The sequence below is a fragment of the Rhizobium sp. PRIMUS64 genome (genome assembly GCF_023006465.1).
Lineage (GTDB): Bacteria > Pseudomonadota > Alphaproteobacteria > Rhizobiales > Rhizobiaceae > Rhizobium > Rhizobium leguminosarum.
Genome location: NZ_JALBGX010000029.1, coordinates 1 through 57,671, shown reverse-complemented (window position 1 = coordinate 57,671; position 57,671 = coordinate 1). Strand labels below are relative to the sequence as shown.

Below are 57,671 nucleotides of genomic sequence, written 5' to 3'. Positions count from 1 at the left end.
TCTTCCATTTATCTCAACAAGCGGCACATTTTGCTCGAGTACAACTTTGTTCGTTGGCAGGAAATTGTCCTCTAGCATCAGGCTGACCGTGCGTGGCTCTACCCCCAAGAAGTTCAGGCGAGGATCTCCTAGCTCTAACGGCCCGTCGGACAGTACCGTGATTTTTCCATCGCCAAATTCGAACGGATAAAAATACGGAAGCTTGGCCAGGTGATGCATACTAAGAGACACTGATTTTCCTCCCATCAGGTGCTTGGCTACATTTTTGGCAGATTGTATGATAATCTGTCAAATATTTTTGAAGAAAGCCATTCGAGAGCGACTGCCTTGCTTTAGGAGCCGGTGTACCGCGTTTTCCCCGGCCTACCGAATGCCGCGCAGTAGGAGCAGAGCATTCGAGAATGCGGCTCGCGGGGCCGCACAACGCATGGTCGTTGACCCAGCGTTGCCCCCTGTTCCGCGAAAAACCGCAGACATTCAGAGATTGACGAGGCTCAAGTTGAGTTGTCTCACAGCGCGCACCGCATCACCGTCCATCAGACAGGTGACTTTTTCCCATATTCGCGCTCATCATCGCGAAGCGGCGTAACGATCTGAAACGAAGCCGGTGGCGGACGCGCGCACCCAAAGAGCGATCAATTCCATCTTCGGCAGGGCCTTGCTGTAAAAGAAGCCTTGCGCCGAACCGCATCCGTTCGCTGCGAGAAATGCTGCCTGCTCGGCGGTCTCAACACCTTCCGCTACCACGTCCTGTCCAAGACATTGTGCAATGGACAGAATCGCTTTGACCAATTCTTCGTTCCTTTTGTCCGAGCTATTTATGAATGACCGATCGATCTTCAGCGTGTCGATCGGGAAGCGGGCTAGATAGTTGAGCGCCGAGTAACCGGTGCCAAAATCATCGATAGCAATCGAAAATCCCATTTGACGCAGCTTAAGAAGCGTCTGCAGGGTCTCGCCCTTCCGATCGAGAAGCAGACTCTCCGTGATTTCGATTTCGATCCATTCCGCGCGGCAACCGGTTTCACCGAGGATTGCAGCGATCTCGTTTACCAACCGTGAGCATTGGAATTGCTTACCCGAAAGGTTGACTGCAATCTTGTGCAGGTGGTGGCAATCGGCGTTCAGCTCCTTCGCCGTCTTGCACGCTTCACGCAGCACCCATCGCCCGAGTTCAACGATCAGCCCGGTATCCTCAGCGACCGGAATGAATCGAACCGGCGGAATCATGCCCATCTCGGGATGAGGCCATCTCAACAACGCTTCCGATCCTATCATAACGCCGCTGTCCAGAAGCACCTTGGGCTGGTAGTGCAGCTCCAATTCTTCGCGCTCGATAGCGCGGCGCAATTCAGATTCCAACTGCATGCGCTCCTCCACGCCCACAGTCAAATCCTTCGAATAAAAGCGAAAACTGTTTCTCCCCGAGCGTTTGGCAAGATACATCGCAGAGTCGGCGTATTTCACCAGATCGTTGACATCTGTGCTGTCGTCGGGCGAGATCGCGATGCCTACACTGCATGACACGTAGACTTCCTTGCCATCCAATAGGAAAGATTCCTTGAATCTCTCGAGGATCGAGCACGCAACCCAATCGAGATCGTCGGTTGTCTGGATTTCCGGCAACAGAATCGCGAACTCGTCGCCGCCGAGACGCGCAACCGTGTCGAGATCGCGGACAGATTTCTTAAGCCGGGTAGCGACCTGGCAGAGTAGTTGATCACCCACAGGGTGACCCATCGTATCGTTCACGACTTTGAAATGGTCGATGTCAATCAGCATTACCCCTGTCCGCCGACGTTGAGACGACGCGTCACTGACGACCTTTTGCAATCGCTCGTTAAACAGCAAGCGGTTCGGCAAAGAAGTCACCGGATCGTAAAAGGCCATTTGCCTGATTTTTTCCCGCGAGGCGTTCAGTTCCGTGACATCGCGAGAGACCCCGAGGACTCCTGTAACCTCTCCCCCGGCGCCGAGGACCGCAAGTTTACGTGTTTCGAGAAGAATGGACTGACCGTTCTCCGGGGAAACCACCCAATTCTCGTCGATAAGTATGCCACCGGCTTCGATCGTGGCCTCATCAGATTTTCCGGAAATGTGAGCTCTCTCAGCCCCGAACAATTCAAGGTCCGTTTTTCCAACGACCTCCGCCTCTGATTTCCCGGTCAGCCGCTCAAATGCATGATTGCACAAAAGGTGTACGCCATCGACATTCTTTACCCAAACCATGTCAGGAATGGTTTGCAGCACACTTAGCAATTGCGTCCGCACGGAGTTGATGGCGTCTTCCGCCTGCCTTCGTTCCGTGACATCACGCGAAAATGCCAGGAGCGTGGTGGCGGCGTCAGGATCGGCGCTTGGTCGTCTAGCCACCGACAACTCGAACCATCGGGTCTCGCCGTTTGGCAAGGATACGCTAATGCATCGACCGTAGGCAACTCCTTCACTGCTTGCAGTTCGAAGCGCCTCCATTGCAATAGCCGCTTGATCAGGCGCAAGAACTTGGTCGACCGTCCTACCCAGTAGCATTTCCCGCTGCTGGGCTAGTAGTTCGGGATTTCTGGTCCAGACCTGAAGATATCGCCCATCCTCGTCGACCTCAAACAGAACGTCTGGAATAGCGGTGACGATCCCTTGGGCTAGTTCGAGAGCGTTTTTGAGTTCCTGCTCCGCCAACTTGTGTTCGGTTATGTCGATGATAACGCCAATCAGACCCGCGGGCTCGTCGTCGTGACCTCTGAAAACTGCCTTGTTGCAGACAACATCCAGGATGGCGCCGTTTGCGAGAGCGATCTTACGCTCGGAGACTTGGGCTCCACCCCTTTCAAGAAGGCCTTTCTCTTCAATAGAATAAATTTCCGCCAGTTGCGTTGAACTGAGATCAAAATCTGTATTCCCGATGATCTCGTCGCGCGAGCGACCGAGGAGATCTTCGAAAACCTTGTTGCAACCGACATAGCGACCGTGCAGATCTTTGAAGAAAATTGGGAGGGGCAACACGCCGATCAATGCTTCAAGCAGCGCTCCTCGGTCGGCTGAGGTATCATGATGCAGCGCTTCGTCTCTCCGGCGATTGCGCCTTTTCTGAAAAAAGGAGCGTTGCCAAAGCGGTTGTAAAGTCGAATTCATCGTGAAGCTCCTTACCGAGGGCCAAGACAGGATGCATCATCCATCCGATCAGGAATTCCGGGAACGCCACCCAAATCATTCGAGCAACAAATTGATGCAGATATGTCAGTAAGGCCTCGAACCGCGCGTCGGCCTGAGCCGGATAGTGCGGTCGGAAATGAACTTTGCTTTCACATTCGAAGCAACAACCTTCGCGGCAGCACGTAGATTGATTGGCGCAATGAGTATGTTGTCCCGTTTGGCGAGAGGAGGGCCGGAGGAAGAATGCTACCGCGGAGCAAATATGTTCGTTGGAACCGGATCGCTTGGCTCATGTCTCCTGAGGCGACCCGGGCATTTCCCAATTTGAACTGTCATTCCTTAGCGCAGCCTACCTTGCACGAGAGCCGATCATGAAGGCACCGCATTCCACACAGACCCCGCATGCGATCTTCAATCGGCCGGCTTCCAGGAGAGCGGATCCGCTGGGTTATCGAAATATTTAGCAGCAGCGCTGGCAGACCACCAAGCTGTATTCTTCGGCTCGATCCAATCCTCAGAGTTAGGATCGCAATCAGCTGGCAAATCCGCCATTACATCCTCTATGGTACTGGGAATTGCTGGCCGCAGGATTGTCTGAATTTTGGGGCCCTGTCCCTCAAGAGTTCGCATCATTACGTCCCATACGAAACCCGCCTCAGAGCGCGGCGGCCAGAAATGAAAACTCTTGCTTACGAAGTCGGGGTTCCGTCGCCAGTAACAGGCTGCCGAAGCTTCGCCCCCTAGAACGATTGGGATCATGTCGCGCCCGGACTGGCGCACCGCGTTGATAACACCATTCTCAGCTCCCGACTGAACGATAATACCATCAATTCGACCGGGATTCGCTGCAAGGAATTTTTGCACCTCGGCCTGCGCGACCTTGTCTGTCCACTTCCCGTCGACATGACCTACGATCTTTATCTCGGGATAATACTCCAGAGCCTTCTTTGCGCCGACGTCAAAGCTGTCCGAGGAGGCAAAGCCGGAGATCCCCGAAACGAGAAGCACATTGCCACTTCCTTCGATTTCTTCAGCGAGCCACTTCGCCGCCTCAAACCCGCCTTGCATGTTGTTCTCAGTTGCGTTGACGGCGAACGGCGATGTTACGTAACCAGAGTACGAGAACACAGGCACTCCTTTTGAATACGCATACTCTATCGTAGGATTAAGCGCCGTGAGGTTCGAACAGCAGATAATAATTGCATCAACGCCGTCGTCTACCATCTGCCGCATCTGCCTGATCTGGACAGCGTCTTCAAGATTTGACTGGGTGACGATGAACTCGGAGACCAGCCCCGCTTTCTTGAAAGCTGGAACAATCTTGTTTGTGAACTCATCAAGAATACTCGCACGCCAAGAATTGTCAGCATATGTCGATGCGTACCCAATTTTCCACGGCGGTGCTCGCTGTGCCTTAAACGTGCGGAAGACAGATTCACCTGTAGGCAACTTTGGATCGAGCAACTCGTAGGTTTTTCGTTCCTCCCGCGGCAATTCCGTAAGGCCACCGGCGGCCGCTACAGAAGGGATCACCAAGCCGGTGATTAGAATAATGGCTCTTGTAATTTCACGTATGCGCACGGATTTGATACCTCTCGTGTCTCTGAGCATTGCAAAGCAGTTGATCTCTTGAAGGTTGATCGGCTCTAGGTGGGTTTTTTACAGTCAGACGGGCGGCGAAAGGGAGACCAAGAGCCTAAGGCCGGATTTCGCTTCCGTAAGCGGATTTCCCTTCAGTAGAACGCCGCTATCACAGTGGCCATCCGACGCGTGGCAGTCTCGTTCGATGCGCAGCTTACGCCACTAACCTAACCCGACGCGTCGACTTATCTTCGGTCAATTTGAATGAAGCGAGCCGCTCGCTGAGTTCGTTAGTCTGATCCGAGAGAGTCTTTGCCGCGGCATTTGTCTGCTCGGCCATGGCAGCGTTTTGTTGTGTTCCCTGGTCAAGTACATTGACGTTATTGTTGATCTCGGCGAGGGACGCCGCTTGCTCGCGGCTCGAATTGACGATTTGATCAATCCGATCGGAAATCTTCAAGATCGACGCCGTTATGTTGTGTAACGCCTCACCTGCTTTCCCCACGTAATCTGAGCCGATCGCCACCTCCGAAGAGGATTCCGAAATCAGGTGGCGAATCTCGCGGGCTGCAGCTGATGATTTCTGGGCAAGTTCGCGCACTTCCTGGGCTACGACTGCAAAACCCTTTCCGGCATCTCCAGCACGAGCCGCCTCGACACCAGCATTTAGTGCCAAAAGATTTGTCTGGAACGCAATCGTATCGATCAAACCAATGATTTGGCCGATCTTGTGGGACGCGTCTTCTATTCTGCCCATTGCGTTGATCGCATCGGTCACAATGGTTGCCGCACCCTCGGCGTGTTCTTTAACAACGGACACGAAAGCCTGGGTTTCATAGGCATTCTCGGATGATTTTCTGACCGTGACCGTCACCTGTTCGACGGCGGCCGCAGCCTCCTCCAGTGAGGCGGCTTGCAATTCAGTTCGCCGCGACAGATCATCTGAGGCTTTGAAAAGCTCGCTGGTTCCCCATTGAATTTGATTGGTATTCTCGTCGATATGAGACACTGTCTCTCTCAGGATCGAAAGCGAGTGATTGAAATCGCGCCTCAGCGGCTCAAGATTGGGATGGAATTGGCGGTCAATTTCTTGAGAGATGTCGCCACGCGCCAATCGAGATAACGCCTCTCCTAGAATGGTGACGGCAGTTGCGACCTCCTCCTCCATCTGAGCGCGTTCGCGTTCACGATCCATCCGCTCCTGTTCAACGGTTTTCCTATCGGCTTCCGTTCGTGTCTCGATGTCCATCTTCGAGACAGCATTTTCACGGAAAACCTCGAGTGCGCGAGCCATTTCACCTATTTCGTCTCTCCGGTCACGTCCGACAATCTGCGATCGAAGATCGCCCTTTGCCAGCTCTTGCATGCGCTTCGCGATCCGTTCGATCGGGGCGCGAAGTGTCGCCATCAGGCCGGCGCCAGCCGCCAAGGCTACCAAGACGCCGGACACTGTGGCGATAGTTGACAGCAAGCGGGCAAGATTGCTTTCATTGCGAGCATCGTTTTCCTGAGTTGCTGCAAAGGTTACGAGGTTTTTCCAGATCTCCTGGCCGGTTTTGTCCGCCTCAGAATATTGCGCTTGGCGGGCTTCCGCTATCTTGACCAGCTTCTCTGTGTTCTCTTGGATAGAATCCACCTGGGCGAATAGATCTTCCTGCATTTTATCGAAGCCAGATATCGAGCTGGCAACGCCTCCAACTGCCACGGTGTCACGCGCCAATTTTGTAAGTTGCTCAACGAGGCGCTGCTGATTCTCTGCGTTGGCTGTACGGAACAGGTTATTGATTTCGATTTCGATCGAATCGGCGTCCTGGCCGATCGTTGTCGCCGTCGCAACAAGCATTTCGGAATCCGTCAACGCTTTATCCAACGCCCGGATCGCATTTGTTCCTTCAATCATGTGCTGGATCGCATCCACTCGCAGGTTCGTCGCAAAGCTCTGTAGGTCAGAGCCGGCAAGCCGTGTGGAAGGGTCGACAAATTCGGGGTTGGCGATTAGCTTGGCGATAGTCCTCTCAATTTTAGTAACGGCCTGCTCGTCAGCAGTCGAGACTACCCGCTTAACTGTTTTTAGCGACTTTTTGATCACAAGCCCTTGCTGGGCGACAGTCGGAGGCTGCTTCGCTCCGTCCGGCAAGCTCACCAAGTCTTCCGCCATGTGTTGCATAACTGATGCCGTATCGAGTGAGCGGGTAGCCTCCCGGAGCATGGTTTTCCCGGAGTTCTCCTGATTGCGTACTTGTGAGCGCACATCAACCGCAGCCAATTTAAGGGCGCCTCCGACCTCCTTGATCTTCGACAAGTTGGAAACAATGTCGCTGCGAACGGATTCCTCGTCATTATGCAAAGACCACATGCGGCCGATGCTGCCCGAGATAACGGACATTGCCGATACACTGTTTTCGAGCGCACCAGTTTCGCTCCCGCTACCTGCCGCCGCTTCCTGGAGCGACTGCATGGTTGCGCTCTGCCCGTTTAAACTTGTCAGCGCCTCATCTCGGTACTCCGTTGAGCTTTGCGCCAAAAAGCGGTTCATGCTTTCCGCGACACTTCGAAACCCGCTCAAGGTCTGAAGAACCTCATTTGAAAGCCGAAGACGAGACTGAAGCAAGCCAGTTGCTTTTAAGCCGACCCCACCAACTGCCGCCAATATCAGGATCAAGGGTACAAGTACCAACAACACCTTTGCTCTTATGGTAAAGGTGGACAACAGGCGATCGACGAACATACTTACCTCCAAAGGGCTCAAACGGTGCTGGGGCCTCGCTTTTGGAATAGTAATGTTTGAGCCTGAACGAACATGGATAAGAGTTTCACTAAAACAATCGAAACTTTTTTACGTGTTGTTAGGATTTGACCTCTTACCCATTGCGTCTTTCGAGAAACTTAACGGAAGGTTAATACCTGCAGATTTGCCGGATCAGAACGTGGGAGTGGATCTATCTGCACCGAGGATCGATCTCCAGCACGTTCCCTGTCAGCTTTCCGGACAGTTCCGAATTCGCCAGGAATTGCACGGCGTGGATCACTGTTCGAAGCACGTCATTTTCGCTTGAAGACGTAGAGTTCACATCGCTGGCGTGTACAGCATTTATCCTCAGCCCGGAACCGAAATATTGCCTAGCAATTGCGGAGGTAGTAGTGCGCAACGCCGCTTGAAGGACGGCTTCTGCTTCCAGCGAGGTCGTCTCTTCGAACCATGCGACGTCCACTACGGCAAGCTCCGCGCCCTGAAGTCGAGAGCTAAAGGCACCTGTAACTCTGATTAGATTGGATACGGCATCAAGCCCCAGATTCGCGCTGGATAGCGATCCCGTTACAGTTTGGGTTGTTTCATTTCTGCGGAAAACTATGTTCACCAGAACGTCGACCCGTCTCCAGCGCAAATACACCTGGTCAGCCATTGAGTTGACGTAAACGTCTCTGTTCGGGTTGACTTTGACCGGTAAAAAATTGTTTCCTTGGCCTTCAGCCAGGGAGGCGAAGTCGGCGGGATTGGCGTCGCCTACGGCGACCCGATAGCCTTTTTCTATAAATGAGCGCGCCAAACAAAGACCAACAGGATTTGACGCGCCTATCAAGACACAGACTTTTTCCCCAGGAGAAATGTTGGCGTCACTGTCACGTTCAACCAGTACCTCGGTCGATGGAGTATGACACGCCTTGTGAGTCAGAGACGCTTGTATCACGCGCCGGTCGCCGCTTCCGGCAGATTAAGAAGGTCGACAATTTGTGCATTTTTGGCCAAGTTTAGCACTTATAACTCCCGGTCCGTCGCTGCGTCTCCCGCGAACAAGCAATGCGCGGGCGATATAGTAAAATTTTTGTCCGACAATCTGTCAATTCCTTTTTGCGATTTTCGGCGGACACATGTCGAGACCGGCGTCATTTTGAGGCCTCATGCCCGCAATGCCGTAAGCATCGGTATTCCGACACCCGGTTGAGTTTGATGTGGTCTTTCCTGTTAGTCTTCTCTCGCCGCCACGTTCCGATTTGATCGCGCTTTTCGCGTTCGCGCGGCACAGACAACAGCACGCCTATGGCAGCACAAGCTGTTTGACCATCATCAGGTTTCGTCCTTAAGCTCTTCTTTTGCCCAATCAGACGCCCGGAGTCCGTACCCGCTAAGAAGAGCGCAAAGTCAACCCAATGCGACGAGGCGCGGCTTACGCATTGATATTTGCCGCGACCGCCTCGCTTAGTAGGCCAAAAGAACTCGTCGACGTCTTTGCGTCTCCGAGTGTTGAGCCTGGAGCGTGCCTCTCTTATACGTCATAACCGAAGTATGCTGATGCGCAGGTTAAGAGGACCAGCGTGTGGCGAAATCGTGGGGCCATCCTACAGCACAATCATTTTTCTCCGTGTCGACTCAACGGCCTCCAAGGTCGGTTGGCGTAGGTTCTCTCCCACTCATAGCACTCCCACCCTTCCCGTGACGGGCTGCGATCGAAAGCAGCCCGTCACCCCTCGCCTTGGGAGGCATCTTTAGATTGATTTGCCGTGCGGGAACTCCACTAGAACCGTGGCAGATTTCCCTGATGCTGCCTTGCCTTTGATCAGGAATAGCATTAACGTATATCAGACAATCTGTCAATCTGTTCGAGGCTTGTGGAAGCCAGTCATCGCATCATTAGAGGCTTCCCAACTGCAGCGCTGAAAAACTAGGAGGCCATCTCGAGCGGGAGAACGTGGATGTCGGTGCTGGTGATGATCCGCCATGACGAAAGCCTAGGGAATGAGAGATTCAACCGGCCTCCACAAAGGTCCGAATCGGTCATGTACGCGATCAAAATCGCTCGCACGCCATCCGGTCTCGAGCTTTGAAGGTTTGGAAAACTAGTCCCGGCATGTGCGAGTTGGTGTTCATAGATAGGTTATATTGGATGACCGAAAGTTTGTTCAGCAAGCCCGATGAAGGGACCTTAGTGAAAGACAACTTTATCGAGGGCTCCGATCCCGAACGTCTTTTGCCTTTGATATCATCGCCCCTGGCGTCATCTGACCTTGCTCAACACGACAGTAGATCGCTTAACTCTCGCTGCAGTCGAATTTCCCTTGATGGTTTTGGCGTTGCGGATGCCCATCATGAAGAGGCGTTCTCGGTCATGATAGATTCCCCAGTTGACGTCGTAACGGTCTTCCTGCCGGCGTCCGGGAATGCAGTCTTTCATTGGTCTGGGCAACAGGTAGAGTCGCCGCATGTTGCAAATGCTCCGCTAAATGCCCGACAAGATGGCATAAGATCTCAACTGTCATTGACGATCGATACGCAATCCTTGCGTGACAAGCTTTCTCGCATGCTCGATCGGACGATCAGCGGAAATCTGCAAATTCAGCCGACCCTTGATCTTGCATCGAGCGCGGGAACGCTCATGCGAGAACTAGCCCTGTCTGCCCATCGCGGCCTCAGTGCCGGGGGGGCTCTGCGACAATGCCCGTCGGCCTATAGCTCGCTCCTCGACGCGATAGAGTACCTTTTGATCGAAAGCTGTATGCATCGCTATACCGATGAACTTCGTCGTCCGGCTCCGTCTCCCACGCCTCGCCACGTGAAACGGGCAATGGAGTTTATGGAAGAGCATATGGCTCAACCCATTTCCCTTAACGATATCGCCGCTGCGGCCAAGGTCAGCGTGCGGACTTTGCAGCACGGCTTCCGACAATTTCGTAATACCAGCCCCACAATGCACCTCCGAGACTTGCGTATGTGCGCAGCTCGACAGGAACTGCTGCAAAACGGCGCTAAAATCAGCGTTTCGGAAATAGCGCTTAAGTGGGGCTTCACACACCTCGGCCGTTTTGCTGCAGAGTACAAGAGACGTTACGGCGAACTGCCATCTAAAACAGTGCATATGAGCGATGTTCTGCCGCATAGGCGATCTATGTGTGCTTCGCAGGCCTCTCCGCCCGAAAGCTGACCCGGAAATAGCCCTTCGCGATGGCGCTGTGGTTCGCAGCGCTCCACCGGGCTATACCATCGCTGCGCCCTTAATTTTTCGGTCTGTCGCCACAGACGGTCAGCAGCCGAGCGTACAGTGCTTCAAGGTGATTGGTGATTTGGATCATTTGCAGCCGCTCTTGCTCCAGGCGCTGCGACTGTGCATCTTCGTGGCTTTCTAAGTGGGTATCTGTCTTAGCCTGTTGCCCGAAATTGATTGCGATAACTTTGGACATCTTCGAACTCTCGTTGAATTTCGTTAATACTCCGCGTCTTGAAGGAAGACAGTCGCGGAAGGTGAAAAAGCAAAAGTCTGCTAGGCAGCTGCGATGCGTCCTGATTGGTGCCAAACCTTTGCTCAAAACTAAGGAAGCATTCCATCCCTTGTTCAAGCGGAGTGATTCCGTAGCTGAAGGTTGGGTCGAAGTCGCGCCTAAGTCCGAACCGGTTGGATCCGATCGCCGTTGATCGATAGAATGCCAGAGACCTGATCGACGACCGGGCCGATGATACCATCTGCTACCTCAACGACGACAATGGCGCTGTGGCTAGACCGATGGGATTGGTTATCTCGGCAGCAAGCTCTATCACCGGAATGACAGAACCGGCAGATCCCTGAACCGAGAACATGCGTTAGGGGCAGCGGCGTCGCCTCTGCTAACCCCCGGATTTCCGGGATCAACGTCGTCTTCATGCAGAACTGCTGGCTGCCAGATGGAAACCGATAATATCCTGCGATGAATTATGACATGATTCATTAAAACTCTTCCCATTCCTTAGTCGCGACAGCGGCTGTAGTACGTCCGCCGAAGGCGCCGGCAAGCTTCTGGGAGAGGGCACGCGCTGGCGAGGCGGCCGGCTTACCGTTCTGGTGGGCAACACGCCGTACAAAAGTCGAACCGTCGAGCCTGAAGCGCGCAATAAGCCGCGCCAGATTGGAAGCCTCATCCGCCAACCGGTTGGTGGCCGCCGTCGATTCTTCCACCATCGCCGCATTCTGCTGGGTTGTCTGATCCATCTGGTTGACCGCAGTGCTGACTTCCGCCAGCCCGGTCGATTGCTCTCGTGCCGCCGTCGAGATCGTATGAACGTGCTCGTTCACCTTGATCACGTGGCCTCGGATTAGACCAAGGGCATCGCCTGTGGCCGTTACCAGCCTGACCCCAGTTTTGACCTCGTCGCCGGACCGGTTGATCAGCGCCTTGATATCCTTGGCGGCAGTGGCGGAGCGCTGTGCCAGTTCACGCACCTCCTGAGCCACAACGGCGAAACCCTTTCCAGCGTCACCCGCACGCGCCGCCTCGACGCCGGCGTTGAGGGCCAAAAGATTGGTCTGGAAGGCGATCTCGTCAATGACGTTAATGATCTGGCCGATTTCATCCGAGGCCTGCTCGATGCGGCCCATGGCGGCGACCGCGTCTTTGACAACCGCGCTCGACTGCTCGGTGCTTCTGCGTGCCTCATCGACCATATGGCTGGCTTCCGTGGCTCTTTCTGTCGAGCTTTTTACCGCCACCGTGATTTCCTCAAGCGCCGAAGAGGTCTCCTCCAGGGCCGCGGCTTGCTGTTCCGTGCGCTTTGAAAGGTCGCCTGAGGCGATGCGCATCTCGCCGGCTCCGCCGTTGATCGTGTCGACGGCGGAGCGAACCTCGCCTAATACGGATCGAAGGGCTGCCATGGTGGCGTTGACATTACTCTTCAGTTCACCAAAGGCTCCCTGAAACTCGCCGCACATGTTTTCCGTCAGATCCCCATCGGCAAGCGCTGAGATAACTCGGCGAGTTTCGGCGATGCCCCGGTCAACAGAGGTGACCAGTTCGTTGACGCTTCCTGCAAAACGGTCGAGAGCCGCATCGCCGTATTTCTTGGTGATGCGATGGGTGAAGTCACCGGCTACGGCGGCTGACACCACCTCGGCAATGCTCGACTGCAAGTCGGCGCTCTTGGCCTGCAACGCGGCCTCCTGCGCGTTCAGATCGCGGGCCTTGATGCTGTTTTGCTTGAATACCTCAACGGCTCTCGACATCTTGCCGATTTCGTCGGCGCGCATTGCGAAAGGAACCTCAGTGTCGAGATTACCATCTGCCAGTACGCCCATCGTGGTAGTCAACCGCGAGATCGGATCGGTAATCTTCCGGATGCAGTAAAGCAGGGCTATAATGCCCGTCGTAGTTGCCAGCGCCATGGCAAGAATGGTGACCAAAACCGTCGATGAAACGGCGCCCATCGTGTTTCCGACGGCCGCGACTCCACCACGCTTGTTAACTGCGACATCCTGGTCAAGGAGCGCTCCGCTATCATTATACAGTTTCGTCGTGGCGTCACTCGTTAGAAGAGCGAATGCTTCATCCTTCTTGCCTGCCTGCATTAGTTTAACAATCCGCTCGCCATCCTCCTGATATTGCGTCCACAAAGCGGAGAACGCGTCATAGGCCTGACGCTCCTCGCCGGATGTCACCATCGGCTCATATTCACCACGGGCATTCGCGAGATCCTCCATCTTCTGGCGGAAGGTGGTGATATTATGCGCAAGGCTCGTCGAATCTGATGAGTTTGTCACCAGCCTGAACTGCAGGATGCGGTAGTCCCCGGTGATCGTATTGATCCGATTTATCACATCGATCGATGGCAGCCAGTTGCTGGCAACTTCGGATATATTGCTCCTAATGGACAGCAGCTTGACGATACTCACGATGCCCTGGCCCGCCGCGAGAAGAGAGAGCAGAACAAATATCAAAGATAAAGCGAGTCTAATGGACTTGGGCATAAAGGCAAACCTTTTAGGTGAGGTGGACGATCGACTTGTCTACTCAAATCTTCCAATTGCCGTTTCATTCATTCGAACGGCAGATCAATCTTGTGGGTCTGTGACATAGCTGAGAATACCTATTGGTTGCGTTGGTTAATGAAGCCTTTCCTGCCCGTCTCGAATGCAAAAAGACGACGTTTTAAGGATAGTCAGGCGTCCAATGGATCGTCCGCGCTTGCAAGGAGGATGCAGCCGGCAAAATTTCATTTGGCGCCGTTCGAAGAGCATCATCGTTTTCAGCAACCGAGTTTCGCCCCGCCACGAGCGACCTAGAGCAAGTCCTGCGATCGATGAATCGATTGTGATGTGACGGCGTCCATCGAAGCTGATTCAACTCCACAGAGAAGAGGTGGATGATGGGACAAGCCCTGAGCGATGATCTTCGAATACGGGTTTTGAAAGCGTCTGCGGCGGGCATGTCGGCTCGACAGGCTGCGGCTCGTTTCGGAGTTGGGATTTCGACGGCGATCCGCTGGATTGCAAGAGCGAAAGAGGGTGAGCTGACTGCTCGGCCACAGGGCTGGAGACGACCTTCGGCAGTGGATGCACACGAGGAATTCGTTGTCGCGTTGATCAACGAGCGTAGGGATGTGACGCTCGATGAGATGGTTGAGCGCTTGTCCGTCGAGCGGCAGGTGAAGATCAGCCGCAGCGCACTTGGCGCCTGGCTTCGAGGCCGTGGGTGGACCTTAAAAAAGACCGCACACGCACTGGAGCAGGACCGACCGGACGTCCTGAAGCGCCGGCGCGCCTGGTTCGATGGTCAATTGGACCTCGATCCGGAGAAACTGATCTTCATCGACGAAAGGTAAGCGTCCGGCGAACGCATTTTCGGGTGTCGAGAGATGGAATCTATAGGCCGCGTTTCATCTCATCGGCCATGATGCGGTCGATTATTTCAGGATCGCACTGTGTGTCGATGAGGAACTCGCGGATACCGCCGTCCCACGTCCTGATGTCGGCGAGTAGGCTTTGTTCTTCGATGCCATTCTCGGTCAGACCCTTCGTGCCGTCTTCACTGCCATCGCCGACGTAAACCAGTTCGCCTTCGGAGATGTTGTCCGAGTTTGCGGTCACTTCTTCGATCAGTTCGAGGTTTTCGCCGATCATGCCGGCGACTTGGCTGAGTGTGTAGATGAACCTCGAGCGCGCCATCAGGCGGCCTCGCATCGAGCTTTTGCCGGCGTCCAGTTCCAAGGCAGGAGGTCTTCAATTCGGTCTTCGGGGTGATCCTGGATCCGGGTCAGGACATCCGTCAGATAGACCTCTGGATTATGGCCTTGCAGTTTGACCGTCTCGATGATGGTGAGGATGTTGGCGATGCGCTCGCCGCCCTTGTCCGAGCCGGCAAACAGCCAGTTCTTCCTTCCAATTCCAAGCGGACGCATGGCTCGTTCAGCGATGTTGTTGTCGATTTCGACACGGCCATCGTCGATGTAGACGCTCAAGGCTGCCCATCGCGACAGGGCATATCGCATCGCCTCGGCCAGCCTCTGCTTCTGAGGCAAAGTCGAGAGTGTCGCCTCGATCCAGGCCTTGAGTTCGTCCAGAACAGGCCGGGCATGGTGTTGGCGCAGGGTGCGCCGCTCGTCAGCCGACATGCCTCGGATACGGTTCTCGATATCGTAGAGAGCGCCGATGCGTGACAGCGCTTCCTCAGCGATCGGAGACGGCTTGAGCTTTATCACATCATGGAACTTGCGGCGCACATGCGCCATGCAGGCGGCTTCAATGATCTGGTTGCCATAGAGCTTCTTGTAACCCCCGTAGCCGTCGGCATGCATGACGCCGCTGAAGCTTGCCAGGTGTCAGCCGGATGTGCGCCCCTGCGGTCGGGGCTGTAGTAATAGGCAATGGCTGCGGGAGTGGCGGATTGATAGCCACTGCCGTCAAAGATGTAGACCCAGACCCTGCCGGTTTTTGTCTTGCCCCGCCCGGGGTCGAGAACATCGACCGGGGTATCGTCCGTATGTATTCGGTCGAGTGCGGCGATATGGGCCCTGATTAACAGGACAAGTGGTGTCAGCAATGCAGATACCCGGCCGACCCAGTCGGCCATTACGGATCGGGAGATGTCTATCCCCAACCGGTCGTACATCTCTGACAGGCGGTAGAGGGGAATGTGATCGTCGAATTTGGCGATCATGATGTGGGCGAGCAGCCCCGGCCCGGGTTTGCCGCGCTCGATCGGCAAGGTCGGCATCTCGCCAGCCACTGTCGTATCGCATTCCCTGCAGATCATGCGCTTCTCGACATGCCGGACAATCTTGACCGACGCCGGCACGTGCTCCAGCACCTGGACCACTCTGTCGGCCGCCTTCAGGAACGAAGTGCCACCGCAGGTCGGGCAATTGCAGGGAGCTGCATAGACCAGTTCTTCGGTGGTGAGATCATCGGGTAGAGGCTTGCGCTTCGGCTTCTCGGATGCGTCGTCCAACTCCGGCAGAGGCGGTTTCCCGGAGCGCTGTTCAGCCTCGGCCCGGGAGGCCTCGATCTCCTCCAACATCAGCTCGAATTGCTCGATCTTCCTGTCGATCTTTTCCGAAGACGCGCCATGTTGCCGATGTCGGAGAAGCTCCAGTTGCGCGCGAAGAAGCCCGATTATGGAGTCTCGCTTGATGACCTCGGCTTCCTGGCTCTCAAGTTTTGCCGCCTGTTCCGCGACGAGTGCGCGCAAAGTATTGAGCTCGTCCTGACTGTCCAGCGGCGCTGTTTCCATATCCGCGAAACTAGCCGATTTGCCTCTGACGCACCAGCGTTAAGCTTCCCATGCCCCTGCAAAATATAGCTTTTATCCCGTTCGGCCGGGAGCGGAAGTCCACGCCGGGCGTCGCCAATCGATCCCCTCAACGAGCATCGAAAGCTGCGCCTGCGTCAGGTGCGCTACACCCTCTTTCGCCGTCGGCCAGGGAAAGTATCCGCGCTCCAAAATCTTGTAGAACAGACAGAACCCCTGGCCATCCCACCAAAGAAGCTTGATCCGGTCCGCGCGTTTTCCGCGAAAGCCGAAGATTGCGCCCGAGCCCGGTGCCTCCCTCACGACCGTCTCGACCAGCGCGGACAGACCATCAATGCCACGCCGCATATCGGTCACTCCGCAGGCCAGATAGACCCTCACATTCCCCGATGGGCCGATCATACCGCCTCCACGCAAGCGACGAGCGGGCCAAGCAGCTTCAACTCAACGTCAACCGCAACCTTCAAGCTCCGACCGTTTCGAAGCAAGATCTCAACGATCGTCGGCCTTGTTGCTGCGGTAGACGGCTGGCTTACGCCAACCTCCTCCGTGATTTCCACCGGGAGGAACACCGTCGGCCGATCGGCATAGTTGAATGATTGCCGCCACAAGCGGATCTGGCCCGGATGAATGTCGTGCCGGCGCGCCACATCGCCAATGCGAGCACCGGGCTCATCAGCTTCCGCAAGTATCCTCAGCTTCGCCTCGTCCGACCAACGCCGTCTGCGCTCGGTACCGGACATGATCTCTATGCGAGCCATGAAACCTCTTCGTTCTGGTATTAATGTCAGCACTAATGCTGGTTCTAATGCCAGAACATCGCCTGATTTGGCCGATCAGCAAAAACAGCTCACCGTACGCTCACGACGAAAGTGTGCTGCAGAGGCACGGAAGGAGTTCAGTGTGAGCTAACCCCGTAACGTGAAGCTGCGTGAATGATGGAGGATGGCCCTCCGGGATCGGCTTTCAGGAGCGGGTCTCAAACCAGTCCGAGCTGCTGCGGTAAAGAGCCGTGGTGGTGAGCGCCGGATGAAGAGTTCGGACGAGATCCGAGCAGGTGCGTGTCCGAAAGACGAACGAAAGTGAACCCTCCGAAGACGCGCCGTTATGAATATAAGCGTCGTCGAAACCAGGACTGTTTCGTCATCCTGGGACAAGTCCGCCGGGTGCCTGATGATTGGGCGGGCGGCGACCGGCGTAGAGGGGGCGTGTTGGACACAGGCTTTCACCCGGAACTGCAGGAACCAGGCTCCTGATGCCAAGGGAGAAGCCCAAGCGGAGAAACCGTAAGGCGAGAGTACCGATGCAGGAGACTGGGGCGGACCGATCCGTATGAGCGTTGAGGGCCCTGTAATGGGGCCGGAGCAAAGGGATCGGATCAGGTGGTCGTATTGTTTGGAACAACCGGAAACAGGATGACTCGATAGGTACGACAGACAAGCCGTTTCGGATTGAGAAGCGGCAAGTGTACGAAGCTTACAAAGCGGTCAAAGCCAACCGTGGTGCAGCCGGGTGGACGGTGAGACCCTGGAGATGTTTGACAAAGACCTTGCGAGAAATCTCTACAAGATCTGGAATCGGCGGTCAGTGATCGGATCGCGCAGATGGTGGTCAAGCAGATGATTGATCCGGAATCCGACATCAAAGCTGTTCGACAATCTTCCGCATGATCTCTTGCTGAAGACGGTCAGAAAAGACGTTAAATGCAACTGGGCTCTGCTCTACATCGAAAGATGGTTGACCGCGCCTATGGAAAAGAACGGAGAAGTCATTGAGCGGATGCGTGGTACCCCGCAAGGGGGCGTGGTCAGCCCGATCCTATCGAATCTCTTCCTGCATTACGCGTTTGACGTCTGGATGACCCGGACGCATCCGGATCTACCATAAAGGCCTGGCGCCGGCGAAGATCGGCGGCTACGTCAAACCGACACTGAGGGTGCGGCCGCCGACAACTACACCTTGACGCGTCGCTGGTTGACGCGAATGGCTTTCGCTTGACCCTCCACGCTGGCACGTGCAGCATCGTCGGCCTGATCGATTTCAGGACGAACGCGTGCATCGATCGGGTGGTGATCATGCTCCTGCTCAGGACTCCGATACGTTGAAACGACAACGCCACGGTGCAACAGCTCGTTCATGTCGTGTTACCTCTTCGAAGGCTACAAGCTATCTGGGAAAGACTTACCTTGTAGGGCATTGGCGGAAGGATCGACAATCGAAAAGACAGGCAGAAATCTCGTCTGCAAGGCCGGCCCCAGAAGGGGTCGGAAGGGAAGATCCGTAGGACAGCTCCCGCGAAACCTCTAGAAAAGTCCAGCCTTTTGAGACCTCGCAACCGGCGGAGAGGATGTTGCTGTCCTGCCTCTATTCAACAGACCTCTCCCCCTTTAAGTTCAGTCGGCGAGCGACCCTTGGGCGATCGCTATGCGCCGATCCCGCCCATGCAGACGTATTTCATGGATAAGAAGTCATCCATTCCGTACTTTGAGCCCTCTCGGCCGAAGCCGGATTGCTTGACGCCGCCGAATGGCGCTAATTCGGTGGAAATCAGACCCGTGTTCACGCCAACCATGCCGTATTCCAGCGCCTCTGTGACCTTCCAAACGTTCCTGAGGTCGTTGGCGAAAAAGTAGGCTGCCAAGCCGAATTCCGTATCGTTCGCGAGTTCGATGACTTCCTCGACAGTATCGAACTTGAACACCGGAGCCAGAGGCGCGAAGGTTTCCTCACGCGCAACCTTCATATCCTTTGTGGCACCCGAGAGAAGCGTTGGTTGGACGAACGTGCCTCCGCGAGCATCGCGGTCACCACCAACCACGACAGTCGCACCCTTGGTCACAGCGTCATCGATATGACCATAGAGCTTTGCTACCGCTTCATCGTTGATCAACGGGCCGATCGTCGCCCCGCTCTCAAACCCGTCAAGAACCTGCAAGGCACTCACGCGCATTGCCAGCTTCTCGACGAACCTGTCATGGATCCCGCTCTGTACGTAAATACGGTTCGCGCACACGCAGGTTTGACCCGCGTTACGAAACTTAGAAAGCATAGCCCCCTCGACCGCCTGGTCGAGATCTGCATCGTCGAAAACGATAAACGGCGCATTGCCGCCGAGTTCCAGGCTCAGCTTCATGATCTTCTGGGCGCCTTGCGCCATCAAGATACGGCCAACTTCGGTCGAACCGGTGAAGGTCAGTTTCTTGACGACCGGGTTGGAGCAGACCTCCTCGCCAAACATTCTTGCATTATCCGTCGGGAGGACGCTGAACAAGCCATCGGGTATTCCGGCACGCTCCGCGAGGATCGCCAATGCAAGCGCCGATAACGGAGTCTCGGCAGCAGGCTTGAATACGATCGCGCAGCCGGACGCGAGCGCCGGCGCGATCTTGCGGCACACCATCGCCGACGGAAAGTTCCAAGGAGCGATGGCGGCCACAACGCCAACCGGCTGCTTGATGACAAGCAGTCGCTTGTCGGCCTGGTGACCTGGAATGGTGTCACCATAGACACGCTTGGCTTCCTCACCGAACCATTCGATGTAGGAAGCGCCGTAAGCAATCTCGCCACGCGCTTCCGCCAGTGGCTTGCCCATTTCCGATGTCAGAATTACGGCCAGGTCTTCAGCGTTAGCTACCACCTCTTCGTAGAACTTCCGCATGATCAGCGAGCGTTCCTTCGCCGAAACCTTAGCCCACTTCTTCTGTGCAGCCTTTGCAGCATCGATAGAGGCTCGCACTTCAGCAAGGCCAGCGCTAGGCAAAGAGGCAAGGACGTCCATCGTGGAGGGGTTTAGCACGTTGATGCGTGTGCCGTTTACCCCTTCGCTCGACCACTTTCCTCCAACCAGCATCTGCTCGCGAACGAGAGTCTGGTCCTTTAAACGGCCTAGCAGGGTGCTGGAGATTGCCATGGATCTTCCTTTCTATGCATTGATCATATCTGATTTCGAATGTGTGGTGACCGTGCGTATATCGCGACCATCGGAACGATGAGCAGACCGACGACAGCCTGCTGCGCCGGAAAGTTCAGTCCGAGGCCAACTAGAAGCGAGGTCAGTACAGTCAGGACAAGAACACCGAGCACTGTCGCGCCATAGCCGCCCGCCCCACCAAGAAGCGACGTCCCTCCAATCACCACCGCTGCTACGGTGGTGAAAAGATAAGGGTCGCCCACGCCGACGAAGCCACCACCGGAAAACCCTAGTAGCAGCATGCCCGTGATTGCAGACATGGCACCGCTGACGCTATGGATGACGGTCCAGACCTTGAATTCGGAGATTCCGAGGCGGGCGGCCGCCGTCCGGCTTCCGCCGACGGCGTAAATGCTGCGGCCAAACCAGGTGTTGTACATGAACCATCCAAGCGCGATGGCGACGATAGCCCAGATCACGATGACCGGAGGCAGCGACAGGCCGAAAAACTTTCCGTTGAACGCCGAAATGTTCCTCAGCCATTCGGGTACCGGAGCAAACACTGTACCACCAAACGCCGAGCCGAGTGAGGTGTAGATCTGGACCGCACCGACGGCCGCGAAGCCAACTCCGAGCGACATGATCAGCGCTTGCCCTTGGAGACGGAAGCTCAGGGCGCCATTGGCGGCCCCGACAAGCGCACCGAGGAGCATGACAACCAGCATCGCGAGGGGAGCGGGAATACCTGCGACCATAAGGCTGGGAAGGAGGATGTTCGCGCCTCCAATAATATATGGTATCGAAAGATCGAGCGCACCGACCAGAGCGCACAGGGTCTGGCCAATGGAGGCAAGCCCCAGAAACGCTGCGAGAAGAAGGATTGAACGCGCGTTTTGGGATGATACGAAGCCGGGGACCAGCAATGCACCGAGTGCTAAGAGAGAGGCCAGAAGAACAAAGCCAATGACGATGCTCCGATGAGCCTTGAGCGGGTTAGACTTCTGAGCCGATTTGATTTCGGAATTCATAACTGTCGCGACCATTATCTTGCTCCTTACACAACCGCGCGGCGACTGATGACAAAGACGTTCACGAGAAGTGATCCGACGAGGATTAAGCCGAATGCCATCTGGGTAACGAACCCCGAAACCGTGCCGAAGTTGAAGGTGGAGAGGAGATAGGAGATGAGGAACATGTTGATCGCGCCAAGCGTAGATCCAAGTGCTCCACCACGACCACCGGAGAGGCTCGCACCTCCGAGAACCAGGGCCGTAACAGCCTGAAGGGTGTAGGTGCTGCCCTGCGTCGGATCACCAGAGGAGATCAGCGCCGTGTAGCTGAGGGCGGCAAGTCCAGCGAATGCTCCACCAACAACGTGGGCGATGATGCGGACTGCGTCCACTCGAACGCCGCTCGTATACGCCATGCGCTCATCCGCACCCGTCATGCGAAGGTTGCGGTAAAACATAGTCCCCCTGAGAAGGAGCCATAATGCATACGCTGCAACCAGCAACAGCAAAACAGGTGACATGATGTCGGTCCCCGCCCCCCAGCTAAGCATCCAGTCGGGCGCGACTCCACCCGGTCGGGACATCACCATCAGGTTCAACCCGGAGAGGACAAGAAAACCCGACAGCGTAACGATTATCGGAGCGACACGCACATAAATGATAACCAGCGCCTGGAGTAGCTGGAATGCCGCTCCCAGGCCGACTGCCCATACTATCACTGCGATAGGGTTGGTAATTCCGTTACCCACAAGCCAGGTAATAAGGGTAACGTTGATGAACCCCATCAAGGGGCCAACTGAAAGGTCCACTGCTCCACGACCCGCCATGACAATGGGGGTGAGGGCAAGCGCCGTTAGAATCAAGGGCGTGGCGACAAGGATTGCACCTGCGAGGCCGTTGTTCGTGAATAGCCCGTGTCCGCGTAGGGCAACGGCGACCAAAAGGACGATGAATAGGCCGGCCGGCACGAAGAGGGAACGGTCCTGGGTGATTTGACGGAATGCGATTCCAGACATCATGCAGTCCTTTCCAGATCGAACTCGATGGAGGCGTTTGGCGATTTTCCAAACATTGCGGCCAAGATTGGCTCTTCCGCTATGTCCTCGCCTGCTAGCGACCGGAAAAGCCTTCCAGCAAAGAAGACGTCGACGCGGTCCGCAAAGCCGATGAACTCTTCGATTTCGCTTGATAGATAAATCACGCTGCCACCCTTCTCCGTGAACAGGCGCAGTTCGCGGTAGAGATCGCGCTTCGTTCCGAGGTCGACACCGCGAGCGGGATCGTTAAGGACGATGACGGACGGTTCGTTTGCAAAGGCACGGCCGATCAAAACTTTTTGCTGATTTCCGCCCGACAGTGAGGTGATCTTGTTCGCCGGACTTCCAATCTTAATCCGGAGCCGATCCACCTCGCGTTTGAACATGGGTTTGAGGCCGGCCTTATTGATTATACCAAGAGGACCGAGGTTCTTGCGATAGACGCCGATGGCAAGATTTTCGAAGATGCTCTGCTGAGGGAAGATACCTTCACGCTTGCGGTCGCCGGAAATATACGAGATTCCTGCTTTGGTAGCGTCTTCGAGCGATGCGACCTTTTTCATTCTCTCGGTGCTGGATGACCAGACTTGGACATTACCACCAAAAGGCTGGATGATACCCGCAACGGCGCGTACGAAAGCGTCCTGCCCCTGCCCGTCGAGTCCTGCAACACCGATGATCGCTCCTTTCGGTAGATCGAAATCGAAGGGCGCTGCCGCGCTGTGAGTAACGAGGTCTCTTACCGCTACCACGGCCGGCGCGGCGGCGCCTACTTGCTTTGATTCGTACGCCTTCGCGTCGCTTGCGTTTCGGTCCGCGGGCGTCATCATTGAAAGCAGGTTCTCTTCAGTTATTTCATGCTTCTCGAGCGTACCAATGGTGACGCCGTCGCGAAGGATCGTGGCTCGATCGGCGATGCGGACAAGTTCAGCGATCCGATGCGTTACGATCAGCACGGTCGCACCTTCCCTACGGAGACGATCAATTTCCTCGTGGAGGCGGATCGTGGAATCGAGGTCTAATGCCGCAGACGATTCATCGAGGATGAGGACCTTCGGCCTGCGCAAGACCGCTCGCGCAATAACTATCCATTGCTTGACGCTCAGAGGCAATGCCCCAACGTTCTGATCGAGATCCACGGGCTTGCCGACGAGGCGTTTCAGGATCTCCTCAGCCTCGGTACGCCGACCACTGCCGCCCTGCGAGCGGAAGATGCCGTCGCGCCCGACATACAGGTTTTCCAATACACTGGCCTCGTCGGCCACCAGCACTTCCTGGAAGATCGTTGTCAGCCCGATGCGCTTGGCGTCAGTCGGAGTCGAAATCTCTTCTCCAAGGACCGAAACGCTCCCGGAATCTGGGTGCAACACTCCAGACATGATCTTCGCCATCGTGCTTTTGCCACTTCCATTCTCTCCGACGATGGCGTGCACTTCTCCGGCCCGGGCTTCAAAATCACACTTCTTTAAGGCCTTAGTCTCGCCGAAAGACTTGGCAACATTGATCAACTTGATCGTAGTTTGGTTTTGCATCGGAGATCCTCTAATCCCAACGGCCGCGCGAGGCGGTCCTCCCACAAGAGAAACTTCTGTCCGGTGGCAAGACCCACCGGGCAGAACAGTTTCACTTCGACACAGGCTTCCAGGGATCAGCCGGGCGTTCGAAGTAGTCTGCAGCAATCGCAGCAGGAAACCACCCGTCCGCCTTGGGCTCCACGAAGTCTGTCGAGTTCAAGTCGCAATCTTCTGGTATTGCCGCGCGGACTTCATCGATGGTGTAAGGCAAGACGGGTCGAAGGAAGGACTGAACCTTAGGGCCTTGTCCCTCCAATGTGCGGAGCATGATCTCCCACATCTGTTGCATCTCGCGACGCGGCGGCCAAATATGGAAACTCCTGTCCACAAACTCGGGGTTCTTGCGCCAGTAGCACGCGGCGGAAGCTTCCCCCCCGAGAGTAATCGGGATCATGTCTCGACCTGACTGCAGCATTGCGTTGAGAACGCCGTTCTCTTGGGCCCCCTGCGTGAGGATCCCATCAATCTTCGTCGGGTTCGTCGCAAGAAACTTCTGAACTTCGACCTGGGCCACCTGGTCGGTCCACTTCCCTGCAACTTCACCGACGATCTTTATGTCGGGGTACTTAGCAAGTGCTTCCTTAGCCGCTTTGTCAAAGCTGTCCGAAGAAGCGAAACCGGGAATACCAGAAACGAGAAGGATATTGCCCTTCTTTCCTATTTTTTCCGCCAGCCACGTCGCCATCTCGGCACCGCCCTGCGCGTGATTGGCCGCGCCATTGATGGCGTATGGCGACGTCACGTAGCCCGAAAATGAGAACACCGGCACACCGGCTTTGTAGGCATATTCGATCGTCTGATTAAGAGCCGTGACGTTCGAGCAGCAGATGATGATTGCATCGACGCCTTCGTCCACCATTTGACGCATCTGCTGGATCTGAACGGCGTCTTTAAGATCCGACTGGGTGACCACGACATCAGACACCAGGCCCGCAGCCTTTGATCGCGGTAAAAGATCGCTCATGACCGCATCGAGAGCTGCGGCTCGCCAGGTGTTGCCAGCGTAGCTGCTTGCATAGCCGATCTTCCACGGAGGACCCTTTTTGGGCTTGAAGTCTTTGTAGGCGCTCGCCCCCAATGGAATCTGCGGATCTACAGTTTCATAGATCTTCTTTTCTGTAGCCGGTAGCTGATCGACACCATCCGCGTAAGCGGTTGTCGCCAGGGCGCTAACCGAGATCAGCGCCCCAAGTGTGACATTCAGAATGCACCTCATTGAAGTTCTCCTCCCGAGAAAAGGATCAGGCAACCTTAGACCGGGCTGCTGATGACTGTTGGATCTCCTCAAGAATCGGCAACAGATACTTCCGGAACTCGCTATAGTCCTCAGTAACGGGAAAATGTCCGAGCTTTTCCATTGTCCAAAACTTGGAGCCTTTGACCAGGTCTGCAGCAATCTTGGTATCGGCCGGGGACGTGTTTGGATCGTATTCGCCCGTGAGGAAGTATAGCATACATTTCGACGTATCGATTTTGCTGGCTTCTTCTGGCGACACATCGTGGTCGTAGTAGTAGTAATAAAGATCACCCGCGAAGATTCCCGGTCCACCGCAGCTGTATTCCCACTGGATTTCACGGACATTCGCTTCTGGCGAGTACGGTGAGATATTCAGCATCATCGCCGCACCGATGGAGGTGCGATTGACGTTTGGATTGTCGAACTCCCTGCGGATGCCAGCCATACCGACGTCGACGTACTCCGCCGCCGAGCGCAACGCACCTTCGACCGAGATCGTGGCGCGGAAGTTGTCCGGATAGTTCGATGCCAGGTCGATCGCGAGATGGCCGCCCATGGAGCTGCCCAAATAAACGGGGCGGTCTAGGTCGAGCGCTTTTGAGAGTTCGAGCTGGAAGTCCATCATGAACTTCTTGGTCATGTTGTATTCCTTCTCCCACCAGCGAACGCCGTAGGGGGGAAGGGACTTGCCGTGATACGGCAGATCGAACGCGATGACGCGAAAATTTTTCGTCACGTCGGAATCGCAAAGCATATGACGGTATTGGCGACCGTCGGACCCTGCCGTATGACCGACGAGAAGCGGAATCCCCTGGCCCGCTTCTTCGTAATAGACGCGGTACTCGATACCTTCTACGGTGAGATAGAGATAACGGCCGATAATGGGGTCAAACTTGGTCATGCTGCTGCTCCTTCAGAACGGGCATTGCGCATCAGGGTGGTCATGCGGTTGAGAGCAGGCAGATACGCGAAGGTTTCGTTGTTACTGCTAAGGTAGAGGCCATGCTTGATGTTTGATGACTGCAAGCACTGATAAAACGGCAAGGGTTTGTGCTGAAGCAGCGCCTCCCACTGTGAACCGGTCCCGCGTATGACGATAGTGCACTTGTCGTCGTCGTATTCGGCCTCTTCCACCTTTAGCAACGTACCGTCCTCGAAATGAAGCGCTACACTGCGGGTAGGGAAATCGCATTTTAATATACCGTTAAGATAACGAGTTTCGCGCTTGAACTCGAAATCCTCCCGCACGAATTCTATGAATTTCTTGAGATCTATCGCCATTTTAGGCTCCTCCCTTGTTGATAAGCGCTGAGAACTCCGCGCATGTTGTACATGCCCCCTCACGGGACAGCACATTCTCAAATGCCCATTTCGGTGAATTCTTCCTGGGCATGCCTGAAACTGTCGATGCCTGCTGGCACACCAACGTAGATAGCCACCTGAAGGAAGATCTCCTGGATCTCCTGTTTCGTAACACCGTTGTTGATGGCGCCGCGGATGTGGCCTCTGAGCTCGTGCGGTCGGTTTAAAACCGCTATCATTCCAAGGTTGAGGATCGATCGAGCGCGACGGTCGAGGCCAGGTCGGTTCCAGATATTGTCCCAACAATACTCGGTGACGAGTTCCTGCATCGGCCAGGTGAAGTCGGTCGCCTTTCCGAGGGCCGCATCAACGTAAGCGTCCCCCATCACCTGCCGACGAGTAGCAAGTCCGCGCTTGAACTGCTCCGATGGAGCTGTTCGCTCGCCGGCCTTAGACCCCTTATCTTTCCTGTCCAAAGTGGCCATTGGGTTTCGCTCCCTTCATCATATTTGACAGATTATCAGACAATTTTCAACTGTCAGTTTGGCGTAGTTTTTCGCGGTCAGGCCTGATCTTTCACGAACTGCGCAATTTTCGTATGGTCGACATCGGGGCCTAAAGCATGCCGAGCAGCATCCCAGGCATCAGCGGTACCGGCCAATGTCGGCAGCTGGAGATTGAGCGCCTTCGACAAGTCCGCTGCAATCCTAATGTCTTTCGCCATAAGCCCCAAAGCAAAACCAGAGCCAAAAGTCTCCGAGAGGATGAACTGCTTCATCTTCACTTCTGTTGCGTTGTTCTTGCCAGACGACGAGTTGAGAATATCGACGATCGTTCTAGGATCGAGACCAAACGTTCGGCCAAGAAGAACGCCTTCGATAGCTGCCAGAACCCCGGCTCCCGATACGAAATTGTTGATGGCTTTCATGGCGTGCCCTGAGCCGATCGGGCCTGTCCTAAAAATCTGGCCGCCCATGGCGCACAGGATGGGATCAGCTTGATCGATATCGTCAGAAGCACCGCCTGCCATGATAGTAAGAGAGCCTTCGACGGCTCGCTTCACTCCGCCTGACACGGGAGCATCGACCAGCCGCAAGCCCTTCTGATGCAAGCGCTCTGCGAGCTCACGAGTATCATTGGGCGCCGATGAGCTCATGTCGATGACAAGCGCGTCAGCACTCAGGGATTGCCAGGCCCCATCCTTGAAGAGCGCGTCTTGAACAACCTTGCCGTTGGGAAGCATGGTAACCGCAACATCGGCCCCATTGAATGCTTCCGCTACCGTCTCTGCCGGAACGCCGCCGACGGCCGCGAACCTTTCCCTAGCCTCGGCCGATAGATCAAAGCCAGTGACTTCGAATTGAGCCGACAACAGATGTTGTGCCATCGGCCCGCCCATTGCGCCGAGACCAATAAAGGCGACGCGCAGATTTTTTCGTGGTGACAACGTCCCGCTCCCGAATGTGAGGCAAGCACAATCAGCTACCTCCGTTAGTGAGGAGTAGTTAACGACCTATCAGACAATCTGTCAATCGGAAAATTCATGCTTGGGCCGGCGCGCCCTCGCTACGACGCCAATTTTGCCGTCGCTTCTTCAATCACCTCACTTAAAATGACGTGCAAGCAGCACCCATCTTATCGTCCGATGGACACCAGAGAGGTTGTTGCGTTGTCAAAAGCACCGTGCCTGAAGGATTTAATTACACCCGGCCACCTCCAGCATCAGACAATCTGTCAATTTTCGGAAAATCTTATGGCATCAGCCTGAGGTGTTGTTGCGCAGGTACTCGAGTGCGACTTTCGCAGCCATATCAATGTGGTGCTTACAAGCGGCCGCAGCCCTGGGTCCGTTGCGATTTTGGATCGCTTCGGCAATCTCTTTGATTTCTGCAATGCTATGTTTGAGGCGCCCCGGTTGTGTCATCGAAGTCATGCGCAGAAGATTGATCCGGTTGTGCAGCGATGTTAGCATTTGCCTGACGAAGACGTTTTTGCTGCCATCCATCAAGCAGTCATAGAAGGCGTTTTTGGCAGCGATGAGCCTGTGTCCCACGCCGCTTTCCGCCGACGCTTCGAATTCTCTAACGGCATCTTGCAAAGTGGCAATATCTTCCGCCGTTCCATTTTCGGCGAACTGCTGACCAGCAAACCCCTCGAGCAGCGCGCGGACGGTGTAGAGCTGAGCGGCCTCCTCATAGGTTATGATACTGACAACTGGACCCTTGTGGGGGAAGCTTGTGATCAATCCCTCTGCCTCAAGCTGCCGAAGCGCTTCACGGACGGACGTGCGACCCACGCCGATCATTTCGCAAAGCTCGCGCTCGACGAGCCTTTGCCCCGGCTTGAACTTGCCCGTCGCAATAGCCTGTCTGAGCCTTTCTTCGACTTGCACTCGAAGAGAGGCATTTTGCCGAGCGACCTGCAGCTCCACATCTACCATGATCAATGTCCTACGTAGCACTAATGAATTTGAGCTAAATATATGGCTGCTTCGCGGGGAACTTTCAATCAGATTGTCTGATGAGCGGTCATTAGCAACTATTCTCGAGGATTGAGCCCGCTGTGTAGAGGTCGGCTTCCCGATCCATGAGGAACCGATCGGTTGGCGCGCCATAAGTGGAAATTCTAGTCCAAATGGCCTAGTTCAATTGGTGTCCTGATGGCCGACAATGTCCGCCCGCCGATTTCTCAAAACCAGCCACGTTGCGACCCTGATCGACGAGGTGTCCACGGTCACCGACACCACCGCATCTTCCAGGAGCACCCGTTCGACTAACGGCCGGGTGCAGCTTGGCAATCGGCAAAAGCCGCATCAGCAGACGATAGTGGTTCCGATCGCGCCTCCGGTCCGGAGGCGGCATCGATCTTGAGCGCCTCAAGATCCGCCATCTTTCTTCGCCTGCCAGCCTGGCTCGTACTTGCGCTATCCGCAATTCCCATTCTAACCACTTTTCTCTCTGACCATCTCTCTTGAAAAATTGTAACCTTCGTGCTACATATCTAGTGCAATCTGTAGTGCGAAGGTGACAAATTCCGACACCTCACAACCCTCCGGGTGCGGCGCGCGCTGCGCAAACTGGGCGCAGACATCCACGTCGACGTCGCCGCCTGCCTATGGCGGTAGTAGCCGAACGTGCCTTCACCTCACGCTCAACGCTTCAAAAGATCGAGGCCGGCGACACCAATGTCAGCATCGGCATCTATGCAGGCGTCCTCCAGGCACTCGGCCTGCTAGATGGGCTGAGCCAAGTCGCCGACATCGGTGACGACAGCGTCGGCCAGTCTCTGGCCAATGCAGAGTTGCCCAAGCACGCTCACCCAAGGCGATCACCGGGATCGTCACGCGATGGCTGATTTCGAAGTTCATCTCGACCTTCACGGCCGCACACGTCCCATCTGGCCCGGAGCAATCGCGCCCGTGGTGCCGAAACAATCGTGTTTGAGTATGATCGTGCCTGGCTCGAGGACCCGGGCCGCTTCTCGCTGCAGCCCGCTCTAGCTCTGAGCTGGGGAGAAAAATCACGGCTTTCTGTGGCTCAATAAAGCCAGCTGGTCGTTGTCCCCTGCCTATGACCTCAATCCAGTGCCTACGGATGTCAAGGCGCGCGCGCTGACGACAAACATTGATCTTGATGAAGGCACCTGCTCCCTTGACCTGCTGGAAGAACCTGCAGGGCTCTACGCCCTAACGCTCGCCGAGGCTCGCGCGATCATTAAGGAAGTCGCGACACCGCAAGGTGGCGCGAGACCGCCAAGGCGGTCGGTGCGCGGTCAGCCGAGATCAACCGTATGGCCAGTGCGTTCGATCACGATGATTTGCAGCGAGCGCCAGCCCTATGACGAGAGCCTTCCTCCACAGTTTCAATCCGCCCTCTGCCGGCCCGATCACTGAACCGGATTACGGCATCGTTGCGTTGTAAAGGACGGATGTCCAATGGCAATTTTCCGATCTGCGGTCCTGGCTGGATTTGCGATGGAATTGTTTCAAGCGCCTCCGTGACCAACGAGCGAAAACCAATAATTATGTGATTCGGTGAGATCGAGACGCTACTCTACGAACAAACTATGTCACTGCCAGCGGATCCTCAATCACATCGACGATCGATGGCTGGCCAAGCACGTCCGCGAAGCGCTGTAGCATGGCAACAGTACTCGATGACATCTCCGCCCTGGAGCCCGGGATATAGCAAGCGGCTGCATAAGCGAGTTGCCGTTGCCTCGGTTCCGTTAGCAACAGCGGCAGCGTCTCGATTGCTTGCTCCGGCTCAAAGGTGACGATAGCCGTCTGCACGCGAGTGATTTCGGCCAAATGATCAGCGCTTAGTGAGCGGAAGGGCTCGTCCTCGGTCAGCACCCGTGACCAGCGCGCCAGGCGGTCGCGTCGGATCCCGCCACGATCGCTCACCAGGAGTACGACCATACGGATGATGGCATCGGCGAGTCCGCCGATCGCGATCCTCCTGAGCGCATTGGCGATGTCCGGCTGCCATCTCATATCGTCAAGTGTCGTCCCTTTGCGGTATGCTTCGTGGGGATTGTCAAAATATCGCTGCCAAGGGTTGTTCCAGATCATGTGAAACGCGAGCTCATAACCCATGTCGCGCCAGTCGCGCATGACCACGATCGCCTGTTCGACAGCCTTGAAATAGAGCGCTTCCGCAGCCAGGAAAGGATTTTCCGCTGCTGCGTTCGCCCGGGAGTTCCGTACCTGCTCTGAAATTGACTTATAGCCAACCATGATCGGATTCTGAGAAGACAGCAGCGATCGCTCCAGCCGCTTTGGATGGAACATTCGGCTGGCGTCTGCTGAGATGTCTGTGACCGCGGCCTGCACAAAGGGGCGGGCAACTGTGTGATAGATCTGCGCTTGCAGTTCAGAGACGCGGGCGACGGCAGCGAAGGGACCTCCATCGTCATGGCCGTCGTTAAACTCACGGATATTCTCGAAGGTGCGCTCGATCAGTTCAACACTATAGCTCTTGTGTCCAGCATCTTCTTGAATGTCCGTGATGCGCATCTCGTAAAGGCCAGGCAACAACGCCTCAATTGCCTCGAGCGTGCTTGCAACCTCATTGTATTCTTTGTTGATTACTCTCGAGGAAACGAATGTACCGAGGTGACCGACGTCGTTGTGTACCATATAAATAATGTGCTGGCCGAGAAGGCGGATTTCCTCCTCGTTGTCATAGATTTCGGGGATCCAATTCAGCGCCTGCTGCGGCGGCGTTACATTGTCGCCATGACTGGCAAATATGATAATAGGCGCCCTGATCTTCTTAAGGTCGAAATGCCGCCGGTCCGGCTCCCCATACGCCTTGTTGTGCGCCAGTCGATTACCAACAAAGAGGTGCTCAACTATCCAGCGGATCTCGTCTCCCCGCATCAGGCAGAAGCCGCCCCACCACTTCTCAGCCTTAAGGAAGGCTTCGCTCGCCGCATCCACATCTCGGAACAGTTCGACATACTTCATGAATAACTGGCGCTCGGGATTGAGCGTTTCGAAATTCTGTACGAGATGGGCGCCGTCGAAGATGCCTCCGCCCAGATCTGACAAAAACATGGTTATCCAAGCTCCCCCGAAGAGGCCCGCCATGTAGCGGAGGGTATTTTCGCCGATATTTCCCGAGGTAGGTGTCACCGGCGATCCGTTGAGGATGATCGGGCCAGCTAAGTCGAGATTTGTCGCAACCATCAGAAGGGTAGCCCAGCCAGCTTGGCAGTTGCCGACTACGACTGGAAGGCGGGCAAGCGGATGCAGGCGCATGACCTCACGAACAAAGGCCGCTTCCGCATACGTGACATTAGAGAGATACTGCCCCCCCTCTGGCTCTCGGCGGAAGGACACCAAATAAACCGGGTGACCTTCCCGGAACGCCACGCCGACCTGGCTGTCTTCTTTGTGGCCACCGACGCCGGGACTATGTCCGGCGCGCGGGCAAATGATTATGAAGGGGCGCTTCGTGTCATCGACGTTAACACCTTGGGGCGGGATCATTCGAAGTAACACGTAATTGGATTTCAAGGGCAGATCGTTTCCATCCATAACTGTCTCGTAGTCGCAGAAGAAAACCGGCGGACAGCCTGCCGCTTCATGTTCGAGGAAGATGTCGCCGCGCTGTCGGAGAAGATCCATGCACAATATGGCGCGCTCACTAGCGTCGCGCAGGTATTCCGCCCAAGCGTGGCCCATTCCCATTGCCGTGCACCTCGCGTAGACTCTCGGCAAGACGTTCGGCCTCAGTAAAGAGCTTTCCCTGGCGGGTAGAGTGGGTGTCGCACATGACTTGCACGCGGCGCAATAAGGCAACCTGCAGAATTTTAGCGGTTTCAGCGCCCGCTGCCGCCAAGCGTTGGAACATCGGGAATAGACTTTGGGTCACTTGGCTGTCCAGTTCCGTGGATGGCGCTTCAATCCACCGGAGCGGGTTTAGAGATGTAAGAATATCCGCCATCGTTTCAACTCCTCTATGGTTATGATCCCGTACGCATACATACGTGCCAGATCGATCGTGCTTCCGTCTGGCGAGGTGCTCGGTAGGCAATGCCGACGCCTAGGAAAGCAGTTTGACGACTTCCGACCCCAACGAGTTACCGCCGCATTCATCCCCTGCAATGTCTATGCCAAGCACTGGGTCAGCCAGCTACGCCGGGAGAGGGGGCAGCAAGCTCGTCGCCAGGGAAAGCCACACAAAGTCTTCATTCAGCCTGGATCAGCAGTTTCTCCCAGCTCGTTGGAGACTATCGGAGGACAGGAGGTGATGGATTCGCCTGCGGTGTGGGATCCCACCAACTAGGATGTTTCAGCGGCCGTCCGCGTGGCTTTGGTTGGGGCTAAGGCTGGTGGTGGCACGGTTATAGACGATGCCTTCTGTCTGACGCTCACCGATGACGGCAGTCTTCATCCGGTCGCAAAGCACTCCCGCGGAGCGCCGCCGAGAGCCTCGAAGGCCGCGATGTGGAAACGCAGGCCGGTCATCTGATGCATGACGAAGCGTGCCCAGATGGGACGGCTATGACCCGGCACTATCGTGAACAGCCAGATGATCCTCGGCGCCAGTTAAAGTGCCGACCGCGTGACACCGCCATTTTCGCTGGCGTTAGTGTTGGTCAGGTTTACAGCAGATCACCGATAACAGTGGACAGGTTAAACGGAACGATTCCGATCTCACCACGCGGCATCCTGTCGAGCAAGTCGACCGTGCGGGCAAAGGTTTCGACTTGCTGAAAGGCGTAATCAGGGTCGAGCCGGTCCAAGCCTCCGCCCGGCAAGACCTGGCAAAGATAGTCCGGTATCGGACAGCTTGATATCGTCGGAATTCCTGATGCGTATAATGGCTGTCCTTCGCCCAACATCACCTGCGCCGCCGCTGGGGCGACTATCAGCGCGCGTACCTTTTTGCGCCCGCGTGCGGCAGCGATGTACACGTCACTCATCGACTTATTACTGGTATAGATCAAATCGAGTTCCGGCTTCCCGGTGGGCGCGGGGTGCCCTTTTGCAAAGTCATCTCGCCACTCGGTACATCCAAGATGCTCAATCGTAGCTCCTGCAACGGCTTTAGCATGGCCGGGTTTGCCGTCCCACAATTCTGGATGCATTTCGAGCCAGGTCGCCGTCGCCTGATTCCCGTGGCGGCCGAACTGGGGAAGCTGGAAATGACCCGTGACGAGTACGAAGACGAGGCTCCGGTTGCGGGCAGATTTCGGTAGCGAGGAGAAATAATGCGCCAGAGCGAGTACCCCAGCACCGCCGTTCTCTTCGCACGCATTAGGTCCATCGGTGTGGGTGTTGATGATGATTGTCTCAAGCAGGTTGCAGCCCGGCAAAACCGCATAAATCGTATCGGTCGCAACGTCTTCCAACGTGCCATCCAAGGTCAGGCGACCGCTCAAACCGTGCTTGCTCGCGGCTTTGATCCGCTCTCCTTCAGATTGCGCCACCCATATTGCAGGTAAGCCCCAATACGGTGTGGTGAATGGCAGCACCTGCCCCTTCAACTGCACTTCCGAGACGCCTTCGAAAATGCAAACGACGGCTAAAACCCCTGCTTCACGCGCCTTGTCGATCGGTACGCCAAGCAAACCGGTGATAAGCGGCGTGGTTACGGCTTTGGGAAAGTCTATGCCTTCCGGCAGGCTGCCGCGTCGATTGGTCACCAGTTCGAGGAATGCCGCCAGATCCCGACGCTTTACCGTCACCACCGCAATTTTGCCGCGGGCTTTCTCAAACGCCTGAACCCGACCGTTGAAAAGAACCATCTTACCCGAGATACCGCCGGGAGGTGTAAGCCCGGAATACGGGAACGGCGCCGCTACCTCAATTACTTCACCATTTGACAGTTTGAACGCGGTGGTTCGTGGCATCCACCGGCGCATCGTGAGTTGATCGCGCTTCACCTCAAGGCCCATCCCTCTCAACTCACCAGCAAGATAATCGATTGCCCGTGCTTGCGCCGGGCTGCCGGTCAATCGGGGGCCGAAACTGTTGAGCCTTTTGATCCAACTCCAAAGTTTCCGCTGATCAGGGAGTGCGGGGATGGACGGCTTTCGCTGCTCACTGAATCCGGTGCTGGGAAAAGCCGGGAATACGATCCCGGCGAGAAGAGCAGTGAGCCCAACAGTCGAAAAATCTCTTCGTTTCAAGACTAACCTCCGCGCCTCTCTATCACGAATGGAAGCGATACCTATGGCCGCACGCCGCCCGTGTCCTTGCAAATCCAGTGCCATTAAAAGCACACGTCTAATCTTCAGTTTTGAATTGAACGCGCAGTCTGAATCGGTTTTGGACCGCGTGCGAAGTCAATGCAGCTTTCGGACAGCCTCCGCGCAAGCATCTGAAGTGGTTGAAGAGTCACTTTACTGATCTAGGAACGCGTCGTTGGTTCAATGCCTTTAAGAGCGACTTTATCTTGAGCCTAGTCTCGGGTCGGCCAAAAACCTTTGCCTGCTTGCAGACGACCATCAGTCGCCGAATGCAGCGGCAAGACTGTAAACTGTTGACCACGATAGGCGCTGCGCGTTGGACCTTTGTCACAACAACCTATCAAAACCCTCTATTTTATCCGGCGGACTTTCATTGCCGCCAAGGTTCTGGAGCTAGCGGCAAATCAGCCCCGACTGCCAATCTATTCAATGCTAGCGTCGCTGATAGTGATGCTGGCGCCCGAACCGCCGCCTGTTTGAGGCTCCAGCCGGATAATGACGGTCTGTGGCTGACGGCAAGACGGGTCATCGGGCAAGGGAAACCCAAATCGTTGAGGCTTTGCCCCGTCCAATACCGAAAACGCCTTGTTCGGAAAAATACCAAACCTACCAATTTCGCGAACGTTACTGCCGCAGTCAAGCGAAACGACCGTCGTCACTGGTCCTGAAGTCGACGGTTCATAACCAGTGACAGTAAGGACGACCCGCGCACTGGTATCAACCGATGAGTGGACTGCTCTGCTCGATATGGTTATCGTCGCGGGCTTACTGGTCGTTGCCCGCATGTCGCTCTCGTTAGCTTGAACCGGGCTGACGATGCGCAGCATCGATAATGCCGCCGCACGAATAGCGATAAGCACCCAACGATGATAGCGCATCGATGTCTCCACAACCCAGCCAGTCCGGATGTTAGGCGGACACTATGGCTATTTCTAGCTTTGCGGGCTCTACGGCGCCGGGTTTGCCCGCTCCCGATCCGACAGGAATGAGCTGCAGGTCGATGGCCTCGCCATCCGTCTGCCCCCTTCCGCCGTAAACCCGCTGGATCGCGTCCGTCAGATCGAGGACGAAGGATGGTTTGCGATGATGGTCGCCGTCATGACCGAGAACGGCGAAAGAACCGACGTAATGGGGATCGGTGACGGGCGTATCGGCCTTAAGGTCGTTCTTGCCGAGAAACACCCGAACGCTGGTCGTGCTGGCACTGGTGATCTCGACATCGCGCAGGAATGCCAGCACACGAGGAGCGGAGGCCGCCTGCTCCTGTGCCGCGCCAAAATCCATTGTATCCATGCCGGATGGCAGAGGCGGTTGGCGGACGATCTCCTGCAATGCGCCCGCCGGGATCTTGATCGGCAGCGAAAGCGGCACGTTTTCCGTTGCCGCCTTGCTGTTGTCCGTGGAGGTGGTCGTCACGCCGGCGATTGCAGCATCGGTCGCCGTCGCCGCGATCACGGACGTGAGTTTATCGTTCAGGGCCAGCGTTTTGGCGCTCGCCGCCGCGACCTTGAAGTAGGTCCGGAAACCATAATTGTATCCGAGTTCCTCTGGAACATAAAGGTCAGAGACCTTCGGGGACCAGAAGTTGCCGTCGACATCGTAGAAATTGTCGGTGAACGGCATGTCGGCCCAGAGTCGATCCGTGCTGTTGGCGTTGCGCAAATTCCAGGTCGCCCAGATGCGGTCGATGTTGCAATGATGCATGAAGAAGATCGGATCGCGGGGCGACGACATTTCCGGCATCCAGCCACCGATATTGTTGTGCACCTGATTGTGCGGTGTGTATTCCAGCGCCCCCTGCGTGCCGCTGCTGGTGGTGACCCAGGAAGGATCGAGTGAGTTCTGTCCCTCGGGGCGGGTGGTGCCGAAGACCTCGTATGGCTTCGCCGTTAGGATGGTGTTGAGAACCTGTGGCCCAACTATATTGTCCGGCATCGGCTGCGTGATTGGCCAGGTGCGCGACGAAACATAAAGTGGATTGTCCTTGCCGTCGGGCGTCTTTTGCATTGTGAACACTTCGGGCAGGTACGGATTGTCGGTCCAGTCCCAGAACGGCATAGCGAAATCGTTGTTCTTGGTCACGTGCCGAACGATGCGCTCGTACATAGCCGTATAGGCCCTGTGCCACGGCAGGAAATACCAGTTGCCATGCGGGCAGTATTTGACGACGTCACCGCTGCCGTGAATTTTCGAGAGGTTGACCCAGTTGAATTTGTCGCTGGCGGGAAGGGCGTTGAGAAGGCGCACTGCGTCGCGATAGGTCTCGATGATCGGGTCGTTCCAGGCCAAGCCCTGCAGTGAGCGCCGCCAAGGGATTGACGGTATCTGCGCGAAGGCTTTTGTCCCCGGTAGGCCGCTGGCGAGCAGGCCTGCTGCAATGACGCCACCCTGAACGATGACATGTCTGCGTGTGATGCTCATCTTACTCTCCCTTGGATTTGAATTGTCCTTCGCCAAGATTAATGCCGCTTTTAGGCCGGTTCCGCGCCGTCTGGGCGCGGGAGCAGTGGGCAATTCGCACCACCATAGAGCTTGCGTTGGCTCTTTCTGAGTTTCGGTGAATCGGCGGCACGAGAAATGAAGCAAGCGACGTGCCACTCGAAAATGCAGCGTAAAATGCGAGCTAAAAACGCTACTACCGATCGTATTCCTGCATTCCAGTTGGAATCCAGATTCCGGAAAACTTAGTATCGCATTCCATGATCGTTCGAGCGACGGCTTGCCGACCAGCCACGGCAAGCACGTTCGGTTGCGAAAACCTCAAATGATCAAGCTGAAACAGTTGTTCAGACCGGTGAGAGGGCCCAAGATGCTGAAAACGCCCTGTGCGACGATAGAGAAGCACGCATCTCGAACAGGCTTTCGCTATCGGACCCCCAGCAATGACGGAGCCGTAGCCCGCTCGCTCTCAAATTCAAAACTGCGAAGCAGGCACCACTCCGTGGCTTGACGGGTGCGTAGAGCAGAGCGGGACAAACCGATTGTCGTGATCTCGACAAATGCGACAAAGGGCGGCGGCTGTCCGACATTTGCGAGAATAGCGGCGGGATCTCCGCGCGGGAACAACGGGCTCACCAAGTGATCCCACTTTCAGTCCCATTGTGCCCACTCATTCGGGCTTACTGTCGGACCCTATCGAGACCTCGCCGCAGCTGCGAAGCCCCACTCATATCCGTTTGAATTTGGCATCAAGGCTTGACGCTTGCCGTCCACACGGGGCAATTCGGGCAGTGTATTAGCCTGCTGTCCCGCTCGTTTCCTAACCCGACATCACAGCGGGGCAGGCTGATTTGGGGATCATCGCTCATTTGGGCCATGGTCTCAAGCGTCATATACCTGGCGCGTTGAACGGCCCATTCATCATTCTGTTCGAGCAGCAATGCACCGACGAGACGGACGATGGCTTCGTCGTTCGGAAAGATGCCGACGACCTCGGTGCGTCGCTTGATTTCGCCGTTGAGACGCTCAATTGGATTCGTCGAGTGCAGCTTTGCCCGGTGCTCTTTCGGGAAGGTCATGTAGGCGAGCACGTCCTCTTCAGCGTCGTCCATGATGGTGGCAAGCTTCGGCACTTTCGGCCTGATTTGATCGGCGACACTGCGCCATTGTGCGGCTTGCTGCCTCCGGGGTCTCCTGGGCAAAGGCCGTCGCGATGAAGGCGGATACGACCCGCCTGCCGCTCTTTCCAGCATGCGCGAGCACGTTCCTCATGAAGTGAACCCGGCACCTTTGCCAAGTGGCATTGAGAACCTTGGAAACGGCAGCCTTGATGCCCTCATGTGCATCAGAGACAACCAACTTCACCCCGCGTAGACCGCGGCGCGTTAGCCTGCGCAGGAATTCCGTCCAGATCGGTTCGGCCTCCGAGGTGCCAACTTCCATACCCAGGACCTCGCGCCGACCGTCGCTGTTGACGCCCACCGCGATAATGACGGCGACTGAGACGATGCGGCCGCCACGCCGGACCTTGAGATAGGTCGCGTCCACCACAGGTCGTCGACAGAACGGGTCGAGATTCCCTGGATATACGCTTCCTGGATAACGGCCGTCAGAGCTTTCTCTGCCATGCGGCGCGGTTCAAGGAAGCTCGGAAAGTAGCTGCCTTTGCGCAGCTTCGGAATGCGAAGCTCCACGGTGCCAGCCCGCGTCTCCCGATGTCACGGTAGCCATTGCGTTGAGTGAGCCGCATCGAGTTCTTCACACCGAAGTCTGCACCCGTAGCCGAGCCTACTTCCAGCTCCATCAGCCGCTCGGCAGCAAGACCGATCATCTCACGCAACAAATCTGCATCGGCACTCTTCTCAACAAGGGAGCGCACGTTCATCATGTCATTGGTCATCGGTGATCTTTCCGTCAGGTTGGTCTTGAACAACCCGACCCTAGCGGAAAACACTGATGGCCGCCCGCAAAGCCGATCACCCGCTACAGCGCAGCGAGAAGCGCGCGGGCACTCGGCTTTACTCCCTCCCGTCAGCTACACCAGGTGCTGGGACACGATCCGCGTGCCGGTTGCTCACACCGCGCCACTTGGCGTATTCAAAACCGCCGAGGCTCTAATCGCCGCTGGATGAAAGTTCAGTGGCAGGTCACGCAGGCTCAAGACCCTCAAGGGCCTCACACTACGAGTTCGTCTGCAAGACATAGACTTCGCAGCCTGAACGTTTCACCCTCGATCCGCTCCATGAAAATGCCGGGACTGAACAACGACGGCTGAGTGCAGGCATCAAGACTTAAGTCTGTCGTAAAGCAGACAAAGCGAATACAAACGTGGTGCGAACTGTCGGCTATTGGCTGACACGAAGATGCAGAACCCTCGACGTGCTGGAGGTGCCCCAGGCACCTGCTATCATCGCAGGTTGGGGCCAAGGCTGGCCTGCTCTGATCCCCGGTAGTGGGCGGGGTACACCCTGCCGATTTCAATTAAGCTACGCCTTTTTTCCCGGCTGATCTCGTCCACCGTTCAAAGGCCCCACCGCCACGTCAGCAGCGTTTAGGCGAATATACGCTCCAGCATCTCTCTTAACTGCAGCGCTTCGCCGCCATCTGAGGTTTCGCGACCGCACGCGCTTGCCATGGCAGGTCCCGCAATCCGTCGCCCAAAGCCGTTATGGATGCAATACGAAATTTCCCGGCAATCTGGACATCTGCCGCGTGAGACCTGGAATGCAATATTCGAGTTCTGGTGCCTATTCAGCTCGCATTCGTGCTGCATGTCCGAGTGGCACGTCCCTTGCTTCACTTCATGCTACTGATTCACCGCAGAGAGCGAGGATGAACTGACGTAAACTCTATTTCTATCGCCCCAGTCGCTTTGTCGGAGATGGGTCACGAGCCGCATCGACGGGGCAGGAAGGCCTCAGATCGGGATTTAGCCCCAACGAAGCTGAAACCAGGGAGGCGCTCGCGCCGTGCTGGCCTTCGCGCCAAGGGCCGGCGAATTCTCCTGCGATATCGTGGCGCGGATGCACTCTGAGCCTCGAGAGGTAAGTGCTACCCTGCTCGTCAACGAGACGCCAATGAGCGTGCGGCGTCACAGAAACATATGGGACGGATTTTTTCCACGGTAAACGTCCGTACTTTCGAAAGCTGGCAATGGTGAATCCTTCAACATACTCTGCGCAACTCGCCGACGGCACTATCTCGGTTCACGTGGATCGAAGCCTTGTACCCCCCATCGAGATGTTCGGCTTCGGGCAGCGAATCAACCCGAACCGCTCGTTTCTGTTTGTTTCCAAGGTTCTTGGTCGATTCCTGCCGATCCGCCCTTCGGTCATGGGAAATGCATTCGACCTCCTTGCACGTCAGATTCCTGCCGATATTCCTGGTCCGGTTTTGTTCATCGGAATAGCCGAAGCGGGCATTGGCCTTGGTGCGGGTGTCCATCGGCGGTTCCGCGAACTCACTGGTCGCGGCGATGCAATATATATCTGCTCCACTCGCCATGATCTTAAACTGCCGCTGCTGTGCGAATTTGAGGAAGAGCATAGCCATGCCCCGCGGCACCTCCTGCACGAACCATGCGAGGCAAGGCTCCGCGACTTGGTTCATGGTGCGACCGGCTTGGTACTCGTTGACGATGAGGCTTCGACAGGTAAGACATTTGCCAACATCTTCGCTGCCCTTCCCGCAAAAATTCGTTTGAAGCTGAAGCACACAGTCCTACTTACGCTTACCGACTGGTCAGAAGGCGCTGCCCGCGCGGAGATCACGGGAACAGTCAGTGAGGCTACTATCGTTTCCGGACGGTACAGTTGGACTCCGCGTGGGGATTTCACGGCAGCTACTCCGCAGGTCCCTTACTGTGACCGTCCTAAGCGGCCCGAGGTCTGTCCCGACGTCGCTCGAGACTGGGCGCGTCTCGGCGTCGTCGATCACTTGCAGGGTCTCAATGCAAACGCTGCCGATGACGGGATTACCCTCGTACTCGGAACGGGCGAACACGTGTGGCAGCCCTTCCTGCTTGCGGAGCGCTTGGAAAAGGAGGGCGCTGAGGTTTTCTATTCATCCGTGACGCGTTCCCCCCTGTCGAAAGGCCACGCGATCGGTTCAGTACTTTCGTTCTCCGACAACTACGGCGGAACGGTTCCACATTACCTCTACAACGTCGATCCAGCGCTGTACTCGAAAATTATACTCTGCTCGGAGACAGGCCCGGAAAATGTCTGTGCCAGCCTGATGTCCGCACTGGGCGATCCCATTGTCCTTTCAGACGTAGAAGGTGAATGAAGCCGCCTTAGGCCATGCGGTCTGCCGCTTCGAAATCGGCTCACTCGATCGGACATTTCCGCCAGTCCACAGCGACACAACACTGCTGTCGCGTTATCTAAGGACATCACTCCCATGGGGGATATCTATGACAGCATCGCCTCCCCTGCCACACTAGGCTCCTACGCCGAATACGACGTGACGCTCCTTCTCAAGAGAGTGGATATTCAGCCTACTGACACGGCCACGAGGGAAGAGGCCATCCAATCCGGGCGGCGGCATTACTCGGAAATGATTTCCGCCGAGATGGCCCCGACCCGCGAATACATGGACCTGTTTGCTAAGGCCATGGCCACTGGTGGCCCGCGCATGGGCGCCGAGACGGCACGCCTCGCCCTCGCGATCGTGCAGTCGGTCGAGGGTCCTATTACCCTTGTCAGTTTGGTCCGCGCCGGCGTGCCCTTCGGCATCCTTCTCAAGAGGGCCATCGCCTTACTCGGCCGGGACGTCGGACACTACGGGTTGTCGATCATTCGCGACAAGGGCGTTGACGACGAGGCTATGCGCCACATTCTTGCCAGGCGTCCTGTCGAGAGCATCGTCTTCGTAGATAGCTGGACGGGCAAAGGAGCAATTGCGAACCAACTCGAAAAGAGCTTCAAGGACTACTCAGACCGGCCTGCGCGGCTAGTTGTATTGGCCGACCCCTGCGGCTGCGCATGGCTCGCCGCATCGGGCGACGACTGGCTTATTCCCTCCGGAATGCTAGGATGCACCGTATCCGGGCTTATCAGCCGCTCGATCCTCAACGCTGCCCTCGTCGGTCCCGGTGACTTCCACGCCTGCGTCCAGTGGGATAATCTCGCGCAACACGATATTTCCCGATCATTCGTGGATGGTATGTGGAATGATGTCTCCACTGTGATTGCAACCGAAATCCCGAGCGTCTGGAGTATCGAGACCCGCCGGGCGCATCGCGATGCCGCCGCCGCTGCCGTCGCCTGGGTGATGGGGGAGGACGCCGTAACAAACATCAACCGAGTAAAGCCGGGCATTGCGGAGGCGACCAGGGCCATCCTGCGACGTGTGCCGGAAAAGGTGTACGTCTCGTCGCCAACCGATCCAGAACTCGCGGCCCTCATGTACCTGATCGACAACAAAGGCGTCCCGTATGTCGTCTCCCCTAGAAAGATCGCCCCCTACCGCGCCGTCACGCTGATCCGGCACGTCTCCTAATCTCCACGTATGTCTACTTACGAGCTCGGCGCGCAGGTCAAGGAAACTGAGATGTGACAAATTCCGTATCGTAAAATTCATTGCCAATGGAAAATCCGCGAAAACTCACATCTGGCAATCGATCAGATATTTAACCAGTCGCATTTTGGAGTACGCATATGAAGCCCATTGCTCTGGTGGACCTTGACGACACCTTGTTTCAAACCAAGAAAAAGATACCGGAGATTGCGGAAGCCGATCTGGTATTGGCGTCCAAATCCATTAATGGAAGCAACTCCTATATGACGAAGATTCAAGCTGCCTTTGTCGAGTGGCTGCTCGTCTCCACGGAGGCCATCCCGGTTACGGCGCGCGGCTCTGAGGCTCTTTCGCGCGTTACGATCGCGTTTGAAAGCTACTCAATCGTATCGAACGGTGCCGTCATCCTCAAAAAGGACGGCAAGCCTGACGCCGAATGGCATGAGGTCGTCGCAAGGGAGCTCCGGCCGCTTGCCGGCTTTTTCGATAAGCTCCTCGATGAGGGCAGGACCAAGGCGAGGGAACTTGGCGTCCACATCCGGTGCTGGTCGGTGATGGAAGCTGATCTCGCGACATATGTTGTCTTCAAAGAGATTGACGGAGACGGCTCACGCCTTGAAGAGATTGTGCCGATCATTCGAGAAAAACGGGGTTGGGTTCGACACCACAACGGCAATAACCTTGCGCTAGTTCCGCCTGCGATCTCAAAACGGGTGGCCTCACAATTTCTGCTCAAAAAGCTTCGGACGGAGCATCCAGGTCGCCCAGTGATCGGCTACGGTGACAGTGTGAGCGACTTCTCCTACCTGTCCCTCTGCGACTGGTGGGGTGCTCCGGGTAACTCTCAAATGACAGACCTTGTCGTTTCCGCTGTTGCGCGTGAGAGATAGGTGACACGCGTACTGCGAACGCGGTGATATGTGAGGAGGGTGCAGGAATGATCCTGCACCTCCAGTCTTTTAGTAGAAACTTCCTATGGGTAAAACGCCGCGCCATATCGCGGTAAGAACCATGGCAAGCGCGGCGAGGATCGCGAGATTCCCGTCGGCTTTTACCACGAGTACGTAGAGCTTGTATTTCAGCATGATATGTCCTTTCGATGAGCTCATTAGGAACTGCCGTCTCGACGGTTCGTGCCTTACTTGCGCAGAGCGAAATTTCGCGCCCATGATCCTCTCGGCGTCGATCCGCCGGAAATGGTCGACGATGGGTTGATCGTCATAGACCATGGCCGCGCTCTTGACGCAGCCGAACATCATGGCCTTCAAAGACGCGACCGGGCCCTCGCCCGCAGCCGGCGCTGGAGATAGGAAAACTTGGTTGCTTGCCACACGCGTCCTGTCGATCTTATAAAAACGCAACGTTAGCCGAAGCGGGATCCATTTGGGATCCACGGCAACCAGCCGCCGGTCTCCCGCTCGAAACAGCAGCACATCGGCGCGCATGTCCGGCGTGAACCGTTTGCCGAACCAGCCAAGATCTTCGAGCACACCATCGAACGATGCCCCGTCGATTGGCGACTGTCTATCCATTCAAGCGGCCAGTGCGGCTGCTCGGCGTCACGCTTTCAACGCTGACGACCTCCGATCGGCAATGCACGACCCCAGTCCCAACTTGATCTCGGGCTCTGACGGCCCATCGCCCCGAAATAGAAAAGCCTGCCGCGGGAGGAGGTGCGGCAGGCTTTCCTAAAAGAACCGAACGGCGACCTGGGAGGAGGAGTGCCGCTGTTCCCACAGACGTCCCTTTGGGAGGAGGAGTGGGCCGTCTAAACTTCGAAGCGTTGCGGGAGGAAGCATCGCTTCGATGAAAATAGCAATACTCGGGCCAGCGCCATGAAGCCAGCGTCTATGTTGCACTGCAGCTATGCACCCGCCGCAACAATCGGCAGGACATCGAGCATTCCTACCCCTGATTTTGTCGGCGGCTCTGCCGCTGTTACAGAGTGGAACCGCTACAACGTCAATTTCGATATCGAAAGCCCCAAGAAGGCCGTGACAGTTCGCGGCGGCCCTGCCGTCATGGAAAGTAGCGCCGCTGGAGACGGTGGCCGGCAGCTAAGCTGGATCGGTGCGGTTCGCGACAGTCATTAGGGGACACCCGGTGACAGACAGTATGAAGTGGCAGTCGCTCCCAGAAGCGCAAGATGTTCTGCGGGTATGTTTTCACCGTTAAGACCCGGCTGTACAATCCCGATCCGGTACTCGATGAACTTGCGTCGGGCAGCCTTTCGAAGCGTGGCCAAGTCATTCAGGCTGCCTCGAATGAAACGGGCCCGGCCCTTAAGATGTGATGTTTCTCTCACGGTCAGGTGGTTGATGAGGTTCTTCAAGCTCCATGTCCCCTTCACCCCCTTCTGTGCTTGACCGCAAACGAGGTAAAGATCGTCCGCCCGGCGCCCCATTACTGCCTGCGAGTATTTCAGATGCCAGAGAAGTACGGTGACGGTATCGTCCGTCTCCTCGATCGCCACGACGTCCGCGCTCTCCCAGGTGTCATCGTCATCTCTTCCGGGAGAGTGGGCAGACAATCCTCGCAATGGGCGTTCCGCTGATCGCACCTCCTTTGGTTTTCTGACCACTTTACCGCCCGAAGCGTGACCTCTCGCTTTTGAGGCAAGTGTCCGAGCGTAAAGCGAAGCTATTGAATCTTGTAAAGAATTCGGTTGCGCAGCGGGCGGATTCCCGCTATCTTTTTCGATAGGGCAGTACGCGCTGCCCTGGGGTGTGGAAACCCCTACACGTGGTTGATGCCGGCCGTAACGGCATCACACTCCTTGACCTTCGGTCGAGGAGCCTGTGGCGTATGTCCAGGTTCCTCGGAACTAAAGGCCACAGGACCGTCGTGTACGGTTTCCAACTCCCCGATCAGTGGGTTTAGCGAGTTTTCAGCGGGGGCGCACCGCGTGAAACTCTCCATCGGGGTGTCCACCATGAAGCGCTATGCAGCAGCACAGGTCCGGACTTCGAGGCCTGCGCAAGCCGAACAGTCGAATTTAGCGCGCGAGTTGGTGCATCCAGTTGATCGGCATGTCGGACAGCAAATCCGTATCCGCCGAATGCAGTCGAATGTATCCCTAGGGGATCTCGGCGCCGGCATCGGGGTCAGTTTGCAGCAGGTACAAAAATATGAAAGCGGTAAGAACCGCGTCAGCGCTTCGATGCTCTACGAGCTTGCCAATTGCCTCAAGATCCCTGTTTCGAGGTTTTTCGAAGGTCTTCCAGATCCCGAAACCACTCAGGGCCAGCAAATCATAACAGAGATCGATGAGAAGATTGCCTATATTTCCACGGCGGAGGGACGGCGTCTGATAGACGACGTTTTGCTCCTTTCTCCGCGTGTGCGCAGCCGGATCGTTGCCCTCGTCAGCTCGATTGTCGATGAAGAGATGGAAGAACAGAAGCCGGTTGGTTCATCTGCTGGTTCTTAGCTCCCTACCGGTCGATTTTCTCCGCTGCTTCAAGCGAAAACTCGGTGCGCAATACCGCCTTCTGTGCCCGCGAAAAATCGGCGGCGACGTGTTCTGCCCGCTCTTGCGCGGCGCGCCGGGCGGCTTTGCGCTGCGCAAGCGATAGGCTGGCATCGGCTTCATGGCTGCGCAATACGGATTGTCGCATCAGCGCGTCCTGAAGCTCGGCGGCGGAGATAACGTCGCTCTTGCGCAATGCGTCGACGACAGGATTGCCGGCGGCCCGGCTTGCCGCGATGTCGAGCGCTTCGGAGGCTTTTGCTTCCCGCTCCCGCGCGCTTTCGGCATCCGCCCGCGCCTCAGAGAGGCTGCGGGAAAGATTGTCGGCCCGCAGGCTGCGGATCTGCAGCAACTGCCTGAGAGATTTCAGCGCCTTCATATCAGCCGCTCAGGCACCGTTGTTCGTCGTCAGGATTTCCAGCTGGCCGCCCTTGATGACCTTGATGCTGTCGGCTTGCTGCCGGCTCAGCACGTCTTCGACGGCCTTGGTGAAGACGGCGGGCCCGCGCACCAGCACCAAGCCGCTGGCGGGATCTTCACGCAGCGCATCGTCCGGCAGCAGCGGGAACAGCGCGCGAATGGCGTTTTGCTCGGTCTTCCAGCTGCGGCCGCCGCGATCGAGGACAACGGTGGAGACCTCCTGCTTCGGCGCGATGATGATGCGGCTGCCGTCATAGGCGACGAAGAGATTGCTGGCATCGCCAAGCTTGACGAAGGCCTTGGCTCCGCTTTCCCGCACGGACCAGTGCTCGACCTTGCCGCTCAGTGTCCCGACTGTCGTGACCGGGATGCCGGACATGAAGGACAACGTCTGGACAACATCGCCAAGCGGCAGGGAGACGACATCCAGGCGCACCTCCCGCTCGCTGGCGCCGGCCGGTGGAGGAAAGGAGGCCAGCAGTCCGATAGCGGCCATGTAAACAAAACGCGCAAACATCTGAGTTTACCTCACGATCCGGATATCGCCCGACAACTAATGAACGAAGGAAGGCAGGGGCTGCAAAATCCAGTCTATTAATAATTATCTGATCTACTGTTGCAGATCATCGGTCTGCTGGGAACAGGACGGATATCCATTTCGCGCATTTGTTGTACATATCGCGAATTAATAACTTTTTAACATAAGCTATTGAATTCGATCTTGAATTCTGCAAGGTTCTGGCCGCCAAAACCATGCAAGGAGTTCAAGACATGGCTACCAGCACTAGTACTTCGACACTTGATGCGGGCATCGGCTCGGCGATTTCCGCCTTCAAGTCGGCCCAGAACGAAGCGACCGCGCAGAGCCTGCAGGTTGCAACCGAAATCACCAAGATCAATGGCGTCGCAAACGCCATCAAGAAGATCGGCCCAGGCTGATTGAAACAATGGCGAGACGGGTTCGCCCGTCTCGCTTCCCCGCTCTCGAAGACAATAAAAGCCGCTCGACGGACGGTTCGGGAACAAGATGACCATGGATCTAGATCCCTCTTCGCCGACATTCAGAGGTAACGCCGGCAACACTGCGTCAGGCAGCGGCGGACCGGTCTTGCGCATCACGCGCGCCGGGCGCAGCTCCATTCTGCCGTTGACGGCGGAGCGGCAGGTGGTCGGCGGCAGCGCCGATTGTGACCTGATCATCCTAGGCGCCAAACCGGAACCCGCCTTTGCCATCAGTCTGCAGCGCTCCCGCGGCTCCGACACGGTGTCGTTGACCGCGTTGCGGGATGACGTGGCGATCGACGGTCGTTCCATCCCGCGCGATCGGACGATGAGCCTTACGAAGAGACAGACCATCTCCTTCGACGGCACGATCTGCGAACTCGAAGGTCTCGGCGCCCGGCGCGTGCGGTTCGAGCCGCGCCGGATTGCGGCTGCCGGCCTTCTCGGGCTGGCGGCGTTGCTTTTGCTGGCCGGCCTTTACAACAGCGATGCGCCGGCTCACGAAGCCCCGCTCGTCAAGGTTTCCGCCGCGCCCGAACCGGCGCCGTCATCGGCGGCGATCGCTGCCGAAATCCGCCAGGCCATTCGTATGGCTCAGCTTCCCCAAGATCTGAGCATCGTCGCCACCGCCGACGAAATTCGCATCGGCGAAGGATCGCGGCCTCTCGGCCTGCCCGATGAGACCAAGCTGCGCAGCATCATCGCCTCGATGAGCCGGCGGGGTTCCGTTTCCATCGTCGATCTCACCGCCCTCTCTTCCGGTCTCGACGGCTTCGTCGCCGCCGCCGGCTATACGCCCGTCAGATTCATCATCGGCTCCGACGGTCGCCGCTACGAGGAAGGCGATGTCGTTGCGAGCGGCTGGCGCATCAAGGAGATCGGCAAAGACCAGATGATCGTTTCCCGTGACAGTGAGGACGATACGGTCAATTTCGCCTCTGCCGGCAATGCCGAGCCGAAGCTCGCCGAAATTTCCAGCAGCGAACAAGAATAGGCGATGGCGTCGGAAGCCGGATCATGAAGGTAAGGTCATCCGCCATCGCCATGCTTGCGCAGCGCACCGATATGCTGCTTGCGGTTTTTTTCGCCTCCGTCGTGACGATGCTGGTGCTGCCGCTTCCGACAATCGTTCTGGACGTGCTGATCGCTTTCAATCTCTCCTTCGCTTTCGTGGTGCTGATCACCACGACCTATCTGAAGAGCGTGCTTGAAATCGCGACCTTTCCCGCGGTCATTCTGATCGGCACGCTGTTCCGCCTGGCCTTGACGATTTCCTCGACCCGGCTCGTGCTGGCGGACGCCGATGCCGGCGAGATCATCATGGCCTTCGGCGATTTCGTCGTTGCGGGAAATGTCGTCGTCGGGCTGATCATTTTCCTGATCGTGGCGCTGGTGCAGTTCATCGTGGTGACGAAGGGCGCCGAGCGCATCGCCGAGGTCGGCGCCCGTTTCACGCTCGACGCCATGCCGGGCAAGCAGCTCGCCATCGACAGCGACCTGCGCAACGGCCATATCAGCACGGAAGCCGCGCAGAAGCGCCGGTCGCGTCTCGAACAGGAGAGCCAGTTCTTCGGCGCGATGGACGGCGCCATGCGCTTCGTCAAGGGCGATGCGGTCGCAGGATTGGTGATCGTCGCCGTCAATCTCATCGGCGGCCTGGCGATCGGTATCTTCCAGAAGGGCCTGAGCTTTGCCGAGGCGGCCCATCTCTATACGCTGCTGTCGATCGGCGACGGCCTGGTCTCGCAGATCCCATCCATTCTGATGGCAGTCTCGGCGGGTATCGTCGTGACCCGCGTGTCCGATGACGGCAATGGCAGCCTCGGCAGCGATATCGGCCGCGAACTCTTCCGGGAGCCCCGCGCATTGGCGATTGCGGCGGCGCTGACGATCTGCGCGGGCTTCGTGCCGGGATTTCCCACAGGCGTGCTCGGCGCAATCGGCCTGTGCCTGGCGGGCCTTGCCTTTATGGTGCATCGCCGGCGCACCGGCCCGGCCGCAGCCGGATCGGCGAATGCCGTGGAAAGCGCCAATTCCTATCCGCTCGACCGGACGAAATATGGCGATCCCGTCGTCGCCACCGTCTCGGTGGAAACGCTGGCGCGGCTTGAGGCGATGCGGCTCGGCGAAATGCTGGACGGGCGGATCCGCATGGCGGCGCGCGCCGTCGGCGTCTCCGTGACGGTGCCGACGTTCAACGCCGATCCCCGCATGGCCGAGGATCTGATCCACCTTCAGGTCGAAAACGTGCCCGCCGGTCTCGTCAGCTGCGGTCCCGAACGGACGGCCGAACAGATTGCCGACGACATCGTGCGCATCGTCCGCCGCCATATCGGCGCCCTGTTCAGCGTCGACGACGCGGCACAATGGCTGGGCAGCCTCGAACCGCGTCTCGGCAAACTGGCGATCGACGTCGCCACCCAGGTGCCGCTGATGCTGACGGTCGCGGTCGTCAGACGCCTGCTGGATTCCGGCGTGACGCTTTCCCAGCCGCGCGGACTGCTGGAAGTGATGCTGCACGCCGGCACCGATCACGCGCCGGATGCCCTGGCCGAAATGGCGCGCGCCGCGCTGGTCAAGCAGATCGCCTTCGGGCTTCTCGACCGGCGCGGATTGCTGCCGGCGCTGGTGCTTCCCGCCGAATGGGACCACTTCATCCGCTCCTATGACGCCGCTGGAGCGACCGAGAAGATCGAGATAGCCGAAAGGCTGCGCCTGCTGGCCGAGAAAGCCAGGCAGGCTCTCGAGGACGCCAACGAGCGGGGATACGATCCCATCATCATCGTGCCGGGCGAGTGGCGCCTGCTCACCCAGACGCTGATGATCCACCACAACTGCCGCATTCCGGTGCTGGCGGCGGAGGAGATCGACAGGGATATAACGATCGAAACCATCGGAGAGATCGGGCAAATCCGGAACGCTGCCGGCTCCAAACAAAGGCCGGGCTGATAGAGCAAGTGAAGTAGACGAGACCAACTGGGGATGAATGCAATGTGTGGCGTAGATGGACAAAGGCCCATAGACTTCGACAGAACCTCCCGTTTCGACCTTGAGTCCGATTGCCTTGGCGGCAGCAATAGGGCCGACACGGATTTCACCGCCATCCGAACCCGCAAGGTCTCGCCCTTCGAAGATTTCTCCGGCAACCCGCCGACGCTGACCTCCTATGTGCCGAAGTCGCGGGAAACGTCGGAAAACGGCATGGATTCCGACCCCAAGGATCTGCTGCGCAAGCACATCAACTGGCAATCCCACTCCAAGAAGGTGGATCCATCCGACGAGAAACAGGCCACGACTTTGCAGACCACGACGGAAAAACCCGACCTCTCGAAAGAGGGCAGCGTCATCGTCGTCAACGAGCCGATCGTCGTGGATGGCGGCGTGTTCGACGGCAAGGGCGCGACCTATACGGCCTCGTCCAAGCTCGGCGATGGCGGCCAGTCCGAAACCCAATCGCCGCTGTTCATTCTCAAGAACGGCGCCACGCTCAAGAATGTCGATCTCGGCGAGAATGGCGCCGACGGCATTCACGTCTATGGCGGCGCGACGCTCGAAAACGTCAATTGGCAGAATGTCGGCGAGGATGCGCTGACGGTAAAAAGCGCCGGCGACGTCACTATTATCGGTGGCTCCGCCAAGGGCGCGACCGACAAGATCTTCCAGATCAATGCCGACACGAGGTTCTATCTGAAGGATTTCGTCGCTGACGGCTTTACCACGCTCGTGCGCACCAACGGCGGCAAGCAGATCGACGCCGACGTCACCATCGATGGCGGGGCGTTCTCCCACGGCAGCAACGTCTTCCGCACCGACAGCTCGCTTGCCAGCGTGACGTTCCTCTCCGATATCACGCTGGACGATGTGAAGAACTGGACGCGTGTAGGTGACAACCAATCGGGCGTCTGAGACGCCCGACCACCGGAACCGCAAAGCGAAGATCAAGCGGGCGGCTTAGGCTCCCGCTTTTCATTGCCGGCCTGGTCCTTGCCTGCGCGGCGGGCTGCTGCGCATTTCCGCGCCGATTTGCCGGCGCGCCGATTTCAGCTTCGGGTCGCCCTGGGTATCCTTGTATTCGCGCCGCGCCTCGGTCTTGGTCATGCGGTGTTCGTGCCTGAACAGCGCGCGCGAAATGCGGATATCGAAAAAGGCCGCCGCCACCATGATGCCGGCGGCAATGACGAGGATCGAGCCGAGGAGATGGGCTGTCGTGGAGAGCGTGCATGCTTCTCCGCAAAGAGGCGACCAGAAGATGCTGTTGAGGAAATAGAGGATCGCACCGCCGCCGGCGGCGGCGAGCAGGACAAACTTGACGAGCCCCTTGACGAACTCGGCGATGCTCGCGAGCGAAAAAAGCCTCTTGATGCCCTCGAACGGATTGAGCCGGGTGAAATCGAAGCTCATATGTTTGAACGATACGGGAAACCCCTGCCCGTCGAGGATCGACACCAGGATGGTCGCGGCAAGACCCATGGCAAGCGGCAGCCACATGAGATCGAGCAGCGCCACGCCGGTTTCGCTCAAGCCGACAGTGACGGCGTCGGAGAGGTCGGCCCGCGCGGCGGACTGCAGGCCGCTATCGAAACTGCGGGTGAAATCCTCGAGGATATCAGGCAAGCCCCAGGTGACGTAGACGGCGATGGCAAGAACGGAGATCGCAACCGGGATTTCCTTCGAGCGGGGAACCTGGCCCTCGCGGCGGAGCCGATCGAGCTTCACCCGGCTCGGCGGCAGGGTTTTTTCTTCGGTATCGTCATTTTTGGCCATGGGTCACCTCCAGCATGGCTTTCACCTCGTTGAATCCGTCGATCCAGAGATCGTGGAAATAGCTGGAGATGAAGGCCGTGTAGATGACGAGAATGACCACGACCGCGAAGTTCTTGATGGCCGGCAGGCTATCGTTCAGCGGGAATTGTTTCGACGAGCGGCCAACGAAGGCCAGCGACAATTCGAGCGCGCAGGTGACGATCATGAACGGGGCGGCAAGCAATCCGGCCGCTTTGAACAGCCGGCCGAATACACCGAGGATCATGTCGAGCGGATCGTCGGGCATGGCGGGCATGAGCTTGAAGAGCGGCCAGAACTCGAACGACTTGTAGAAAATCGCGACCAGATCGATGATGCCGCCGGCGCTGACGAAAATCACCAGGGCGATCGACATCATCAGCGAACCGAGCGGCGCGGTTTCCAGCGCGTTGATCTGGTCGAAGAGATTGGCGGCATTGGCACCGCGATAGACATCAGTCATATCACCCGCCGCCTGGGCCGCCCAGAAGGGAATGCCGAGCCCCATGCCGACAAGCGCCCCGAAGCAAAGTTCCTTCATCGAAAGGGCGGCCAGATCGAACCAGGACGTATCCCCCAGCGCCAGCGTCGAATAAGCGAAGGCGACGGAGGGCGCCGACAGGCCGATTGCGAGGCCGAAACGCAGGATGCCGACGATGCTGAACAGCGAGAAGATCGGGAAGATCAGCAGTATCCCGAGCGCGCGGGCGGCGCCGAGCATGGCTGCGGCCGGTGCCGCGACCTCGATGCCGACGAGCGGAAGATGATCCGGCCCCATCCGCCTCGCCTCACTGAACCATGGTCGGGAAGTCGTTGAGGATGTGAACGGAATGTTCGATCAGCGGCGTTGCCAACACCCGGCCGAACAGCAGCAGGGTGATGGAGATCACGAAAATCTTGACGATCTGCGCGATGGTCTGTTCCTGGATCTGCGTCGCCGCCTGGAAGATGGCGATGACGAGGCCGAGAAGTGCGGCAAGGCCCAGAATAGGGCCGGCCAAGGCGAAGGTCGCCATCACGGACATGCCGATTTCGGCTGCGACCTGATCCTCACCCATGACGGCAAGCCTTTCCGGTCTGCGCGGCAGGCACCCGAACCGGTGCGTTCGTCATGGCAGGCTGCTCACTGCGCATAGGATAGCACCAGACCTTCCAGCAGTCGCCGCCAGCCGTCGATCGAGACGAAGAGCAGCAGCTTCAGCGGCGTTGAAACCACCGTCGGCGACATCATCTGCATGCCGAGCGCCACGAGAATGGCGGAGACGGCGAAGTCGATCATCAGGAAGGGCAGATAGATCAGAAATCCGATTTCGAATGCCCGCGTCAGTTCCGAAACGAGGAAGCTCGGCGTCAGAACGGTGATGTCGTCGGAGGCGATCGGGCTAACCGGTGCGTTTGCCCAGATTTTCTGCGATGCCTGGACGAAAAAGTCGCGGACCTCGGCATCGGAAAATTTCAGCATGAAATCCTTCAGCGGTGCCGCCACCTTGACCATGCCGTCCGCCATACCACTGACCGTGGCGAAATCGCCGCTATGGGCGAGCAGCAATTGCCAGCTGTTCTGCAGCACCGGGTTCATCACGAAGGCCGAGAGCACGATGGCGATCGCAAAGACCAGGAGATTCGGCGGTGTCTGCTGGATGCCGATCGCATTGCGCACGATCAGGAGAACGACCGAAATCTTGGTAAAGGAGGTTGCTATCACGGCAATGACCGGCAGCATCGAGATCGCCGCCATCGCCACGAGGCTCTGGGCAAGAGGAAAGGTCTGTTCCATCAGTCGTGCAGCATTGTCACGCGAACGGCGCTCAATCCATCCACGGAGATAATTTCCCCCCGCCCGATGACACGGCCCTGGGCGATGATATCGACGGCATCCGTCAGCGGCCTGTCGAGATTGAAGACATAACCTTCGCCGATCGTCTCGAGTGTGCGAAGCGGAAGCTCCAGCCGTCCTGCATCGAAGACCAGCTTGATCGGGATGCTGTCGACAGGCGACGGACGCGGCTCGCCCTGCAATTCCTGATCGACGGTTTCATTCGTCATGAAATGCCTCATTGGTCCGGTTGGCGTCGACAGAAGCGGCTGGGTGAGGACCGCGCCTTTGTCCGATCGCATGCAGGTTGCAAGGTAACGTTCACCCGTGATCGCGATCACGGTCTCCGGCGCCGCCCCATCGATGACGATGCCGTCCCCCAATCGCAGGGATTTGATCTCACCGACCGACAGCACGGCATAACCGCGCCGGATGCCGACGGTCGTCGTCAGGGCATCGAGCGTGCGGCGCGGCAGGCGGCTCGCCCAGCCGACCAGCCCGTTCAGAAAAGCCTCGTCGAAGCGGCCGCTCAAGGGCAGGCTCATGCCGTTCCAGCCGATTTCGAAGCCGAAATTGCCGCTGGCATCCGGCTGCGGCTCCACGCCGATCTGCAGCAGCGACAGGCTGATGCCGATCTTGTTCTCGATTGCCTCGAAGGCCTCGACGAACTGATGTTCGACCACCGCCGCCTGTTCATGCGGCGACAGTTTTTCCCAGAGGAGCAGCGGTTCAAGCCTTTCGGCCAGCAACCGCAATGCGCCGGCCGACGCAATCAGCATCTGCTCCCGTTCGCCGATGCGGCAGAGAAGACCGACCGGATCGACGATCCGCGCGGCTGCGATATCGGGGGACAGTGGGCGAACGGAAAGCGTCTGCTCCCGGACCGGAATTTGCCAGGCGGCGCGCATCATCGTGTCGGAACGGGAAAAGAAGCTCTCGGCCATCGATGACCGGGGCCATGCGGTCGCTGCGATATTCATCGGACAAGCTCCTCGATCGCTTCGACGATCACGCCGAACGGCTGCGGCTTGCCCTGGCCGTCAAACAGGAAGCGCTGGATGAGCCCGTGTTTGGCGACGGCCTCGTCGACGGCGGCATCGCGCCCCTGGCGATATTCGCCGACGCGAATCAGCAGTTCCACCTCGTCATAGAGGGCCAGCAGGGCGCGCAGCCTGTCGGCGGCCTGGCGATGGCTCTCGCTCACCACCGCGCTCATCGTCCGGCTTCGGCTGGCCAGCACATCGATCGCCGGAAAATTGCCCGCCCTGGCAATCTTGTCGGAGAGCACGATATGGCCGTCCAGCAGCGATCTGGTTTCTTCGGCAATCGGATCGTCCTGCTCTTCGCCTTCGACGAGGACCGTATAGAAAGCTGTCATCGTGCCGTTTGCGCTGTTGCCGGCGCGCTCGAAGATCTGTGGCAAGACGGCGAATACGGAAGGCGGAAAGCCGCGTCGCACCGGCGGTTCGCCGGCAGCAAGCCCCACTTCGCGCAAGGCGCGGGCCATGCGGGTGACGCTATCGATGACGAGCAGCACATGTTTTCCCTGCTCGCGAAAATATTCGGCGATCGCCGTTGCCGTCATCACCGCCTTGAACCGCTCCAGCGCCGGGCGATCGGATGTGGCGACAACCAACGCCACATTCGAGGGGACGCCTTCCGGCATGTTGCCGGCAACGAATTCGCCGACCTCGCGTCCGCGTTCGCCGACCAGGGCGCAGACGATCACATCGGCCTTGTTGTTGGCGACGATCTGGGACACCAGCGTCGACTTGCCGGCGCCAGGCGCGCCGAAAATACCGATGCGCTGGCCCTGGCCGCAGGTCAGCAATCCGTCCAGGGCGGCAATCCCCGAGGTAAACGGCTGGCGGATGGGGCGCCGCGACAGAGGATCGACCGGCTGGCCGTAGAGCGGCTGCAGGAAACGCGCGTCCTCGCCGGCGGGGTTGGCGGAGGGACGCAGGATATTGCCGTGTGCGTCGACGATCGCGCCGAGCAGGAAATTGCCGACGGAGACGGCCGGTTCCCGGCCGGTCGGGACGATTTCCGTGCGCAGGGAGATGCCGCGGGTTTCGCCGTGAAGCGAGAGAAGCGCCGTCTCGCCGTCGATGCCGACGACATCGGCAAGGCCGATGCGACCTCGGCCCGGCTCATGCAGTTCACAAAGCTCGCCGATCCTGACCGAGGGGATGAGCGCCCGCACCAGCAGGCCCGAAACACTCTTTACGCGCCCGCTCTGCCGCCGCACGTCCGTTTGTTCGAGTCTCCGCTCCATCCGAAGCAACGCGTCAACCATGGACGAGGGCCTCGATCACGGTGGCGAGCTGGTCTTTCAAGCCGATCTGGCTGCGTCCCGCCGACGTCTCCAGAATAATCTCGCCGGCAGACATCAGCGGATCCGTCTCGATAGTGATGCGGTGATCGATATCCGCAATTGCCCGGGCGATCATGGCGGCATCGTCGGGGGCGACATGCAGGGCGATCTCCTGGGCCTCAGCGGTCTGGGATATGGCGTGGCGGACCAATCGCCTCGTGCGCTCGTCGGCCTCCATCGATCCGAGGATCAATCCGACCGATTTCAGAACCACCGCCTCGACCCAGCTGTCGAGATTGGCAATTTCCTGTTCGGCTTTTCCGAGCGAGGCGGCAAGCCGTGCGGCGGCATCGCGAACGCCCTGTTCGAACCCGTCGCGATAGCCGTTTTGGGCGGCCTGCTCGCTGGCGGCGGCAAGTGTCGCCTGCGATTGGGCGGCGTCGTGGCGGGCAGCCTCCAGAATTTGCGCCGCCTCTCTGATCTGGCCGAAACTCTCCGCCGGAATGATGCGGTCGTGGCGCGCAAATCCCGAGCTCATCGTCCGGCGCCTTCCTGTATGGAGGCGACCTCGTCGACAGCGGCCGTCGCCAGAACGAGCGCCGGGCTCTTCAAGAGGGAAGCCGAGCCGTTTTCGGCCATGTCGCGCCAGCCCGCCCACCGCCATGCCGCAGAGATCCGGTATTCGTCTGCCAGAAGCGCCAGCATCGACCAGCCATCGGCCTCGACGACATGCCTTGCCTGCTCGCTCAACAGATCAAGCGGCGGCGTTGCCGTGGAAAGATTGATGTGGCCGAGGGCGAATGCGACCGCTTCCTCGCCGTAGACGGCCTTGAGCCTCGCAAGGGTCGGGCGATCGACCGCGGGGCAGAAGGCTGCGAGATGATAGGCGAGGCCCGCCCGGAGCGCGGCCGTTGCGCGTCC

At 57.4% G+C, this 57,671-nt stretch carries 46 protein-coding genes and 9 pseudogenes (1 of these 55 running past the window's edge); 15 read left to right on the top strand and 40 right to left on the bottom strand.

Annotated features, from left to right (window positions below; genetic code table 11):
- The 5 genes from MOV76_RS14380 to MOV76_RS14360 all read right to left on the bottom strand — a co-directional run.
- A protein-coding gene (locus MOV76_RS14380) for an MBL fold metallo-hydrolase (RefSeq protein ID WP_077995108.1) crosses the window boundary here: on the bottom strand, positions 1-219 show its start. Its footprint begins 666 nt before the window's first position; the window shows 219 of its 885 coding nt (coding positions 1-219); its start codon is at positions 217-219; the stop codon falls past the left edge of the window.
- A gap of 351 nt (positions 220-570) precedes the next feature.
- Entirely contained in the window at positions 571-3,129 is a 2,559-nt protein-coding gene (locus tag MOV76_RS14375; protein WP_004673285.1) for an EAL domain-containing protein, read from the bottom strand.
- Positions 3,130-3,561: 432 nt separating this feature from the next.
- The gene (locus MOV76_RS14370; protein ID WP_008534366.1) at positions 3,562-4,761 is read right to left on the bottom strand and encodes an ABC transporter substrate-binding protein; all 1,200 of its coding nucleotides are present in this window, start codon (positions 4,759-4,761) and stop codon (positions 3,562-3,564) included.
- Between the two features lie 184 nt (positions 4,762-4,945).
- A complete protein-coding gene (locus MOV76_RS14365) occupies positions 4,946-7,459 on the bottom strand; it encodes a methyl-accepting chemotaxis protein (protein ID WP_008534365.1) in 2,514 nt (837 codons plus the stop codon).
- A 211-nt stretch (positions 7,460-7,670) separates the two neighbouring features.
- Positions 7,671-8,312, bottom strand: a complete 642-nt coding sequence (locus MOV76_RS14360; RefSeq protein ID WP_010031458.1) for an SDR family oxidoreductase — start codon at positions 8,310-8,312, stop codon at positions 7,671-7,673.
- Between the two features lie 1,302 nt (positions 8,313-9,614).
- On the opposite strand from MOV76_RS14360, the gene MOV76_RS14355 reads away from it, so the two are divergent.
- Complete coding sequence (locus MOV76_RS14355; protein ID WP_016737424.1) at positions 9,615-10,649, top strand: AraC family transcriptional regulator; 1,035 nt, start codon at positions 9,615-9,617, stop codon at positions 10,647-10,649.
- 70 nt (positions 10,650-10,719) lie between these two features.
- On the opposite strand, the gene MOV76_RS14350 is transcribed toward MOV76_RS14355, so the two are convergent.
- Together MOV76_RS14350 and MOV76_RS14345 are read right to left on the bottom strand one after the other, a co-directional pair.
- On the bottom strand, positions 10,720-10,905 hold the full coding sequence (locus MOV76_RS14350; RefSeq protein WP_004673279.1) for a hypothetical protein: 186 nt from the start codon (positions 10,903-10,905) through the stop codon (positions 10,720-10,722).
- Positions 10,906-11,426: 521 nt separating this feature from the next.
- Positions 11,427-13,436 carry a methyl-accepting chemotaxis protein gene (locus MOV76_RS14345; RefSeq protein ID WP_004673275.1) on the bottom strand — a complete coding sequence of 670 codons (2,010 nt, stop codon included), beginning with the start codon at positions 13,434-13,436 and terminating at the stop codon, positions 11,427-11,429.
- A gap of 398 nt (positions 13,437-13,834) precedes the next feature.
- Here MOV76_RS14345 and MOV76_RS14340 point away from each other — a divergent pair.
- Positions 13,835-14,284: pseudogene (locus MOV76_RS14340) on the top strand (helix-turn-helix domain-containing protein); the annotation flags it as partial.
- Positions 14,285-14,330: 46 nt separating this feature from the next.
- On the opposite strand, the gene MOV76_RS40105 reads toward MOV76_RS14340, so the two are convergent.
- The 4 genes and pseudogenes from MOV76_RS40105 to tnpA form a co-directional block, all read right to left on the bottom strand.
- Positions 14,331-14,633 (bottom strand): hypothetical protein, encoded by a 303-nt coding sequence (locus tag MOV76_RS40105; RefSeq protein ID WP_097545539.1) that lies wholly within the window; start codon positions 14,631-14,633, stop codon positions 14,331-14,333.
- A pseudogene (locus MOV76_RS14330) lies at positions 14,633-16,197 on the bottom strand (IS66-like element ISRel19 family transposase). The gene MOV76_RS40105 and the pseudogene MOV76_RS14330 overlap by 1 nt, the downstream one beginning before the upstream one ends.
- 72 nt (positions 16,198-16,269) lie before the next feature.
- Positions 16,270-16,617, bottom strand: coding sequence for an IS66 family insertion sequence element accessory protein TnpB (tnpB, locus tag MOV76_RS14325; protein ID WP_009996986.1), 348 nt, complete (start codon positions 16,615-16,617; stop codon positions 16,270-16,272).
- Positions 16,614-16,976 carry an IS66-like element accessory protein TnpA gene (gene tnpA / locus MOV76_RS14320; protein WP_029875542.1) on the bottom strand — a complete coding sequence of 121 codons (363 nt, stop codon included), beginning with the start codon at positions 16,974-16,976 and terminating at the stop codon, positions 16,614-16,616. Before tnpA ends, tnpB begins: the two co-directional genes overlap by 4 nt.
- A 629-nt stretch (positions 16,977-17,605) precedes the next feature.
- On the opposite strand from tnpA, the pseudogene MOV76_RS40335 reads away from it, so the two are divergent.
- Positions 17,606-18,099 (top strand): annotated as a pseudogene (locus tag MOV76_RS40335) (reverse transcriptase domain-containing protein); the annotation flags it as partial.
- 68 nt (positions 18,100-18,167) lie between these two features.
- On the opposite strand, the gene MOV76_RS14310 reads toward MOV76_RS40335, so the two are convergent.
- The 11 genes from MOV76_RS14310 to MOV76_RS14260 form a co-directional block, all read right to left on the bottom strand.
- Positions 18,168-18,353 carry a hypothetical protein gene (locus tag MOV76_RS14310; RefSeq protein ID WP_004668636.1) on the bottom strand — a complete coding sequence of 62 codons (186 nt, stop codon included), beginning with the start codon at positions 18,351-18,353 and terminating at the stop codon, positions 18,168-18,170.
- A 284-nt stretch (positions 18,354-18,637) separates the two neighbouring features.
- Positions 18,638-20,125, bottom strand: coding sequence for an NAD-dependent succinate-semialdehyde dehydrogenase (locus MOV76_RS14305; protein WP_008534338.1), 1,488 nt, complete (start codon positions 20,123-20,125; stop codon positions 18,638-18,640).
- A 23-nt stretch (positions 20,126-20,148) separates the two neighbouring features.
- Positions 20,149-21,168, bottom strand: coding sequence for an ABC transporter permease (locus MOV76_RS14300; protein WP_004668632.1), 1,020 nt, complete (start codon positions 21,166-21,168; stop codon positions 20,149-20,151).
- 11 nt (positions 21,169-21,179) lie between these two features.
- Positions 21,180-22,154, bottom strand: a complete 975-nt coding sequence (locus MOV76_RS14295) for an ABC transporter permease (RefSeq protein WP_008534336.1) — start codon at positions 22,152-22,154, stop codon at positions 21,180-21,182.
- Positions 22,151-23,704, bottom strand: a complete 1,554-nt coding sequence (locus MOV76_RS14290; protein ID WP_004668627.1) for a sugar ABC transporter ATP-binding protein — start codon at positions 23,702-23,704, stop codon at positions 22,151-22,153. Before MOV76_RS14290 ends, MOV76_RS14295 begins: the two co-directional genes overlap by 4 nt.
- 91 nt (positions 23,705-23,795) lie before the next feature.
- Positions 23,796-24,962: an ABC transporter substrate-binding protein gene (locus tag MOV76_RS14285; RefSeq protein WP_008534334.1), complete on the bottom strand. Its 1,167-nt coding sequence runs from the start codon at positions 24,960-24,962 to the stop codon at positions 23,796-23,798.
- Between the two features lie 25 nt (positions 24,963-24,987).
- Entirely contained in the window at positions 24,988-25,884 is an 897-nt protein-coding gene (locus tag MOV76_RS14280) for an alpha/beta fold hydrolase (RefSeq protein WP_004668623.1), read from the bottom strand.
- The gene (locus MOV76_RS14275; RefSeq protein WP_004668622.1) at positions 25,881-26,264 is read right to left on the bottom strand and encodes a hypothetical protein; all 384 of its coding nucleotides are present in this window, start codon (positions 26,262-26,264) and stop codon (positions 25,881-25,883) included. The genes MOV76_RS14280 and MOV76_RS14275 overlap by 4 nt, the downstream gene beginning before the upstream one ends.
- A gap of 77 nt (positions 26,265-26,341) precedes the next feature.
- The gene (locus MOV76_RS14270) at positions 26,342-26,770 is read right to left on the bottom strand and encodes a carboxymuconolactone decarboxylase family protein (RefSeq protein WP_170964896.1); all 429 of its coding nucleotides are present in this window, start codon (positions 26,768-26,770) and stop codon (positions 26,342-26,344) included.
- Between the two features lie 77 nt (positions 26,771-26,847).
- A complete protein-coding gene (locus tag MOV76_RS14265) occupies positions 26,848-27,732 on the bottom strand; it encodes an NAD(P)-dependent oxidoreductase (protein WP_004668614.1) in 885 nt (294 codons plus the stop codon).
- Between the two features lie 312 nt (positions 27,733-28,044).
- On the bottom strand, positions 28,045-28,725 hold the full coding sequence (locus MOV76_RS14260) for a GntR family transcriptional regulator (RefSeq protein WP_004668612.1): 681 nt from the start codon (positions 28,723-28,725) through the stop codon (positions 28,045-28,047).
- A gap of 674 nt (positions 28,726-29,399) precedes the next feature.
- Between MOV76_RS14260 and MOV76_RS14255 the strand changes: the two genes are divergently transcribed.
- Positions 29,400-29,639, top strand: coding sequence for a helix-turn-helix transcriptional regulator (locus tag MOV76_RS14255; RefSeq protein ID WP_008534330.1), 240 nt, complete (start codon positions 29,400-29,402; stop codon positions 29,637-29,639).
- Positions 29,640-29,799: 160 nt separating this feature from the next.
- Positions 29,800-30,125 (top strand): annotated as a pseudogene (locus tag MOV76_RS40100) (HipA domain-containing protein); the annotation flags it as partial.
- A 223-nt stretch (positions 30,126-30,348) separates the two neighbouring features.
- On the opposite strand, the gene MOV76_RS14250 reads toward MOV76_RS40100, so the two are convergent.
- The 6 genes and pseudogenes from MOV76_RS14250 to MOV76_RS14225 all read right to left on the bottom strand — a co-directional run bounded on the left by MOV76_RS14250 (position 30,349) and on the right by MOV76_RS14225 (position 39,327).
- On the bottom strand, positions 30,349-32,475 hold the full coding sequence (locus MOV76_RS14250; RefSeq protein ID WP_245421412.1) for a DUF3141 domain-containing protein: 2,127 nt from the start codon (positions 32,473-32,475) through the stop codon (positions 30,349-30,351).
- Between the two features lie 640 nt (positions 32,476-33,115).
- A pseudogene (locus tag MOV76_RS14245) lies at positions 33,116-33,333 on the bottom strand (IS21 family transposase); the annotation flags it as partial.
- Positions 33,334-33,398: 65 nt separating this feature from the next.
- The gene (locus MOV76_RS14240; protein ID WP_064812014.1) at positions 33,399-34,928 is read right to left on the bottom strand and encodes a hypothetical protein; all 1,530 of its coding nucleotides are present in this window, start codon (positions 34,926-34,928) and stop codon (positions 33,399-33,401) included.
- A gap of 482 nt (positions 34,929-35,410) precedes the next feature.
- A complete protein-coding gene (locus MOV76_RS14235) occupies positions 35,411-35,866 on the bottom strand; it encodes a hypothetical protein (RefSeq protein WP_011053334.1) in 456 nt (151 codons plus the stop codon).
- 31 nt (positions 35,867-35,897) lie between these two features.
- Positions 35,898-37,409, bottom strand: a complete 1,512-nt coding sequence (locus MOV76_RS14230) for a tyrosinase family protein (RefSeq protein ID WP_029875549.1) — start codon at positions 37,407-37,409, stop codon at positions 35,898-35,900.
- Positions 37,410-38,176: 767 nt separating this feature from the next.
- A pseudogene (locus MOV76_RS14225) lies at positions 38,177-39,327 on the bottom strand (IS256 family transposase).
- A 1,253-nt stretch (positions 39,328-40,580) separates the two neighbouring features.
- On the opposite strand from MOV76_RS14225, the gene MOV76_RS14220 reads away from it, so the two are divergent.
- The 3 genes from MOV76_RS14220 to MOV76_RS14210 all read left to right on the top strand — a co-directional run bounded on the left by MOV76_RS14220 (position 40,581) and on the right by MOV76_RS14210 (position 43,837).
- Positions 40,581-41,714 carry a phosphoribosyltransferase domain-containing protein gene (locus MOV76_RS14220; RefSeq protein ID WP_225884181.1) on the top strand — a complete coding sequence of 378 codons (1,134 nt, stop codon included), beginning with the start codon at positions 40,581-40,583 and terminating at the stop codon, positions 41,712-41,714.
- A 114-nt stretch (positions 41,715-41,828) separates the two neighbouring features.
- Positions 41,829-42,929 (top strand): cysteine protease StiP domain-containing protein, encoded by a 1,101-nt coding sequence (locus MOV76_RS14215; RefSeq protein WP_077991529.1) that lies wholly within the window; start codon positions 41,829-41,831, stop codon positions 42,927-42,929.
- A 158-nt stretch (positions 42,930-43,087) separates the two neighbouring features.
- The gene (locus MOV76_RS14210) at positions 43,088-43,837 is read left to right on the top strand and encodes a hypothetical protein (RefSeq protein ID WP_004675991.1); all 750 of its coding nucleotides are present in this window, start codon (positions 43,088-43,090) and stop codon (positions 43,835-43,837) included.
- Between the two features lie 270 nt (positions 43,838-44,107).
- Here MOV76_RS14210 and MOV76_RS40095 read toward each other — a convergent pair.
- Positions 44,108-44,455 (bottom strand): annotated as a pseudogene (locus tag MOV76_RS40095) (DUF4334 domain-containing protein); the annotation flags it as partial.
- A 5-nt stretch (positions 44,456-44,460) separates the two neighbouring features.
- On the opposite strand from MOV76_RS40095, the pseudogene MOV76_RS14200 reads away from it, so the two are divergent.
- Together MOV76_RS14200 and MOV76_RS14195 are read left to right on the top strand one after the other, a co-directional pair.
- Positions 44,461-44,578, top strand: a pseudogene (locus tag MOV76_RS14200) (DNA polymerase IV); the annotation flags it as partial.
- A gap of 204 nt (positions 44,579-44,782) precedes the next feature.
- Positions 44,783-45,040 carry a hypothetical protein gene (locus MOV76_RS14195; protein ID WP_018447059.1) on the top strand — a complete coding sequence of 86 codons (258 nt, stop codon included), beginning with the start codon at positions 44,783-44,785 and terminating at the stop codon, positions 45,038-45,040.
- On the opposite strand, the gene MOV76_RS14190 is transcribed toward MOV76_RS14195, so the two are convergent.
- Positions 45,037-45,420 carry a hypothetical protein gene (locus tag MOV76_RS14190; RefSeq protein WP_008534295.1) on the bottom strand — a complete coding sequence of 128 codons (384 nt, stop codon included), beginning with the start codon at positions 45,418-45,420 and terminating at the stop codon, positions 45,037-45,039. The two genes, MOV76_RS14195 and MOV76_RS14190, sit on opposite strands and share 4 nt — an antisense overlap.
- A gap of 459 nt (positions 45,421-45,879) precedes the next feature.
- On the opposite strand from MOV76_RS14190, the gene MOV76_RS14185 reads away from it, so the two are divergent.
- Positions 45,880-46,377, top strand: coding sequence for a helix-turn-helix domain-containing protein (locus MOV76_RS14185; RefSeq protein WP_064820010.1), 498 nt, complete (start codon positions 45,880-45,882; stop codon positions 46,375-46,377).
- Positions 46,378-46,381: 4 nt separating this feature from the next.
- On the opposite strand, the gene MOV76_RS14180 is transcribed toward MOV76_RS14185, so the two are convergent.
- On the bottom strand, positions 46,382-46,795 hold the full coding sequence (locus MOV76_RS14180; RefSeq protein WP_064820009.1) for a hypothetical protein: 414 nt from the start codon (positions 46,793-46,795) through the stop codon (positions 46,382-46,384).
- 9 nt (positions 46,796-46,804) lie between these two features.
- The gene (locus tag MOV76_RS14175; RefSeq protein WP_008534289.1) at positions 46,805-47,353 is read right to left on the bottom strand and encodes a hypothetical protein; all 549 of its coding nucleotides are present in this window, start codon (positions 47,351-47,353) and stop codon (positions 46,805-46,807) included.
- Positions 47,354-47,607: 254 nt separating this feature from the next.
- Between MOV76_RS14175 and MOV76_RS14170 the strand changes: the two genes are divergently transcribed.
- The 4 genes from MOV76_RS14170 to MOV76_RS14155 all read left to right on the top strand — a co-directional run bounded on the left by MOV76_RS14170 (position 47,608) and on the right by MOV76_RS14155 (position 51,744).
- Positions 47,608-47,775: a hypothetical protein gene (locus MOV76_RS14170; protein WP_007636000.1), complete on the top strand. Its 168-nt coding sequence runs from the start codon at positions 47,608-47,610 to the stop codon at positions 47,773-47,775.
- An 88-nt stretch (positions 47,776-47,863) separates the two neighbouring features.
- On the top strand, positions 47,864-48,832 hold the full coding sequence (locus MOV76_RS14165) for a hypothetical protein (RefSeq protein ID WP_064820008.1): 969 nt from the start codon (positions 47,864-47,866) through the stop codon (positions 48,830-48,832).
- A gap of 23 nt (positions 48,833-48,855) precedes the next feature.
- The gene (locus MOV76_RS14160; protein ID WP_064820007.1) at positions 48,856-50,787 is read left to right on the top strand and encodes a flagellar biosynthesis protein FlhA; all 1,932 of its coding nucleotides are present in this window, start codon (positions 48,856-48,858) and stop codon (positions 50,785-50,787) included.
- Between the two features lie 42 nt (positions 50,788-50,829).
- Positions 50,830-51,744, top strand: coding sequence for a pectate lyase (locus tag MOV76_RS14155; RefSeq protein WP_046977186.1), 915 nt, complete (start codon positions 50,830-50,832; stop codon positions 51,742-51,744).
- Between the two features lie 60 nt (positions 51,745-51,804).
- On the opposite strand, the gene MOV76_RS14150 is transcribed toward MOV76_RS14155, so the two are convergent.
- The 8 genes and pseudogenes from MOV76_RS14150 to MOV76_RS14115 all read right to left on the bottom strand — a co-directional run.
- Positions 51,805-52,602, bottom strand: a complete 798-nt coding sequence (locus MOV76_RS14150; protein ID WP_046977185.1) for an EscU/YscU/HrcU family type III secretion system export apparatus switch protein — start codon at positions 52,600-52,602, stop codon at positions 51,805-51,807.
- On the bottom strand, positions 52,589-53,398 hold the full coding sequence (locus tag MOV76_RS14145) for an EscT/YscT/HrcT family type III secretion system export apparatus protein (RefSeq protein ID WP_046977184.1): 810 nt from the start codon (positions 53,396-53,398) through the stop codon (positions 52,589-52,591). The genes MOV76_RS14150 and MOV76_RS14145 overlap by 14 nt, the downstream gene beginning before the upstream one ends.
- 10 nt (positions 53,399-53,408) lie before the next feature.
- Entirely contained in the window at positions 53,409-53,678 is a 270-nt protein-coding gene (locus MOV76_RS14140; RefSeq protein ID WP_046977183.1) for a flagellar biosynthetic protein FliQ, read from the bottom strand.
- A 65-nt stretch (positions 53,679-53,743) separates the two neighbouring features.
- Positions 53,744-54,397 (bottom strand): type III secretion system export apparatus subunit SctR, encoded by a 654-nt coding sequence (gene sctR / locus MOV76_RS14135; RefSeq protein ID WP_046977182.1) that lies wholly within the window; start codon positions 54,395-54,397, stop codon positions 53,744-53,746.
- Positions 54,397-55,416 (bottom strand): FliM/FliN family flagellar motor switch protein, encoded by a 1,020-nt coding sequence (locus tag MOV76_RS14130; RefSeq protein ID WP_046977181.1) that lies wholly within the window; start codon positions 55,414-55,416, stop codon positions 54,397-54,399. Before MOV76_RS14130 ends, sctR begins: the two co-directional genes overlap by 1 nt.
- On the bottom strand, positions 55,413-56,732 hold the full coding sequence (locus tag MOV76_RS14125) for a FliI/YscN family ATPase (protein ID WP_046977180.1): 1,320 nt from the start codon (positions 56,730-56,732) through the stop codon (positions 55,413-55,415). Before MOV76_RS14125 ends, MOV76_RS14130 begins: the two co-directional genes overlap by 4 nt.
- The gene (gene sctL / locus MOV76_RS14120) at positions 56,725-57,288 is read right to left on the bottom strand and encodes a type III secretion system stator protein SctL (RefSeq protein WP_046977179.1); all 564 of its coding nucleotides are present in this window, start codon (positions 57,286-57,288) and stop codon (positions 56,725-56,727) included. Before sctL ends, MOV76_RS14125 begins: the two co-directional genes overlap by 8 nt.
- Positions 57,285-57,671 (bottom strand): annotated as a pseudogene (locus MOV76_RS14115) (hypothetical protein); the annotation flags it as partial. The pseudogene MOV76_RS14115 and the gene sctL, both read right to left, overlap by 4 nt.

Coding starts and splice junctions, on each gene's coding strand:
- sctL (WP_046977179.1), bottom strand. CDS start 57,288: ATGAGCTCGGGATTTGCGCGCCACGACCGCATCATTCCGGCGGAGAGT.
- MOV76_RS14165 (WP_064820008.1), top strand. CDS start 47,864: ATGACCATGGATCTAGATCCCTCTTCGCCGACATTCAGAGGTAACGCC.
- MOV76_RS14160 (WP_064820007.1), top strand. CDS start 48,856: ATGAAGGTAAGGTCATCCGCCATCGCCATGCTTGCGCAGCGCACCGAT.
- MOV76_RS14230 (WP_029875549.1), bottom strand. CDS start 37,409: ATGAGCATCACACGCAGACATGTCATCGTTCAGGGTGGCGTCATTGCA.
- MOV76_RS14130 (WP_046977181.1), bottom strand. CDS start 55,416: ATGAATATCGCAGCGACCGCATGGCCCCGGTCATCGATGGCCGAGAGC.
- MOV76_RS14280 (WP_004668623.1), bottom strand. CDS start 25,884: ATGACCAAGTTTGACCCCATTATCGGCCGTTATCTCTATCTCACCGTA.
- MOV76_RS14345 (WP_004673275.1), bottom strand. CDS start 13,436: ATGCCCAAGTCCATTAGACTCGCTTTATCTTTGATATTTGTTCTGCTC.
- MOV76_RS14285 (WP_008534334.1), bottom strand. CDS start 24,962: ATGAGGTGCATTCTGAATGTCACACTTGGGGCGCTGATCTCGGTTAGC.
- MOV76_RS14305 (WP_008534338.1), bottom strand. CDS start 20,125: ATGGCAATCTCCAGCACCCTGCTAGGCCGTTTAAAGGACCAGACTCTC.
- MOV76_RS14235 (WP_011053334.1), bottom strand. CDS start 35,866: ATGCGCTATCATCGTTGGGTGCTTATCGCTATTCGTGCGGCGGCATTA.
- MOV76_RS14210 (WP_004675991.1), top strand. CDS start 43,088: ATGAAGCCCATTGCTCTGGTGGACCTTGACGACACCTTGTTTCAAACC.
- MOV76_RS14175 (WP_008534289.1), bottom strand. CDS start 47,353: ATGTTTGCGCGTTTTGTTTACATGGCCGCTATCGGACTGCTGGCCTCC.
- MOV76_RS14255 (WP_008534330.1), top strand. CDS start 29,400: ATGGCGGTAGTAGCCGAACGTGCCTTCACCTCACGCTCAACGCTTCAA.
- MOV76_RS14185 (WP_064820010.1), top strand. CDS start 45,880: ATGAAGCGCTATGCAGCAGCACAGGTCCGGACTTCGAGGCCTGCGCAA.
- MOV76_RS14125 (WP_046977180.1), bottom strand. CDS start 56,732: ATGGTTGACGCGTTGCTTCGGATGGAGCGGAGACTCGAACAAACGGAC.
- MOV76_RS14260 (WP_004668612.1), bottom strand. CDS start 28,725: ATGGTAGATGTGGAGCTGCAGGTCGCTCGGCAAAATGCCTCTCTTCGA.
- MOV76_RS14170 (WP_007636000.1), top strand. CDS start 47,608: ATGGCTACCAGCACTAGTACTTCGACACTTGATGCGGGCATCGGCTCG.
- MOV76_RS14145 (WP_046977184.1), bottom strand. CDS start 53,398: ATGGGGCCGGATCATCTTCCGCTCGTCGGCATCGAGGTCGCGGCACCG.
- MOV76_RS14310 (WP_004668636.1), bottom strand. CDS start 18,353: ATGAACGAGCTGTTGCACCGTGGCGTTGTCGTTTCAACGTATCGGAGT.
- MOV76_RS14215 (WP_077991529.1), top strand. CDS start 41,829: ATGGGGGATATCTATGACAGCATCGCCTCCCCTGCCACACTAGGCTCC.
- MOV76_RS14350 (WP_004673279.1), bottom strand. CDS start 10,905: ATGTCCAAAGTTATCGCAATCAATTTCGGGCAACAGGCTAAGACAGAT.
- MOV76_RS14290 (WP_004668627.1), bottom strand. CDS start 23,704: ATGCAAAACCAAACTACGATCAAGTTGATCAATGTTGCCAAGTCTTTC.
- MOV76_RS14250 (WP_245421412.1), bottom strand. CDS start 32,475: ATGGGCCACGCTTGGGCGGAATACCTGCGCGACGCTAGTGAGCGCGCC.
- MOV76_RS14355 (WP_016737424.1), top strand. CDS start 9,615: ATGACCGAAAGTTTGTTCAGCAAGCCCGATGAAGGGACCTTAGTGAAA.
- MOV76_RS14180 (WP_064820009.1), bottom strand. CDS start 46,795: ATGAAGGCGCTGAAATCTCTCAGGCAGTTGCTGCAGATCCGCAGCCTG.
- MOV76_RS14195 (WP_018447059.1), top strand. CDS start 44,783: ATGAAGCCAGCGTCTATGTTGCACTGCAGCTATGCACCCGCCGCAACA.
- MOV76_RS14375 (WP_004673285.1), bottom strand. CDS start 3,129: ATGAATTCGACTTTACAACCGCTTTGGCAACGCTCCTTTTTTCAGAAA.
- MOV76_RS14295 (WP_008534336.1), bottom strand. CDS start 22,154: ATGATGTCTGGAATCGCATTCCGTCAAATCACCCAGGACCGTTCCCTC.
- sctR (WP_046977182.1), bottom strand. CDS start 54,397: ATGGAACAGACCTTTCCTCTTGCCCAGAGCCTCGTGGCGATGGCGGCG.
- MOV76_RS14270 (WP_170964896.1), bottom strand. CDS start 26,770: ATGGCCACTTTGGACAGGAAAGATAAGGGGTCTAAGGCCGGCGAGCGA.
- MOV76_RS14275 (WP_004668622.1), bottom strand. CDS start 26,264: ATGGCGATAGATCTCAAGAAATTCATAGAATTCGTGCGGGAGGATTTC.
- MOV76_RS14140 (WP_046977183.1), bottom strand. CDS start 53,678: ATGGGTGAGGATCAGGTCGCAGCCGAAATCGGCATGTCCGTGATGGCG.
- MOV76_RS40105 (WP_097545539.1), bottom strand. CDS start 14,633: ATGGCGCGCTCGAGGTTCATCTACACACTCAGCCAAGTCGCCGGCATG.
- MOV76_RS14155 (WP_046977186.1), top strand. CDS start 50,830: ATGTGTGGCGTAGATGGACAAAGGCCCATAGACTTCGACAGAACCTCC.
- MOV76_RS14220 (WP_225884181.1), top strand. CDS start 40,581: ATGGTGAATCCTTCAACATACTCTGCGCAACTCGCCGACGGCACTATC.
- MOV76_RS14150 (WP_046977185.1), bottom strand. CDS start 52,602: ATGGCCAAAAATGACGATACCGAAGAAAAAACCCTGCCGCCGAGCCGG.
- MOV76_RS14300 (WP_004668632.1), bottom strand. CDS start 21,168: ATGGTCGCGACAGTTATGAATTCCGAAATCAAATCGGCTCAGAAGTCT.
- MOV76_RS14370 (WP_008534366.1), bottom strand. CDS start 4,761: ATGCTCAGAGACACGAGAGGTATCAAATCCGTGCGCATACGTGAAATT.
- MOV76_RS14365 (WP_008534365.1), bottom strand. CDS start 7,459: ATGTTCGTCGATCGCCTGTTGTCCACCTTTACCATAAGAGCAAAGGTG.
- tnpB (WP_009996986.1), bottom strand. CDS start 16,617: ATGATCGGCCCATCGGGGAATGTGAGGGTCTATCTGGCCTGCGGAGTG.
- tnpA (WP_029875542.1), bottom strand. CDS start 16,976: ATGGCTCGCATAGAGATCATGTCCGGTACCGAGCGCAGACGGCGTTGG.